General features: G+C 40.9%; 34 protein-coding genes and 1 tRNA gene. 10 read left to right on the top strand and 25 right to left on the bottom strand.

What is annotated here, in order from left to right; genetic code table 11:
* The 3 genes from QZ562_RS03010 to QZ562_RS03000 all read left to right on the top strand — a co-directional run.
* On the top strand, positions 1-801 hold an 801-nt coding region (locus tag QZ562_RS03010), incomplete at its 5' end, for a DUF6607 family protein (RefSeq protein WP_363315316.1).
* A 1-nt stretch (position 802) separates the two neighbouring features.
* Positions 803-1,279, top strand: a complete 477-nt coding sequence (locus tag QZ562_RS03005; protein WP_293756735.1) for a hypothetical protein — start codon at positions 803-805, stop codon at positions 1,277-1,279.
* A gap of 367 nt (positions 1,280-1,646) precedes the next feature.
* Complete coding sequence (locus tag QZ562_RS03000; RefSeq protein ID WP_293756733.1) at positions 1,647-1,823, top strand: hypothetical protein; 177 nt, start codon at positions 1,647-1,649, stop codon at positions 1,821-1,823.
* Between the two features lie 250 nt (positions 1,824-2,073).
* On the opposite strand, the gene QZ562_RS02995 is transcribed toward QZ562_RS03000, so the two are convergent.
* From QZ562_RS02995 to nlpI, 5 genes are all read right to left on the bottom strand, one after another.
* Positions 2,074-2,163: transfer RNA gene (locus QZ562_RS02995), tRNA-Ser, on the bottom strand.
* Between the two features lie 240 nt (positions 2,164-2,403).
* Positions 2,404-2,991 (bottom strand): beta-phosphoglucomutase family hydrolase, encoded by a 588-nt coding sequence (locus QZ562_RS02990; RefSeq protein WP_293756729.1) that lies wholly within the window; start codon positions 2,989-2,991, stop codon positions 2,404-2,406.
* 113 nt (positions 2,992-3,104) lie between these two features.
* Positions 3,105-4,163: a quinolinate synthase NadA gene (gene nadA, locus QZ562_RS02985; RefSeq protein ID WP_293756727.1), complete on the bottom strand. Its 1,059-nt coding sequence runs from the start codon at positions 4,161-4,163 to the stop codon at positions 3,105-3,107.
* Positions 4,164-4,242: 79 nt separating this feature from the next.
* Positions 4,243-5,355 (bottom strand): hypothetical protein, encoded by a 1,113-nt coding sequence (locus QZ562_RS02980; protein ID WP_293756725.1) that lies wholly within the window; start codon positions 5,353-5,355, stop codon positions 4,243-4,245.
* A 1-nt stretch (position 5,356) separates the two neighbouring features.
* Entirely contained in the window at positions 5,357-6,265 is a 909-nt protein-coding gene (gene nlpI / locus QZ562_RS02975) for a lipoprotein NlpI (RefSeq protein ID WP_293756722.1), read from the bottom strand.
* 242 nt (positions 6,266-6,507) lie between these two features.
* Between nlpI and cdd the strand changes: the two genes are divergently transcribed.
* Positions 6,508-6,927, top strand: coding sequence for a cytidine deaminase (cdd, locus tag QZ562_RS02970; protein ID WP_293756720.1), 420 nt, complete (start codon positions 6,508-6,510; stop codon positions 6,925-6,927).
* A 99-nt stretch (positions 6,928-7,026) separates the two neighbouring features.
* Here cdd and QZ562_RS02965 read toward each other — a convergent pair whose 3' ends face one another.
* From QZ562_RS02965 to QZ562_RS02905, 13 genes are all read right to left on the bottom strand, one after another.
* The gene (locus tag QZ562_RS02965) at positions 7,027-9,261 is read right to left on the bottom strand and encodes a molybdopterin cofactor-binding domain-containing protein (protein ID WP_293756717.1); all 2,235 of its coding nucleotides are present in this window, start codon (positions 9,259-9,261) and stop codon (positions 7,027-7,029) included.
* A gap of 1 nt (position 9,262) precedes the next feature.
* On the bottom strand, positions 9,263-9,730 hold the full coding sequence (locus QZ562_RS02960; protein WP_293756714.1) for a (2Fe-2S)-binding protein: 468 nt from the start codon (positions 9,728-9,730) through the stop codon (positions 9,263-9,265).
* Positions 9,731-9,843: 113 nt separating this feature from the next.
* Positions 9,844-13,179, bottom strand: a complete 3,336-nt coding sequence (locus tag QZ562_RS02955) for a S41 family peptidase (RefSeq protein WP_293756711.1) — start codon at positions 13,177-13,179, stop codon at positions 9,844-9,846.
* 352 nt (positions 13,180-13,531) lie between these two features.
* Positions 13,532-13,825 carry a DUF1244 domain-containing protein gene (locus QZ562_RS02950; protein ID WP_293756709.1) on the bottom strand — a complete coding sequence of 98 codons (294 nt, stop codon included), beginning with the start codon at positions 13,823-13,825 and terminating at the stop codon, positions 13,532-13,534.
* A 91-nt stretch (positions 13,826-13,916) separates the two neighbouring features.
* Positions 13,917-15,761 (bottom strand): S8 family serine peptidase, encoded by a 1,845-nt coding sequence (locus QZ562_RS02945; protein ID WP_293756706.1) that lies wholly within the window; start codon positions 15,759-15,761, stop codon positions 13,917-13,919.
* A 278-nt stretch (positions 15,762-16,039) separates the two neighbouring features.
* Positions 16,040-16,627, bottom strand: a complete 588-nt coding sequence (locus QZ562_RS02940; RefSeq protein WP_293756704.1) for a glutathione S-transferase family protein — start codon at positions 16,625-16,627, stop codon at positions 16,040-16,042.
* Positions 16,628-17,384: 757 nt separating this feature from the next.
* A complete protein-coding gene (locus tag QZ562_RS02935) occupies positions 17,385-18,023 on the bottom strand; it encodes a hypothetical protein (protein ID WP_293756702.1) in 639 nt (212 codons plus the stop codon).
* Positions 18,024-18,084: 61 nt separating this feature from the next.
* A complete protein-coding gene (gene asd, locus QZ562_RS02930; protein WP_293756699.1) occupies positions 18,085-18,963 on the bottom strand; it encodes an archaetidylserine decarboxylase in 879 nt (292 codons plus the stop codon).
* Between the two features lie 2 nt (positions 18,964-18,965).
* On the bottom strand, positions 18,966-21,674 hold the full coding sequence (locus QZ562_RS02925) for a glycosyltransferase (protein ID WP_293756697.1): 2,709 nt from the start codon (positions 21,672-21,674) through the stop codon (positions 18,966-18,968).
* A gap of 2 nt (positions 21,675-21,676) precedes the next feature.
* Positions 21,677-23,464, bottom strand: a complete 1,788-nt coding sequence (locus tag QZ562_RS02920; RefSeq protein WP_293756694.1) for an aminotransferase class III-fold pyridoxal phosphate-dependent enzyme — start codon at positions 23,462-23,464, stop codon at positions 21,677-21,679.
* A gap of 143 nt (positions 23,465-23,607) precedes the next feature.
* The gene (locus tag QZ562_RS02915; protein ID WP_293756741.1) at positions 23,608-26,265 is read right to left on the bottom strand and encodes a M14 metallopeptidase family protein; all 2,658 of its coding nucleotides are present in this window, start codon (positions 26,263-26,265) and stop codon (positions 23,608-23,610) included.
* Positions 26,266-26,574: 309 nt separating this feature from the next.
* Positions 26,575-29,703 (bottom strand): efflux RND transporter permease subunit, encoded by a 3,129-nt coding sequence (locus QZ562_RS02910; RefSeq protein WP_293756691.1) that lies wholly within the window; start codon positions 29,701-29,703, stop codon positions 26,575-26,577.
* Complete coding sequence (locus QZ562_RS02905; RefSeq protein WP_293756738.1) at positions 29,700-30,839, bottom strand: efflux RND transporter periplasmic adaptor subunit; 1,140 nt, start codon at positions 30,837-30,839, stop codon at positions 29,700-29,702. Before QZ562_RS02905 ends, QZ562_RS02910 begins: the two co-directional genes overlap by 4 nt.
* A gap of 489 nt (positions 30,840-31,328) precedes the next feature.
* On the opposite strand from QZ562_RS02905, the gene QZ562_RS02900 reads away from it, so the two are divergent.
* Both QZ562_RS02900 and QZ562_RS02895 read left to right on the top strand, forming a co-directional pair.
* Positions 31,329-31,730, top strand: a complete 402-nt coding sequence (locus tag QZ562_RS02900) for a phasin family protein (protein WP_293756689.1) — start codon at positions 31,329-31,331, stop codon at positions 31,728-31,730.
* A gap of 966 nt (positions 31,731-32,696) precedes the next feature.
* A complete protein-coding gene (locus tag QZ562_RS02895) occupies positions 32,697-33,632 on the top strand; it encodes a D-2-hydroxyacid dehydrogenase (RefSeq protein ID WP_293756687.1) in 936 nt (311 codons plus the stop codon).
* Positions 33,633-34,019: 387 nt separating this feature from the next.
* Here QZ562_RS02895 and QZ562_RS02890 read toward each other — a convergent pair whose 3' ends face one another.
* A complete protein-coding gene (locus QZ562_RS02890) occupies positions 34,020-34,814 on the bottom strand; it encodes a hypothetical protein (protein ID WP_293756685.1) in 795 nt (264 codons plus the stop codon).
* 168 nt (positions 34,815-34,982) lie between these two features.
* Between QZ562_RS02890 and QZ562_RS02885 the strand changes: the two genes are divergently transcribed.
* A complete protein-coding gene (locus tag QZ562_RS02885; RefSeq protein ID WP_293756683.1) occupies positions 34,983-36,269 on the top strand; it encodes a glycoside hydrolase family 2 TIM barrel-domain containing protein in 1,287 nt (428 codons plus the stop codon).
* Positions 36,270-36,339: 70 nt separating this feature from the next.
* A complete protein-coding gene (locus tag QZ562_RS02880; RefSeq protein WP_293756680.1) occupies positions 36,340-36,711 on the top strand; it encodes a DUF2750 domain-containing protein in 372 nt (123 codons plus the stop codon).
* Between the two features lie 73 nt (positions 36,712-36,784).
* Here QZ562_RS02880 and QZ562_RS02875 read toward each other — a convergent pair whose 3' ends face one another.
* Both QZ562_RS02875 and QZ562_RS02870 read right to left on the bottom strand, forming a co-directional pair.
* Positions 36,785-39,103, bottom strand: a complete 2,319-nt coding sequence (locus QZ562_RS02875) for a S9 family peptidase (RefSeq protein WP_293756678.1) — start codon at positions 39,101-39,103, stop codon at positions 36,785-36,787.
* 416 nt (positions 39,104-39,519) lie between these two features.
* A complete protein-coding gene (locus QZ562_RS02870; RefSeq protein ID WP_293756676.1) occupies positions 39,520-40,167 on the bottom strand; it encodes a UPF0149 family protein in 648 nt (215 codons plus the stop codon).
* A 160-nt stretch (positions 40,168-40,327) separates the two neighbouring features.
* On the opposite strand from QZ562_RS02870, the gene QZ562_RS02865 reads away from it, so the two are divergent.
* On the top strand, positions 40,328-42,550 hold the full coding sequence (locus tag QZ562_RS02865; RefSeq protein ID WP_293756674.1) for a TonB-dependent receptor: 2,223 nt from the start codon (positions 40,328-40,330) through the stop codon (positions 42,548-42,550).
* Here QZ562_RS02865 and QZ562_RS02860 read toward each other — a convergent pair.
* The 3 genes from QZ562_RS02860 to QZ562_RS02850 form a co-directional block, all read right to left on the bottom strand.
* Entirely contained in the window at positions 42,540-43,688 is a 1,149-nt protein-coding gene (locus QZ562_RS02860; RefSeq protein WP_293756671.1) for a PatB family C-S lyase, read from the bottom strand. The two genes, QZ562_RS02865 and QZ562_RS02860, sit on opposite strands and share 11 nt — an antisense overlap.
* A gap of 47 nt (positions 43,689-43,735) precedes the next feature.
* On the bottom strand, positions 43,736-44,125 hold the full coding sequence (locus QZ562_RS02855; protein ID WP_293756669.1) for a response regulator: 390 nt from the start codon (positions 44,123-44,125) through the stop codon (positions 43,736-43,738).
* A 494-nt stretch (positions 44,126-44,619) separates the two neighbouring features.
* Positions 44,620-45,240 (bottom strand): FKBP-type peptidyl-prolyl cis-trans isomerase, encoded by a 621-nt coding sequence (locus QZ562_RS02850; RefSeq protein WP_293756666.1) that lies wholly within the window; start codon positions 45,238-45,240, stop codon positions 44,620-44,622.
* Between the two features lie 194 nt (positions 45,241-45,434).
* Between QZ562_RS02850 and ppc the strand changes: the two genes are divergently transcribed.
* Positions 45,435-48,056 (top strand): phosphoenolpyruvate carboxylase, encoded by a 2,622-nt coding sequence (ppc, locus tag QZ562_RS02845; RefSeq protein WP_293756663.1) that lies wholly within the window; start codon positions 45,435-45,437, stop codon positions 48,054-48,056.
* A 267-nt stretch (positions 48,057-48,323) separates the two neighbouring features.
* Here ppc and QZ562_RS02840 read toward each other — a convergent pair whose 3' ends face one another.
* Complete coding sequence (locus QZ562_RS02840; protein WP_293756661.1) at positions 48,324-49,829, bottom strand: Na+/H+ antiporter NhaC family protein; 1,506 nt, start codon at positions 49,827-49,829, stop codon at positions 48,324-48,326.
* Positions 49,830-50,049: the final 220 nt, after the last annotated feature.

The following is a 50,049-nucleotide window of genomic DNA, read 5'->3' as shown; positions in this document are numbered from 1 at the left end:
TATCATACGGTGAAGCGCGCATACGAGCGAGTACGAGTAATTGAAACAATCCCCGGCTTTAGTAGTCTGCAACACATGTTATTAGTGGGTGATAAACATCAGTTTCATATCAAACATTGGCGTCAAGATAGGATTTACGCACCAGAATCCATTCATGAATTTGTCGGATTTAATAGCTGGAAAAAGCGCGACTTAAAGCAACAAGAACGACAGGGAAAATGGGCTCAGGTTGTGTATCAAGTGGACGATAGCCCACGTTACGCGGGATTGGCGGCTTGGCAACATGACAATGGAATATCGCAATGGGCATCTGAAGTGAATATGCGTCCCTTGCCGCGCAGAGATATGACTAAACGAGACGACTATGATGCTATATTGGCGGTCAATCGACACGCAGTGACACCTAATGGATGGGTGCACGAGCAAGACAATTCAAAACTTATTTTACGCTCACAAACAGCAACACTTTTAGCAAGAGAAATTGGCATAAACACCTATGTGCGTGATGATCAAATTGCGTTTTCGGTGGCAGATGATTACTGGCACTTAACCAAGGACTACTGGCAAGCTGTGCGTGATAAATGGAGTGAAGTTGAAACTAACAATGCATATTTTTCACTCACTATCCAAGGCGAACCCACAGCGCTGTATATGCCCATGCTTGAATATGCAGGTTATGTCAAAGACGGTAAAATGGGTTTAGCGGAAGCTATCAATAAAGCCCACCAAACCATCGACCAATACACTACCAACGAACCGCTGCGCCCCTCACAAAATATAAGCCTATCAGGTCAATATTGATATGTTGTCTAGAATTGGATTTATCCTAGGAGTAGCAATCATTGTTGCGACTCCTTGGGTGTTTTGGACGGGATTAACAATAGATATGCAGCCAGAAAGGGAGACACTAATCGCAGCAATCTGGCATCACATTGGTATCTCTATGTTGTTTTTACTATTGTTCATTGTGTATTTGCTAGCGAGATTATTGACCGTTCAAACAAAGCTGACGCAGGGCTACCAAAACACAGCTAATATGCTTGTCATATTGACACTATTAGCACTGTTTACTAGCGGATTTTTAACCGTATGGGCCAGGGGTTCTGCAGTCAAAGTATTTGATTGGTTAGTGATCCCCAGCCCAGTCGAGCGAATGCAAACAGCCTATTCAATACTCGAATATAGCCACGGATTAATCAGTCAATTGAGTAAAATTGTGGTGCTGATGTGGTTAGCATCCCATGTCTATACTTGGGCTCAACACAAGCGACATCAATAGTTATTAACTTAATTGAATCGTTTCAAAACGAGCACAACCAAGTCCAATAGTTTGTACTTACTAGAAACCTGCGGGGGCAGGTTCGCTGAAGCGTATCATTTGTCACCAAGTTTACCGTTCAATCCGTTAGTTATTTGGTCCGCTTTGGGCGTATAGCCGAAGTAACAATCAAAGGTGCCCAATGACCGGAGTTGGCTGTGAGATCAATTAATCTCACAGCACCTAGCTGCTTATCGTATTAAGGCTGTTTTTATCTTGCTAACAACCCCCTTTTTACTAATAGGGGGAGTATCTTTTTCTAGCCTTTAAAATTAATTTCAAACGCAGCTGTACTAAATTTGGTATTCAAACACGGCAAGGAAGCTAGATGAGCACAATTATCGGTCAAACAATAATTTTTGCCTTAGAAGAGGCTATAAATAGACAAAAACAAATTAATCAAACTCTGCTCAACTCAAATTTATATGATCAAACAAAAACTATGCTCAATGAACAAACTAAGCTCCTCATAGAGATGCTTTCTCTATGCAAGCGGGTTTATTAGTTACTTTGGTATAAATCCATCTGACGGTCTCTAATGAGCGAATAGGAGTAACTGGATTTATCTTTGCTGCCTAACGATTGCAATAATGGACGTAATAAAAATCGGTCCCCTTCTTCCATTGATCAGGTTCGATTAATTTTCTGTAAGGTCGTTTTTTATAATAACGTGGATATTTGACGGTCTTCTTGACGGATCGCAAAGTAATAGATATAAAAAAGCCTCTGTAAAACAGAGGCTTATCTATAGTATTTGGCGGAGAGGGTGGGATTCGAACCCACGTTAGGTTTAACCCTAAACACGCTTTCCAGGCGTGCGCCTTAAGCCGCTCAGCCACCTCTCCAAAACTTTGCTTATTTATTTAAGTTGATGGTATTCAACTTGGCGCTTAGCGTGCGCTTTGATTATTATCTGTTGCAGACGATTGCTCTAAGTCGCTGCTACAAAAGAGGCGCGTATGTTATGGAAAACCGCTTGGCTGCGCAAGCACTAACTGCAACCAAACTGATGATGCGCCGTTTTATTAGTCATATCACTGCTAATAATACAAAAAACACCTATCTGACAAACATTCGCCCGATTATTATGGCAATACTATTTTACCATTAATGACCATGATGCAATCCATGCCAGCATTCTGGGCAGCTTGACGACCTACCTCGGTGTCTTCAAACACCACACATTCGTTTGGCTGTAAGCCCATGTTCGTGGCAACGGTTATGAAGGTTTCACCGTGCGGTTTACCGTGAGTGACATCAGATGCAGTAACTACCGTTTCAAGACGTGCTAATAAGCCTGTATCAGTCAACATCTGAATAGCATTGTTACGTTCTGAACCAGTGCCTACACCCATTTTTAGTATGCCCTCGTAACGTTGCATTACTTGAAATGTATCGTCGATAATACTTGGGCTATCTTTAAGTTTCAAAAACATTAGATTTTTTGTTTTAGTCACTGCGTCTGGATCATGGCTAAGCCCATGTTTTTCGTTAAGAAGCATAACAATGTCTCTGGTGGGTACACCGCCAAGGTTATGTATATACTCTTCGTCAAAAGGATAAGCATATTTCTCACAAGCGTGGCGCCAAGCTATATTGTGCGCCCCCATTGAGTCTATCAAAGTTCCGTCCATATCAAACACTATCCCTTTGTAGCGGCTTAAATCTAGCATGTCATGCTCCTGAGTATTAGATTGGGTTAGAAAGAATTATATGGCTTACGCGTAACTAAATATAAAAAAGCCAGAAAACTGGCTTTATCTGGTTAAATTGTTTGAAAAGTGGGTTAAGCGTTACCTTTTATTTTTAGCTTTAGATCTGCTGCAAAGTCCAACATCCGATTTAGCGGAATTAAGGCTTTTTCACGTGTTGCATCATCAACAAAAATTTCGTGTCCATGGGTTTCAGTCAGTGCTTGGTAAATCGCTTTTAGGCCGTTCATAGCCATCCATGGGCAGTGAGCACAGCTTTTACAGGTTGCGCCATTGCCACCTGTTGGTGCTTCTAGCAAAGTTTTGTTTGGAGCAGCTTGTTGCATTTTATAAAAAATGCCTCTATCTGTGGCAACGATAAATTTATTATGTGGCAATGTTTTAGCGGCATTAATCAGCTGAGTGGTTGAACCTACTGCATCAGCCATGTCTATTACGCTTGCTGGAGATTCGGGGTGTACTAACACTGCGGCATCTGGATGAAGGTGTTTCATATCGTTGAGTGCTTTGGCCGAAAACTCGTCATGCACGATACATTCGCCTTGCCATAGCAACATATCGGCACCCGTTTGTTTGGCTACATAAGCACCTAAGTGTCTATCAGGGGCCCAGATGATTTTTTCACCCAGCGAGTCCAGATGGTCAACAATTTCTAATGCGATACTTGATGTGACTACCCAATCGGCGCGGGCTTTGACCGCTGCTGATGTGTTAGCGTAGACCACTACAGTGTGCTCTGGGTGAGCATCACAAAATGCGCTGAACTGTTTATCAGGGCATCCCAAATCTAGTGAACAGGTTGCTTCTAGGGTGGGCATGAGTACTTTTTTATCTGGGCTGAGAATTTTTGCGGTTTCGCCCATAAATCGTACGCCCGCAATAATCAAAGTGTCGGCTTCACAGTCGCGCCCAAATCTGGCCATTTCTAGTGAGTCAGAGATACAACCGCCGGTTTCTTCGGCTAAGGCTTGAATCTCGGGGTCAGTGTAATAGTGCGCTATCAAAACGGCATTGTTTTGTTTAAGCAGTGTTTTGATTTGTTGCACGTATTCGTACTGCTGTGTATCACTCAGCTCAATAGGCTTGGCTGGAAAAGGGTAATCAATGGTTTTTACAGAAAATAGCTCAGACATATTTTTTAAGGCACTACATGGTACTTGTAAAACGTTCGATTATTATACCCATTTGTGATGCAATTAATATATTTTCGAGTTAAAGATTAGTAACCTTATTTGCAAAGGACAAGATGTATTGTTGATACTTAGCACGCCAAAACTGGCTTTCTGATAAGTTATTGGACTGTTCGTATAACTGGGCAAAGTTAATATGTGCAGATGGAAGATTAGGTGTTTTTTGCAGTTGCCTTTGCCACGCAATTAAATAGTGATTAGGTATGAAGCCAGTATCATGATATTCCATAAACGTTAGTTGATTTGATGCTTTAAACGCCTGAGTCGAGTGATTATCACAAGTCCGCGCTGCAAATATATCAGTGTTGTCTTGTAGTCCTAGTGAGTGCCAGTATTGTCTATCAGCATCTAATTTATCTATTTGTTTAAACACAATGTTAGGTGCATCAACTCCAGCACACACCCGTTTTGCTAAGCTTTGACTCAGTGGGTATTCATCAATAAACCCTGAGAAGTGCGCTAATTCGTGAATAAACACGTCGTAGCTGTCTTGGCGGTCAAGAAACATAATACCGTTATGTACGTTGGCTTTGCCTTTTTTGGCAAACATCACTAAATGGGTAAACGGTAAGCGTTTTAGTTTTTCAGCGAGTGACAATAGTTGGCAGCCTAATCGGCCACTTTGTTGCCAATTGTCTTCGCAGATAATTTCCAGCGGATCAAACCAAGTCATATCATAAATACAAATAGGTAAAGAGCTTAGGCGAGAGTCTTGCTCAAAACGTGACCTAAAATATTCTGCTTGCACTAATGAATCTATATCCGGGGTGACAAATAATAATTTTTGTTGACAGTTATCAGGTAAAGCAGATAACTGCTGCATAAAATCAGAATTGCGATTTTTATTAAAAGCGGTCGTATGATATTGATACAAGCCCGTTAAGGACTGCAGCTCCGCATTCAATTTTTTTGTCCTGAGTGATGAAAATACTTGGGCTGACTGTTGGTACTTTTTATCACGCCACAGGGCTTTACCATGAGCAAGTTGTTGTTTGGCTGCTTTGTAGGATATTGGGTGTGTAGGAGCTGGGTTTTGTAATGAAGAGTTAATATCTATTAAGTAGTGATTAACCAAAAACCAAACAGGGATCAGTATACAAGATATGGCTATTCCCCATTTAGTCAATACTGTCATTTTATTGAGTTTGTATCTCGTCTGTACCCGTTTCATTAGCTTTATCGCGTAATAAATTAAGTTCTAAACGTGCGTAGCGGTGTTCAACATACTCAAATACGTTAGTGCTTAATGCAAGCTTGAAGTAGTTTGACGCAATCCCTTTATTGTCTCTTGCTGAGTGGTATTTGCCTAAATAAAAATAAGCCTCACATAATCTATCAGTCAATTGCTGCTGACTAGTGACGCCGCTAATTAGTGAGCTAAGCAATTCATTTTCGGTTGTTTTTTCAAGGTATAAATCGACTAGTTGAGTCGCCCAGTTTGTTTCATCTAAATTTTTTCGCTGCTGCGCGAGTTCAATCAACGCTTGAGGTTTATCTATTTCACTGGAAGCTAGATAATTCCAAAGTGCACGATAAGGATCTGATGCATTTTTATCATAAAACTCAACAAAATCACGGACTGCCAAATCGGGACGTCCGCCATAATATAGGGCGATACCACGATTCAAAAACGCAAATTCCATGTCTGGATTAATATCTAAGGTGGCATCAAAAGCCTCGTAAGCCTGAATAAAATTCATTTGCAAGGTGTAATGCACACCTAAAGAATTATAAGCTTCAGCTAAGTCAGGCTTTAAACGGATAGCCTGATTAAAATCGTATTGAGCTAACCCAGTTAACCCTACACTGTCATATAAGGTGCCACGCTGGTGTAGCAGTTGTGCTCTTTGTTCATCTTCTAAGTCGGTATTACTTAAAATATGGCTATAACGTGCAATGGCCAATTGTGAACGTTGGCTCATAGGTGCAGGTTCGGCTAATAATAAATTACCCATTTGTCTGTTGCCCTGCATAGAGCCGCTATTGTTTGCACAACCAAATAAGAATGCGCTGAGTAAAATGATGCTGCTGAGATGTTTATACATATTAATAAAGAAGTTTTACCTGAAAATAGATGACTTGTGTGACCCTAACTTTAAGCCTTGGTTTCACTGCGACTCTTTAAAATAGTCGAAAACAAAGGAAACATATGCGACTAAGAATCTCTTATTTCCCTGTAAAAGTAAAGTTGCCCTATGGTCTGTTCTCTTTAAGTATCAATTAAACTTGAATCTCACGCCCGAAATAAAGCAAACTACGCTGCCTAGTATAATTTTAAGTCTGATTTATGGCACATAACCTGACAGTCGAATACAGCATGCTACTGGCACTAGCCACTAAAGCACAAAAGAATGCCCACGCACCTTATTCAAATTTCCATGTAGGTGCAGCCATTCTTGACGAAAACGCTCAACACCATGGCGGCTGCAATGTTGAAAACGCCGCCTACCCACTGGGTCAATGTGCCGAAGCAGGAGCGATTTCTGCCATGATTGCTTCAGGTGGCAAGCAGATCAAACAGATCCTGATCGCCAGTCCCAACAATGATTTCTGCCCACCTTGCGGAGGTTGTCGACAAAAAATTGCTGAGTTTGCTAATGCCCAGACAGAAGTACATTTGGCAACTCAAGATGGTCAGATTAAAACAGTTAAATTCGAAACGTTGCTGCCATTGGCATTTGGTTTCGATAAAATTAGTGAGGATTAAGTTTAGAATTTCTAGAATCAATCTTGATTACTGGGTGAACGAATATAATCAAAAAAAAGCCGCAGTCTCTCGCGGCTTTTTAATCGATTAAGCTCTAAATCACATCGACATCGGTTTAAACGGTAAGTCTCTGTAACGTTTACCCGAGGCTGCAAACACGGCGTTGGCTAATGCAGGAGCAAATGGCCCTAGACCCGGTTCACCAAGACCCGTTGGTTTAAACTCATTTTCGGTGAAGTACACGTTAACCTGAGGCATTTCGTTGATACGTAAAACGGGGTAATCATGAAAGTTTGAATTGACCACTGCGCCATCTCTGAACACCACCTCAGTGCGTAATGACAGTGACATGCCCATAACTATCGCACCTTCCATTTGTGCTGTTGCACTGTCTAGATTTAACACTTGACCACAGTCAACTATTGCATCCACTTCAAGCACTTTAATATCGTCACCGTTGACTTCGACTCGCACTGCCATAGCAACGTAGCTATTAAAACTAAAATGCACCGCGATACCTAGCCCTTGATTACTTGGTAATTTGTCGCGGTTAACCCAATTAGACTTTTCAGCCGCCATAGCCAGCGCACCTTTTGAGCGAGCGACTTGCTCAGCTTGTTCGGCATTTTTATTATTATCGTAAATGCTGTTTAGTAGACTAACCGTATCTTTTTTGGTTTTGTGAGCCAATTCATCAGCAATGCTACCAAAAGCAAAACCATAAAATATGGCGTACACAGCACGGTACCAACCAATACGAGTGTGCGCTTTGGCTTCACCCGTTTCACTGCGATAGTTTGCAATAAAAAATGGATGATTATCCACATCACCTAAGTTGCTTGCCGGTGCCCTATCAAGTGATGGGTCAAACAATGAAGCAATCGCAGGAAAAGCAGCACGGTGTAACCAACCTGTGACATTGCCGTTTTTGTCCATAGCGGCTTCAATATGCTGGGCATTAATTGAATGATAATAACCAGTACGCATATCTTCTTCTCGTGACCACGTAAGCTGCACTGGTGCATTAACTGCCTTGGACAATACTGCCGCTTCATGCACATAGTCACATTTGAACTTACGCCCAAACGCGCCACCAGCCATAGTCACATTGACGACGATATCTTTTGGATCGCGGTCTAAATATTGAGCTAATACTTTTTGAATATCGCCAGGGCTTTGTGTAGCAGCCCAGACTTCACAGCTGTCTTTTTGTACCCACACCACTGAAGCATTGGGCTCCATAGGTGCGTGAGACAAATGCCCACCGGTATAGGTCGCTTTGATAACATGCTCTGCTTCAACAAAGGCTTTTGTGATGTCGCCTCGCTCGGCAGCGAGCTGCGCTGGGCGTTCAACATTTTTGACTAGCTGCGCTTTGTACGCCTTAGAGTCATAACTTTTATGCTCACCTAAATCCCATTCAATATTCAGCTTTTTAAGGGCTTGTTGAGCTGTCCAAGTGTTGTCTGCCACTACTGCAACCCCACCAAGTGTTCCAAAAGGCACTTCAAACCTGGGAATTTCAATTACATCAAGCACACCTTTGACTTGCATGGCTGCCGTTTTATCAACACTTTTAAGCTTGCCACCCATAACAGGGCAATGCGTCATTGCAGCATATTTTAGCCCAGGCATTTTGGTATCCACGCCATAGGTTAATTTGCCTACTACGATGTCACCTTGATTATGCCTAGCGATATCTTTGCCGATATATTTGAAATCTTTCTTTTCTTTTAATATCACGTTTTCTGGCACAGGTTCATTAGCAGCAAGGCTTGCCAAATCGCCATAACTGAGTTTTTGTTGATTGTTCTTATTGATAACATAATGGTTTTCAGCCATACATTTATCAGGCGTCACGCCCCACACTTTTGCTGCTGCAGCCACTAACATGACTTTGGCTGCGGCGCCTGCTTCACGCATAGGAATATACATAACGCGAATACTGGCCGAACCACCTGTGGCCTGAGGACCATATTTTTCTTCGTTACCTTCACCTTGTTTAATGCTCACCCGCGTCCAATCGGCTTCAAGCTCGTCGGCTACTGCGGCGGGTAATGCAGTGCTAATACCTTGGCCCATTTCACAGCGGCCACAGAAAATCAAGGTATCGCCGTTGTCGGCTATATGGATAAAGGCATTGGGATTAAAGGTGCTGTCTTGGCCCATTTTAAAACCAGCAATAGTCGTTTGCGGCAGGCTAATGCCCAACACTAAACCACCGGTTGCTAAACCTGTTTGTTTAAGGAATTTACGACGACTTTGGTTGGTCACCGTATGCGTATTTAAAAGAGGAGTTTGGTTTCCAAGAGAAGTTTGATTTGATGTTGTCATGTTAAGCCTCCTTGTACATTTCGTCAGCGGCGTCAGAAACCGCTTGTTTGATACGTTGATACGTACCACAACGGCATATATTACCTTGCATAGCATTGTCGATATCGTCACTACTAGGGGTTTTATTGGTGGCTAAAAAGCTGGCGGCATTCATGATTTGACCAGCCTGACAGTAACCACATTGTGGTACTTTGTTAGCCAACCATGCTTTTTGTAACGGATGATCACCTGCTTCAGACAAGCCTTCTATAGTAGTGATAGTTTTACCTGCCAAGGCTGAAATGGGCATCACGCAAGATCGAACCGCTTGGCCATCGAGATGGACCGTACAGGCTCCACATAAACCCATACCACAACCAAATTTGGTGCCTGTTAGCTCCAATTTATCTCGTAAGAACCACAATAAAGGCATGTCTCCATCGACATCAATGGGATAACTTTTATTGTTAATATTAATGCTTTGACTCATCACTCTCTCCGCTTAACTTATCTGTAGGGCAAATCGATACTCTGAATCTGCCGTATTAATTTTTACACTGACATTTTGCGCAACTTTATTTAAACGCCTACGCACACTTAAGTTTACTCTTGAGTGGCCGGCGTTGAATATTTAGGTGGTATTACTGACCTGACTTTAATCTTTTTCAACTGTTTCAGCAATTCTTTGACCCCTGCTAGTAGTTGTGGATCATCACCTTTTGCCAGTGATTGAGCATCCTGATATACATTGATATCTGGGGCAATACCAATATTTTCGCCTACCCACTTGTTGTTAAGTGGATCGAATACCGCATTATCTGGCGCAGTGAGAGCACCGCCATCGACTAATCTATAATGCACGGATGATTTCACTAGACCACCCCAAGTGCGTGCACCTATTAACTTACCCACTTTTTGTTGTCGAAACGCCCAAGGAAAATAATCACCACCAGAGCCAGCCAGTTCATTAATCAGTAATACTTTGGGGCCTTTGATCCCAGCAGGTAACAGCAAGGGTTTGCCGTTGGGTACTTCATTAGTAAGCGCAGCACGGAGTTTTCGGTTCATTAAGTCAACCATGTAATCATCTAACAACCCCCCGCCGTTAAATCGTTCATCAATCACTGCTCCTAATTTATCTTGCTGGGCAAAGAAATACCGGTTAAATGAAACAAACCCTGGCGTACTGGTATTGGGTACCCACACGTAAGCTAATTTCCCATCAGATAACTTGTCGACTAATCTGCGATTATCTTCAACCCAGGCCCTTTGTCTTAGTGCCCTTTCATTACTGGTTGGTTTCACCGTGATTTGCCAAGCTTCGCTAAAGCTGGGTTTGTCGTTAATATGTAATACGGTTTGCTGGTCGACTGTGCCGTCTAGAAATTCGTAAGGGTTATCTACGCTAGTCAATTCTTTACCATTGACACCAACCAAATATTGACCTTGATCTATATTCAAACCTGGCTGATCTAGTGGGCCTTTTAATTTGGGATTCCAACTTTCTGCGGTAAATATTCGGTCGAACTGCCAGTACCCATTATTAACTAATAAATCTGCACCCAGTAAACCTGCTCTAGCCTTCTGTGTTTTTGGATAATCGCCGCCAAACACAAAGCTATGCCCAACAGACAGTTCACCGTTCACCATATCTAGTAAATAAGTTAAAGCAGCACGGTGTTTGATATGTTTCACTAAAGGTTCGTAGCGACTAAATACTTCATTCCAATCGCGTCCGTGCATATTTTCGTCGTAAAAATAATCCCGTTGATAACGCCATGCCTCGACAAATATTTGTCTCCATTCTTTTTGACGGTCAAGGCTCATCATCAACTTGGTATTTAAAGGCTTGTCGGTCTTAGCGGTGGGTTTATCTGCATCTACTACAAACCATTTAGGACCTTTTTTGACTAGCAATTTTTTATGATCAGCCGAGATACTTGCTGTCTGAATACCTTGTATAAAAGGTTCTGCTTTTCGTGATTTCAAGTCAAACTTAAGTAATTCAAGATTTCGGTCTTCGTGTTGTCTCTTAGCGAAAAATACCGTTCCTTTTGGCGCTGTCAGAGCAAAAGCATAGTTTCCTGCCGGCATGGGGAGAGGTAAAATCCGCCTTTCTATATTTTCGAAGTCTATGTCTATTTTTTCTATGCTATTTTTTGATGTCTCTTTGTCGTTTTTTTCTTGAACTTTATCTTCTGGAGTATCACTTTTTCCTGAAGGCTCTGCATCATCATCGATGCTTTCTTCATCAATGTCTTCTTCGTCAATGTCTTCTTCGTCAATGTCTTTCTCTTCAGTATTTTCTTCGTCACTGCGTGGGGCAAAAGGTGACGTTTCATCTGCTAATAAGCTCACAATATAAGGGGAATACTCAGCATCAGATCCTATTGAACTGGTATTTGCCCAACCACTATTTAAGCCATAATCGGTGCTGGCCAAGAAATATAAATATTTACTATTTTGGTCCCAGGCAGGTGACAACGAGTTAGCGAATTTATTAGTTAAAAAATGCGTTTTTTTAGTATCAACAGCATATATTTTGATTTGCTGAAAGCCATTATTAGCGGTTTTCACATACGCTAAAGCATTCGAATCTGGTGACCATGCCAAATCATTCCTGCCGCGTTCTAAATTGGTTCCACCCGTATCAACGGTGATAATGTTTTCAGTCGCAAGTTCTAATAAACGAATACGCACATCATCATCTACAAATGCAATGTACTTACCATCAGGCGACCAAGTAGGCTCCCACGCCATTTTTGATTCACCTATTGCTATCGTTTGCAATTCAGACAAACCGTCTTGAGATTGCAACTGCAACTGATAGCCTTGTTCACCTTTGTCAGAAAACCAAGCAACTTGATCACCTTTGGGAGACCAAATCGGTGCCCTGTCTGCTGCATCAGAACTTTGAGTAAGGTTACGCACACTGCCATATTCAACCGGAACCGTGAAAATCTCTCCACGGGAGGCCATGATTGCACGTTTTCCTGTGGGTGATAATGAGGCTGAACTTGCCTTATCACCCACATTTTGCCATCTAGTATCGGCCCAAGGAAAATCACCAGTCACTGTAATTGATATTTTTTGAAGCTCCTCACTGGCTAAATCAAAGGTAAACAAGTCGCCATTTTGTTCAAATACTAACTGTTTCCCGTTGGTGCCTAATTGTTTGATATCAGCATTTTTGAATTCTGTGATTTGTTTGAGTCTTTTTCGTTTCACAGAATATGACCAGATATTGGATACCCAGTCTCTGTCTGACAAAAAGTAAACCGTGTCATTAACCCAAATAGGTTCGATATCGATGGTGGAATCACTGTTGATCATGGTTTCTTCAAGGTTGACTAAATCAACCACCACTAAAGGTGTATTTTGTCCACCACGATAGTTACGCCATTCACCGTCCCAACGAGACATGCGGTCGATGACTATTTGTTTGCCATCGCCAGAGTAAGCACCATTAGATGCCCATTGATTGAGAACCAACTCAGCTGGTCCACCATCAACAGAAATAGTCCACAGACGATTAATAGGCCTAGGCGCGGTATCACGACCAGAAGCAAACAGTACTTTTTGGCCATCGGGTGTCCATCCGCGCACACTGCCACCAGCGGCATGCCATGACAATCTAGTGGCTTGACCGCCGCTACTAGACATAACGTAAACCGAGTTTGTACCAGAACGATTAGATGAAAAAGCTAAGCTTTGCCCATCTGGAGAAAAGTGAGGATGGCTTTCTATTGCAGCGGTACTAGTCAGCCTTTTACTATTTTGACCCAACAAGTCGGTTAGCCATATATCGCCTGCATAAATAAAAGCTAAATGGCTATCGCTGATGCTAGGCTGTCTCAATAGACGGGTTTCTTGTGCAAAAGACTTAGGCAATATCAACATGCTAGCCACAACCAGTAACCATGGTAAAAACTTAATCATTTGGGTCCCTTTTTATGATGATCGCCATAAAGTATAACTGGCGGTAAAACATGCACTTTCACTGTACACTTTCATTATGCACTTTCATTATGCACTTTCACTGAACACTTTCATTATGCACTTTCACTGAACATTCTCGAATCACCAGGTGATTTTGAAACAGTATAAGCCTGTATCTTTGTTCATCCTTACCTCTGTTTTTCACTCATTAGTTCAGTATTAGTTCAGTCAATGTGATAAACACCAATGAGATTAAGTTGCGGGATCTTGATGGACAAAGAAACAGAAAACCTGTGCCTGCTACCAAAAAAAATTTCGAGGACAGCGGCATAGATGTTTTTAGGTGTTATTTTTACGACGTTTGCCGTGCTTCAAACGCTGCTAATTGTTCTTCACTGGCCGGCAGTTGGTGATTAGCTTTCCAGTCACTAAAGGGCATTCCATAGACAGCTTCACGTGCTTGATCGTAATCTATTTCAACACCCTGCTCTTTAGCGCCCGCCATGTACCACTTCGATAAACAGTTACGACAAAAATCCGCAAGTATCATCAAATCAATATTTTGCACATCTTTGTTTTCATCTAGATGTTTTAATAATTGTCTAAAAGCAGAAGCTTCGGCTTCGAGTTTTTGTTGTTCGTTCATGACGTTACCTTATGTATTAAAAACCTAAGCATACCAAAGATCAACAAAAAAAAGGCGAGCCACTTAGGCTCGCCTTTTTTTTATTATTAGCTTAAAAGACTACTGTTAACGTTTCTGAACAAGTTGACATACCGTCTTCACCGTCTTCACATACTTGGAAAGTGTATGTTCCACCACCTTTGGTGTTTAGGTTAATGGTTAAATTACCATCGTTCACTGTATTGGCTAAAAAACCACCATTTTTATAAACATCTACATTAGAGGTGTTTGCACCAGTCCAACTTAAATCAACAACGTGCGAGCCCCTGGATTTATAACCTGATACAGTGAGGGTTAAATCGCCACCTGTAGGAGGTGCAGTTCCACCATCACAGATATTATTGTCTGTAATGTACGCATTTGCGTCAGCAGCCTGAACAATGCCGTAACCAAAGTAGTCATCTTTACCTGCTGCGCCTGCATCCATTGCTGTGTCTTTTAACACTTGGCGAATTTGACTACCAGTACATGTTGGATGATTTGACCATACTAATGCAGCCACTCCTGATACCGCTGGTGTTGCCATAGACGTGCCACTTAAGAAACCATAGTCACTTGAGGTCACACTAATATCCATTGACGTTGCTGCCATCAGAGCTGAACGATCTTCCTGTGCTGTCCCTACCGCTGGAATAGAAGTAGTGTTGCTGCTTGCATCACCCAAAGTGCCGTACAACACACCTGGTTCATTGTTAATAATGACCGCACCTACACCACCTGACTCTTCACAGTTATAGACCTTGTCGAAGAAAGAGATAGTACCGCGGTCGATGACGCACACTTTACCTGCGGCATCTGTATCAACGGCTTCTGCTGTGCCCATGAAATAAATTGCGCCTTGATTAACTGTGCCATAATTTTCCATAGCAGAGGTTTCGTAAGACGTTCCATCAGCACTTAAACCAGCGGCACTGGCAAGGCCAGCAGGAAAGGTAGATAAGGTGTTTACACCACCAGCGGTTACTTCAACACAAATTGTTTCATCAGTAGTAGCTCTTTTGCCTCTTCCCGTTGTGCAACCTGGGAACTGAGAAAAATCAGCAATATTGTTGTTGCTATCATTGGCACCAATCATCATGACCGATGGGTAACCCGCAGGATATGAACGCACTGAGTTGCCATCATTTCCGGCCGCGGCCACAACCAGTCCACCGTTCGCGGTAAAGTCTTTGAAAGCATTTTCTTCAGTGCTGTTTGCACCACCACCGCCAAGACTCATGCTGATAATGTTTGCACCAGCTGCGCCACATAAATTCGCTGCTTGAGCCAAATTAGACGAGTAAGCGTAACCTTCGGCATTAAACACTTTGATGATATGTAAAGGCACGCCTGGTGCCATACCTACCACACCAAAACCATTATCCGCAGCAGCAATGGTGCCTGCTACGTGTGTGCCATGCTCACCTCCTGCTACAAACCAATTACCTGTGCCTGAATCATTGTCACCGTTGATTCGGTCCTCTAAAAAATCACCACTGGACATATCAAGACCAGAATCGATTACACAGACCTTCATACCTGGTTGCAGGTTGACATCACTGGCTTGTGATTGTTTAACTGCATAAGGTGTAACTTGTTGCACCATTGGATTACCGATGTCGTCATTGAAAAGGCCACTTCGTTTTCGCAGTTGGTCTTCTTCAATTAACGTGATGTGTGGGTTGTTTAACAAACCCCTGACATCGGCCAATGTTTTACCTGAGAAGGTAGCGGCCAAAAAACCATTTGAGTCGACGTGTATCACACCGCCTAATTTTTTGGTCAATACTTTTACTAAACCTTTTTTACTTTCATCAACCTGAATGACATAACGGTCATCTGCTGCTTGGGCGCTGGCCGATAGTCCTAGGGCTATAGCGGTGGCGACAGAAATAGCTTTGTACTTAAAATTTTTCATTGAATTGTTCCCTGTATACTTCGATATGTACTTTATTATAGTCGAGGGATTTGTGTGGCTACTTGCCGAAAGGTAACTTCCGTTTTGTCAAAATCACATATTTATTGCGAATCAGTGAAATTCGTAGTTAAAACTTAGCGAAGGTTGTGCGCAGTTGCAAATCTAGGTTGGCAGTAATATTGTGCTATATGCAGGCAATTGTTAAAAATTTGTAAACAAATAAATACAAGCTCTATGATTAATACAACCATAGCCCATATTACGTCTGACCAATTAGACTAATTTCTCGGGTCGGTGGCAGTCACTTCAATACGTTGCACGTTATCATCATGGAACGCCAATAGGTCGGTTAAGCCCTGCATGTTATGTAAGTTTCTAAACTCGATCCAATCAACTAAACAATAAAGACAAACTGCGGGGTAGTTCCAACTGGCAAACTGTTGTTTCGCCACCATCTCATTTAAGTGTACTAATACCGCATTCACTCGCTCTTTTTGCAGCTTAAAATATAGTTTGTCTTCGTCAGGCTGAATATCAGAGTTAGATAAGATAAACATTTGCACCAAAGAGTCGTTGGCTGAGTCTATGAGAGTCAGTTGGTTCTCTTGCTCCCAGCTCAGCAATGGATCATCAAACTTATCAGTTAAATAACGGTAGATAATTCTCGAATCAAAAATGACCCGCGTCACGTCGTTAGTAACATCCTCTAACATAGGTATTTTCATGGTAGGATTTTTCGCTGCAAGAAGTCGCCTGTCTTGTTCCGAAAAAATCTGAAGATTGATAAATTCATGGTCAGTATTCGCCAACCAGATGCGCAAACGTCTTACATAGGGAGAAGTAGTGGAACCGTATAATTTCAACATAAAATACTCCAAGATGTTAAATGTCTAACAGTGTTTTAGATACTAAAGTGAACTGCTCCGTACAGCAAACATATTACCTTATTAATTAAATCTAGTGATTGCTTTCATAATCTGAAGCGACTTTATACTGACTGTATCGTAAAAACACAGAGCTTACTCTCATGGCTTTACAAAGCAGAGGCAGATAGCAAAAATGACCTATGATTTACAATCATAGAGTACGAAGTTTAGCCACAAGCAACCACAATATGGCTTAAATTGTGGAAACAGGCATCAAGTTCAAATTGAGTTCAAATTGATAAGCCTAGACTAATCAGGCGAGAATATTTAATCTTTAGCAAAAAAGGCTATGATTTGTCACTGACATTTGACCCTAAGGTTATCGAACAAACTATTGACGCAATAAATTGATTAATTGCCACCGAACGTGCCTAAGATGTTCGGGCTGACGACAATAATTGTTATGTGGTGAAAGGTTTATTAAATGCTGGAAAACATATTTATAAATATTTGATTTATTAAAGGCGTTTCTGCTGTCTTGAAAAAGTCTAAACTCATAAGCAAAAGGTCTATCTGTTATTAATTAAAGTGATCTTCATCGATAAACCTTTTTTTGACGTATTCGACTTACTAAGTCGAATACACTATTTAAAAAAGTTGTCTCTAGAGAAAAATAAAAGATCCTAAACAATAGGTAAATCGAAACCATGAAGATCCGTTTTATCTACCTATCGTTTTATCAGAGTATTCTGCAAATCTAGGCTTTGTTTTCAAAAGACGCGTCTTCGTACCAATCATCCATATTGTCGTACATCTCGCCTTTCATAATGTAGTACAAAGATTTATGGTAAATTTTGATGTCGTGGAAAGGGTCTGTAGCAATTTTGGTAAACCAGACGAACCCAGATTGCACCCCCATTAGTTTAAACAAATGCACAGTTCTGAATACTATCGCGCCTAAACCCACCACTAACCATACCATCGCCATGTTATTCACAAATCCGCTGATGTCGCTAATGTCAGTAGTAGTAGCAGTAAATATGCCGAAAAATGTGGGTTCAAAAAAAAGCACGACAGGGACTAATGCCCATAGTGATAACAACACAACCTTACGTTGCAGGTTGTATCCCACTTTGACGCTTTCTTTATAATTGTGAGTAGTCTTGTTCACTTCGTCATAAGTCTTAGGCTCAAAAAAGAAGTGTCCAGTTTGACGCAGTACCATAGCCAACAACCATCCCACTAGAGCGGCGGCGGCAGGATAGTAAAACACCAGAATATAGCTTGCGATAAAACAACTGGCGCTGAGTAAGTGCAAAAATTGGTTAATTCTATTGTGGTGATAATAGCGGTGGTCATCCCAACGTTGCTTTTGTAGTTCTTCAAAAAAGGTCATGTTGTTACCTATTAGTGGTTAGTCAGTGAAAAATCAACGGTTTACTTACACCGCGTTAGTGTTATGGAAAACTGGTTAGATGCCCGGTAAGCAGGGGTTGCCCCATTTTTATCAGTTTGCCCTTTTCAATGCCTTCGCAAAATTGATAGTTACTGGTGGCAAATAAGATAATGGTGGAGCCATGCTGGAAGTAGCCCATTTCATCACCTTTATTAAACTGGGCATCACAAGAAATATTATTTGGGCCTTGGTATTTTAAATTTAGGACCTGAGGTAAAAAGTTAAACTTCATGCTCGCCACTAGAATGGCGGCAACTGGCACTAATGTAATGCAGCTGGTTGGGTGATTGCTGTGCAATTCAACTACTGCTCGCTCGTTTTTACAGAACAGTTTTTCTATGCGTTTAAGCGCAACCGGATTAACGTTCCAAGTGTCACCCGATATGTAGGTAACCTTGCTAACAAAACAATCAACAGGTGCATGAAATCGATGGTACATACTAGATTTCAAACGTAAGGTTATATATTTACCATTTCGGTATTTATGATTCATATGTAAATTCGGAATTAACTCACTGATATCATATGGAAAACCTTTAGCTTGAAAGACCTGCGTACCTTGGATATCACCATATTCACCAATAATTGCATCGCACGGGCTAATGACTCGCTCAGGATGTTTGGCGATAGGTCTTAACCCATCTTTCAACTCACGTGTAAAACAGTCACCTAAACTCGTGAAATGTTGTTTTTTAGCATCTTGGAGCCTTAAGTCTTCGGCAAATAAAGTCCATAGCCAGATTGAAAACTTAGTTAATAGTGGACTTTGTATTTGGCTATACCAGCCCATGAAAAAGGTTAACCATCTTCTTGGAATGCGATTGGTTAACAAAAAATTAAGCTGCTCACGTTTAGATAAGCTCTGCACACGGGTAGTCACGCTTAAGCCACCGTTCTTTGATTGTTGTACATAATAGGAAGCTCTAAACCCATGTCTTGCAGAAATTGCTGCATGATAGGTTCAGCCTGATATTCTGAGGCCCTTTGCAAGGCATTTTTCTGCATATTGCGCTGTATGTCTGAATGTAAAAAATACTCAATAATTTTTGAGCTCATACCGGCAATATCATCCACCAAATAGCCATTTTTATTATGTTGGATGATGTCTTTAGGCCCTTTACAGTTGTATGCAATAGCAGGCATACCATGTACAAAGGCCTCTAAAATCACATTACCAAAGGTATCAAAACGTGAAGGGAACACAAATAAATCCAAACTTAAATACAGGGCCGCTAGTTGCTTTTTGTTTTGCCAACCTAAAAATATGGCATCGGGTAATATTTGCTTAAGTTGCTCTTGAGCAGGGCCTGAACCCGCCACCACAATTCTAAGCTTAGGAATACGTTTTTTAGCCCGTTCAACAATTTCAGGTAAATCCAAAATTCCTTTCTCTTTGCTCAACCTGCAGGCAATAAACAACACCGGAGTATCATCATTTGCACCAGGGATAATGCTGGCTTTGCTGACTTTGTGCAGACCTACATCTCTTGGCTGGGTGTGGTGAGCAGTCAAAAATACTTTTTCTTCTTTAAGTTGCATTTCGTGCCCTGTTAGCCAGTCTTTGTGTTCACTGTTGAGCACAAAGACACCATCGTATCGATTGTACAAGGCGCGCATTAAGCGTCTAACTCTGTCCCTTTCGTATTGATTAAGGTCGGTGGTATGTTTAATAAAATCCACCCAATCGGTGTGCATAAAAAAGTAACTAGGCACGTTGAACATTTGTTGAATAAACAGTGATACCGCTGCCATTGGCCCTTCTGTTGAACAAATAATTCGATCGTAACCGCCTGCATAAAAAATATTAGCGATTTCCATCAAGTCGGGTATGCGAATTTTTTGTTCTCCATAACGATGCACTTCAAATTCAGTGATCGGGCGAACCACATGTAAATGTGGGGCGGATTTTGCATCTGCGTGACAGATCAAAAAATCGACTGGCAAATCAGCTCGTTGAATTTCTTTGAGTTTGCCAGACAAGGATGTGGAGACGCCGTTTTTGTCGAGCATTGTATCGGTTAGATATAGGGCACGGTTTGAATGCTGATTTTTCCCTAAATGTTGAGCAAATTGATTGAGAAACTGACGATTTTGATACAACACTCGGGTTGATACCAAGGTAGAGCCCGCCAAAATTAAACTGATTAGGATGGGGAAGGATAATTTATCTAATAACTTTCCAATTCGAACATTGCTCATATTATCTTGGCGTTTTCCTTCACCCAAAAATAACGCCGTTAGTTGGCTAGGGATTTCAAACTTACGGGTGATCTCTTCAGTAGAAAAACTGTCCAAGCGGATGCCTTTACTGTCTTTAATCGCACTTTCAACCCTTTGTGCAAACAGTCGATTGAGATGAGTAAACAAGTCTTTTATGGCAAGGTTAGTGGTGTCGGTGAACGCTTCAAGACCCTCTTTTCTACTGTCCGCAATTTTTTCTAGTTGGGTAATACAAAACCTATAGTCTTTAGACACTTGCCACTTGAGCAACTTATTAGGTTTTTTACCTTGCAGGGATTCATGGATAAACGAGAAGAACTTCATAGTTTTTTTATGTTTTTGCATTTCTAACAACACGTTACTCACCACAAAGCAGCCTACTTTGTCCCATGTTGAACCGCGGTGCAGCATGATTCTAAACAAACCGGGATCTTTGATTTTGGTCACCACCTGAGAAAAATAATCTAGTAACGCAATATTGAGCTTTTGATTCTCACTCACCTGACCAAAAGGAGCAATGTCACCTTTTTTTAGGGCTTCTAACGCCAGTTCAGAGGCGGGAGTGGTTTCAAGACGTTCAACCAAATTTTCGATATATAAATAGGAACCACTCTGCCCAGCAAAAATGCCTGTGTGATCATCAGAACCTCCGGTTAATACTTTTGGTGCATAAGGATCGACAGCAAAATCGGTAGGGTTGAGGTCATGTTTTTTGGCAAAATTAAGGATTTTTTCAGGGCTAAGGCTTTGCACCCAGTTGAGTGTCAGAACACTTTGCCACAGATCTCTTTGCCCGTTTAACACTTCAAAACGCGCAAACATCACCGCAAGCTTTTCAAACAAGCTTAAGTCAATTTTTCCGTTGCGAGTATAAAAGTATAAAGGGTGTGGCATAATGACAGGCAGGTCTTCAGCCGCAGCATAACGCAAAAAATCATACACGTTTTGACGCTTGGTATTCAGTATCACTTCCTGCTCTGGGCTAAATCCATAGGTTAAAACGTGAATAAACAATTCGTACTCTGGGAAAAAACAGGTGAATTCTGCAGCCACCAGTACATCGATTCCTTTCGCCTTGAGATCCCAACAAGAACGCGCATTATTATGATTAGTAATGGTGATGACTTGGCTACCATTATCCTTAAGCAACTTGACCAATTTTTTTGTTTTTAACCAAGTTTCAGGCAACCTGAGGATACGCCCCCATAATTCGTCAGGTACATCGCTGTTGTGGTCATGGCAATGAAAATCAATTTTCAGACAATTTTCTCTGGCAAACCTCTGGCTCTGCTGTTGTAAAAAAATATCAAATTCAACGTTTAAAGACGGCCTAAAACTCTGCTCTTGTCGCTTATCTTTTTCGATTAACATATTTAACCTACCTGGTTTGTGTTGTTATTAGGCGGCACTGCAAATTCAGTTGCTGTTAAAGATCCCTTGGTTGGATTAACTAAGTATTTAAGCTTGCTCAGCGGTGCAGGTAATAAGGGACGTAAAACAGGGCTTAGTATGGGAAACATGGCGGCTAACATATCCCCTAAGAATTGCCGCTTAATAGCTTTGTTAGTCAACCCAAGATGTGACCACCACCATCCATCTTGAGACATCTGTTTTGCCGCTATGACAAAACAATCAATTACCTGCTCAAATTCTTCATCGGTGTAACTAAAGCTCATGATAAACCTACCCGTTCCTGTCCAACTAAGCTCCAGGCCGGCATGACGTAAATAGAATTGCAGCATCCAGTTGTAACGACTTGGCTGGGTATAAATCACCGACAAAATAGAATGCATGTTGGTAATTTTCAAGGGTAATTTTTCAGCTAGTATGCGCTGATTAAAGCGAGCCACTCGTTCATTCCAAAGAGGTTCAGACGCTTGATACAATGCTTGTATTTTAGGTAGTTGAATACGCCTGAGGAATTCATTCATAGCCCCCATCACATAAGGGTGAGAATTAAAGGTGCCTCGCGCAAATGATACATCTACTGGCTTATCATTTTTAAAACGTTTCATTAAAGAATAGGTACCTGCCAACACCCCTACCGGATAACCACCGCCTAAGGTTTTGCCGTAGGTCACCATGTCCGCCTGAATGCCAAAGAAGCCTTGCGCCCCTCGGTAACTTAATCTAAACCCAGTAAATACTTCATCAAATATCAGCACGATATTTTGCTGTGTGCAGATTTTCCTGATCCTGCATAACCAAAGGCTATACGCGGCCTTATCAAAATGGGTATCACGGTCGCTAGCAATCAGTGACACATCCGATGCTGAATCGGAATTGGGGTGGAAGGCTTGTAAAGGGTTAATCAAAATACACGCTATATCTTTGCGGGTTTTAAGCACATGCAAGGTGTGTTCACTTAAATCAGCCAAGGTGTACACATCGTGGGTTTTGCGATTATTACCAATACCCGGCTGTACGCCATCCCACCAGCCGTGATAAGCACCACAGAATCTAACAAGGTGTGTTTTGCCTGTGTGATATCGGGCTAGCCGCACCGCTTGCATCACGGCTTCAGTACCCGACATATGAAAGGAGACTTCGTCTAAACCCGATATTTGTTTTATCTGTGCTACATTTTCGCCAATAACAGGATGATATGCGCCAAGCACTGGTCCCAATAATTGGGTTTTCTGGGCACCAAGATGCATGCACTCTTTGTAAAAGTCATATCCCCATACATTGACGCCATATGAGCCAGACAAGTCGTAACGCCAATTTCCGTCTAAGTCTTTTATTTGGCTACCTTTGGTTTCATCTGCGATAGAACCAAGTGTAAATGCTTTGCTTAAACGATTTCGAAATGGAAAAGGAATACGGTAGTGGCTAGTAAAACGTACATCTGAAACACTCTTTTCTATGGACTCACAATATGCCAAGGTTTTTGCAGATTGTTTGGCTAACTGATCTTGTAACCTTTGCAAACCTGCTCGCCTGAGTTGAGCAATATTGTTAGGTGCACCATCAGTGCTAAAATACTCGGAGTCAGTATAACTAAAAAAGGGGATTTTTCTGGCTATACGCCGCGACCATTTACTGTGGCCTCGAAGAGAGGGGTGTTTAGCTCGAGAAAGCTGCAGTCGGATCAAAGCCTTTGATGCGAGGTAACATCCCAGCAGAATTAAAACAAAATAAACGATGTAATTGAATTGCATATGTTTAGCTTAAGCCTACAGGTTTACCTTAAGCTAACATCGCAGTTTGAACAAATTATTTCACTTTTGATACCGTTTAATGACAACTGCTTAAGTGGTCATTTAACCGTATCTTTTATTTCTATTCTGTACCCTGCTATCGTTCATAAAGTTTTGGCATGGGCTGCAGCCCTAAAGATGCTGTTAGTTAACAACACATTTAATCCATCTAAGTACGCACGCGTTGTAGGCTCTTGAGTAAAACTGACAAGCATGCCTTTTCCAAGGGGTTGATGAATAAGAAAAGGTTTATACGCCAGTTGTTCTTTATTTTCTTGCCACAGATATCCACTGGCCAAGACAGTTTCGGGGCCACTAAACCATGCAACATTTTTACCTGACTTAAGGGTAATAGGTGCATAAATATCACGGCCTAAGACCAAGGCCACAACATTTTTATTCACCCCGGCTGTCAACCAATGTTCTTGATCAACTTCAACATTGGCTAATACGCCTGCAACATTGTCAGGACTTTGTTGCTTAACTTCACTGGCATCAAGTAAATCTTGTTTCTCAGTAAACAACTGCCCTTTTACTCTTGAGTGGTCTTTATCTGCTGATTTTTTATCTACTGAATTGCCTTTATCTACTGAATTTTTATAAGCAAATTCTCGCTTCACATCCAATAATGCCACATCACTGGAGGCAATAAATTGTGTGGCTTTTCCAAAAGTCACCAATACCCCACCATTTTGGACCCAGCTTTTTAAGTTTTTAACCGCGGATTTATCAAAGCTTTTTTGATAATCACCTGAAGGTAAAATCAACACCTGATAATTGGCTAAATTGGACTTAGTTAACATGTTAATCCGAATGGCCGTCACCGGATAATTTAGCTGCCTTTCAATCACAAAACGGGTATTACCTGCGCTTTGTGGGTAAACAGGTTCGTCCCATGCCATCGCAATATTAGGCGGACTCATTGTGACTGTGTTGCCACTGCCAAAACTTGGGCCATCTATAACCCAGCTGCTGTCTACACCGATTACAGACGCGCCGCTTTGATTGGCAAGTGTTAACACTAAATCAGCATAATCAGCTTTATTGGCACGCCTTTCAACAATCAGACTGCCTGCTGTAAAGGCCTGTTTGTCTTCTAATACAAAAGCTTTATCGGCACTTTTAACAACCAAACCTTGTTGCAAAGCCCCAGTCAAAAAACGAACTGCAGCCATATCGCCCCAAGCAACAAGGAAGGCAACTGAGGCTTGAGGATTTGACACACTGCCCAGCAATTTGTGGGTTTCGTCAATACTAATACTCTTGACTTTGACGGCCCTGTTGCAAGCATCCGTTTCAATGTTAAACATCAAGGGTAATGACCAAGCCGTTACATCGTATATTTCATCGTCCAATAAACGTGCTCTGCGACGCTCTTGTTCTGTGATAAATGCATCAGGCATATCCACTTGCTTAGTAAAAGTGGTTTTAACAAATTTGCCTCTCGGTTGCGCGGTATCTATCCAGTAGGTACCCGCAGAATAACCTTTGCCGCAGGCTTTAAATGACTCCGTTGACTGGTTTACCTCTACACCATGACGTGCCATTAATGTGGCGAGTTTATGGGCCCCAGCCCTATCTCGCTGGATTGGCAAAAGATACACTCGCTCTTTTTTGTCTGCTTTACCGCTGGCGATAGCATCGACTTGATACTGATAAAAATCTTTCAATAATTTGTCATGATTGTCTGCCACACCTTCAGCTGTGGAAATGGAGGCAACAAAGTGTTTATGTACCGTATCTTTATAGGTCAACAATTCACCGTTGTTTTTCTGGAATGCTTGTCCTCGGGCCGAGCCCACTTCGTAGGTCGAAGCAGACGCACCATAAAATGTGGGCCAACTATCACCATATCCTGGGTAAAAAGCGTCGTAGACTTCACGGGTAAAATAATCAAAACCAAAACGATCAAAATGTTTACCGTGATTACGGCCGATCAAACCAATATTGTCTATTTGGTCTTGGCTCATATAAGGATTAAACGGCTGCGCAGATGGGGCGAAAAAATAACTGTTGTCTCCTCCCATCTCATGTAAATCAATCACCACTAACGGCCGGTAATGATTAAGTATCTTTATTTTCCCAGCCGTCTCGGGTTGGGTAACTGCCAACCAGTCCCTATTCATGTCAAATAAGTAGTGATTAGTGCGTCCTTTTGGCCAAGGTTCATTTTGCTCAGCACTGATTCGGTCGCTACTATGCTGAAGGCCAACAGTGGCATAATATCGCTGGGTGAACCGTGTTCTGCCATCTGGGTTTTGCAGTGGATCAATGAACACTATAGTGTTCTTTAATATCTTTTTGTTGGTCGCTTCATCAGGGGCTGCAAGTAAATGATAAGCGGTCATCATAGCGGCATCGGTACTGCTTATTTCATTACCGTGCACGCCATATTCTAGCCAAACAGAACTGGGTAAGGTGGCTTGAAGCTCTTTTGCTTGTTGTTTATTTGTGAGTCTTGGATCTGACAATCTTTGCATGTTTTTAGCAAAACCGTCGAGGTCTTTGATGAGTTCTGGGGCACCAATTGCGGCGTAAATCAGTTTTCTACCTTCCCATGTTTTACCATATTCAAACAACTTGATACGCTTGGGAGCAGCCACCTCTAGCGCTTCAAAAAATCGTAACATATCTGCATAGTTCGTTATCCGCTCACCCACTTTGTAACCAAGTATCTGAGTATGAGTGGGTATGTCGGCGCTATATTGTGTATTAGGCCACAGGTTATATTCTTCATTTGCAGCAGCATTGCTTACTAACATCAAGGAAACACCACAGACCAGAAATAACCTAGCAAACACAGAAAACCTATTTTTAGTAGGTATGATAGAAGCAATAAAATTTAAAAATGGGCTCAAAGTAAACTCCTAAGATTTGGTTTGGCTAAACTACAGCTCTTCATGAGCCAATAACAACAACTACGTCGCTCAGATCCAAGCGGTAACTGCATGATTTTTATATTATATTTATTTTTAAATACACAATAAAATTCATATCGAACTTGATATGTTTAATCCTATGGCAATTACTTTTTGCATCAGTTTCAAAATCACATTAACTGCAAAATGCGGCTAAATTACAAGATGTGTGTTGAACTGAGCCAATGATTTAGCTTTGCGCTCATCCCGTTTGACTTTTAACGCCAGCATGCAAGGTGTGAGTATTAAAGTCAGCACGGTAGCAAACGCTAAGCCACCAGCCACAGCTGTAGCGAGTTGTGACCACCATTCTGTGGATGGGCCGCCTATATCGACATTACGGCCGATAAAGTCGATATTGACCTCTGCTACCATAGGTAATAAACCTAAAATTGTGGTCACTGTGGTCATTAATACTGGACGCAGGCGCTGGGCACCAGTTCGTATAATGGCTTCCATGGCAGGTATACCTTCTTTACGTAGTATATTGTAGGTGTCGATAAGCACGATATTGTTATTTACCACTATGCCCGCTAAAGCGATCACTCCAATACCTGACATCACGATACCGAAAGGTTTCTGGAAAATAAGTAAGCCAAGAAAGACACCTACAGTAGAAAACAGCACAGCGCTTAAAATTAAGAATGCCTGATAAAAACTATTAAACTGCGTCACTAAAATAATCGCCATAACAAAAAGTGCGATTAAAAAGGCATTTTTAAGAAACTCTGTAGACTCATCTTGTTGTTCATTTTGACCTTTAACAGTGATTGTCACCCGAGGATCTAATCCCAAATTTGGTAACAGTTCTTGTAATTTGGGTAGTTCAATACTTAACAGTTCGCCCGGCACCATATTCGCCTCTACGGCAATCACTCTTTGACTGTCTATGCGTCTGATAAGGTCTGTTTTAGGTTTAGCGGTGCGTTCTACAAAATTAGAGATAGGCACCATGCCTTTAACTGTTTTCATTCTTAATTCATCAAGTTTACCGATAAACCGAGACTCAACCGGATAACGTACTCGAATGTCTAATTCGTCATCCACATCGTCTGGCCGATAATCGCCAATTTTTAAACCGTTAGTGATAAATTGCACCGTGCTACCGACTAAAGTCGCATCTGCGCCAAACCTTGCTGCATCGGCACGATTCACTTTGAGTTGCCATTCAATACCAGGTTTAGATGCAGTGTCACTGACTGAAGTAAACTTATCGCTGTTATCTAAGGCTGTCCGTATTTTTAGCGCCGCTTCATCTAACAACTCAGGGAAACGGGACGACAATTGAATTTGTAAATCTTTACCCGATTGTGGGCCATTTTGGTCTGGGGTAATTTCGATATCCATGCCTGCCATACCCTTCAGCAGAGCCTGAGTTTCTTTAAGTACATCGTCAGAATGCGGGCGTAAACGCCAGTCCACTAGGTTCAGTTTTATGTAACCTATTTGATCACGACCACCTGTACGCACATATAAGGATTCAATTGCTTCCATACCGAGTAAACGATTTTCAACTTTACGTACTACTTGGTCTTTTTCATAAATCGACATATCACCAGCACTGCGCACTGTGACGTTAATACCTTTAACATCGACATTAGGAAAAAACTCTGTACCCAAACCAGATACACCATATGCAGTAAAAGACACAAAGGCGACAACTATAGCGGCTAATAAAATTTTCCATGGATGCTCAATCGCGGTAGCGAGGACACGAATGTATTTACCGGTAAAGCCCTGTAATTTTCTAATATCACCGTTTTCAGCTTCATACATTTGCTGTTTATCAAACTCGGAAACATATCTAGGCTTACCAAATACACCACCTAACACAGGCACAAAAATCAGCGCCATCAACAATGATGCGGACAACACGGCAATCAATGTAAATGGCAAATATTTCATAAATTCGCCCATCATACCTGGCCAAAACATTAGCGGCGCAAATGCAGCTAATGTGGTGGCAGTAGAAGCGATAATAGGCCAAGCCATTCGTTGTGCAGCTTTGCTGTATGCGATTTTTTTATCTATGCCTTCACTCATACAACGATCGGCATATTCGGTCACCACTATGGCTCCATCCACCAGCATACCCACAGCCATAATGAGTGAAAAAAGCACCACGGTATTTAAGGTGTAACCAAACAATGAAATAATCAAAATACCTGTCAAAAAAGAACCCGGAATAGACACACCCACTAAGAGTGCGGTACGCAAACCTAAAATAGCTAAAATGACAATCGCTACTAAAATTACCGCACTCGATACGTTATTTTGTAAGTCGTTTAGCATCATGTTGACTTCGACGGTTTGATCGCCGGTGTAACTCACATTAATGCTGGCAGGCCAAATGGTTGATTGCTGTGCTGCTGTGACTAGCGTTTTCACATTAGCGACTGTTTCTAACATGTTTTCACCGGGCCGTTTTTTGACTTCCAACGAAACTGATGGTTCGCCATTTAAACGTGCAAAACTAGTCGGGTCTTTATAAGAACGCCTAACTTGTGCCACGTCCTGAAAGGTAATAAGACTGTCGCCTTGTACCTTAACAGGTAGCTCCAAAAGGTCTTTAACTGACTCAAAAACAGAGGGAACTTTAATGGCAAAACTGCCCTTACCATTATCCATAGTGCCGGCAGGAACCAATCTATTGTTGCGAGTTAATAAACTAAGAATGTCAGTTTGATCGAGTCCATAAGATTCCATCAACAAGGGATCAACCACAATTTCAACGATGTCTTCACGATCGCCGCCGATTTCGACTTCTAGCACTTCGCTTATGCCTTCAAGTCGGTTTTTTAGCTCTCGTGCCACTGTTACCAGAGCTCTTTCTGAAACAGGCCCTGATAACACCACAGTCACTGCAGCTTGCTGTCCTGCCATAGTGACTTCATTAATAGTTGGTTCTTCTGTTTCTGACGGTAACTTTGCTCTGGCTATTGTGACTTTATCCCGCACATCAGCTAGGGCCGCATCAGAATCAAGACCAGCGACAAACTCTAGTGTGATACTAGCAAAGCCCTCACCAGCGGTCGCTTTCATCTCTTTTACGCCGTCAATAGAACGTAACTCTCGCTCCATGGGTTTGACCAACATACGTTCAGCATCTTCGGGGGAAATACCGTCGTGCACAATAGACACGTAAATCACTGGGATAGGCACGTCGGGGTTAGACTCTTTGGGGATATTAGAATACGTCGCCACGCCCGAAATCAACAACAATACGAATACCATAAGCACTGTGCGACTATGATTTAAGGCCCCAGAAATAAGGCTGTTCATTGTTTACCCTGTGAAGAAATACCATTTATGGAAAGATTACTTGTCGTGTTTTTGGATTCATCAACACGCACCACATCTACCTTGTCACCGTCTCGTACAAAGCCATGTCCAAGGGTAATAATATCTGCTTGTTTGCCCATGCCAGATAACCACACGCCTTGACTATCACTCTTAACAATATCGATTGGAACAAATCTCACATGATTATCTACCACAGTTTTCACACCTAAATTGCCCTGTTCATCTAGTGCCATCACTGCAGGTGAAATACGCATAGCCCAAGTGGTTTCTAAGGGTAAAGCTAACTCAGTACTCATACCTGCCATGTGAGCGTAATCTGGATTAGGGACCTCAACCTCTATTTTAAAGGTATTGGTGCCAAGTTCTGAAATACTCGAGATATAACGGATTTTGCCTTGTAACATATCACCGGACACCATGCGCCCACTTGCGTGCTGTTGCATTTTTAATGCTTGAACATTTATTTCTGTTACATTCGCGGCGATCACCAAAGGATCTAAATCAACTAAGATGGCGATATTGTCGCCTTCTTTAAGAAAGTCACCCACTTCAACAAACCGTTGGTTTATGATGCCGTCAAAAGGTGCGATAATTTGTGACTTAAAAATGGCTAACTCGAATGAAACAGTATCAGCCTGAGCCATCTCTAAATTAGCGGTAGCTTGCGCTAAGGCAGTTTTCGATTGATAACCTTGCTCTTTTAGAGCTTGTGCGCCTTGAAGTTCTATCTCACGTTGCTTTAATGTCGCCTTTGCAGATTGCAAGCGGCTCACAAAATCACTTTTTTCAAGGCTTATAATTTTTTGCCCTCGGCTAACTCGCTCACCTTCCTGCACATGCACTTCTTTGACTAAACCTTTCACTTCAGAACGTAACGTGGCTATTCGGTCTGGTTCCGTCCTGCCATACAAGTTTATTTCACGGGTAACCTCATCGGCAGAAACATTTTCTACCGTTACTTTTACTAAAGGTATTTTGATATTTTTGCGTTTGACTGAATCATCTTCGTTCTGGGTTTTCAACATGCCCGAGGCAACCCAAGAACACAGGGCAATAAATATGATCAAGGCAATCCATGCTGGTTGCTGCCTTAATTTGTTAATGGTGAACGACATGACTTGTCCGTGAAAATTTAATTGCACATAATTTACCTTTTTTTTGCGGCAATATCATGGCGAAAGTCATCAATTACATAGGGAAATTGTTACTAGATGCTTAAAACGTGCAAACCTAACCTTAGGTATTTTAGTGATGCCATCAAAAATAAATGTCGAGTAATGCTTCGATGTTTTTAACAAAAATTAGTATCGCCAGATGGATCTTCTCTACCTTGCAAAACTGCTTAAATATCATAAAAGCCCTCATTGAGACAAAGGACACCCAGTTCGACATCTAGCTTTTTGCATAAATTTGTGATTTTGAATCAGGTGTTTTTTGCTCAGTTCTTGAAATTAATTTTTAGCACTTTTAGTGGCATACATTAAGTGGCATTTATTCACATTTCAAAAAAATAGGTTAATTAGTATGCGATTTCTAATTTAATTGAGTAATGTCTCATACATCAAAACAACACACCTTTTTAAACAATCTACGGAGTAGATATTATGAACAACATCGAAATGATAAAAGATAAAGCCTCACAAGTTGAAGTCATGACCCGTAAAGTTTTTTTAGCTGGCGTTGGCGCTTACGGTAAAAGTTTTGAAAATACCAAAAACCGTTTTGAATCTTTAACAACTGAATCAAACACGATGTTTACTGACCTAGTCGCTAGAGGCGAAAAACTAGAGACTGAAGGTAAAAGTAAGCTAGCTGAAGTTCAAACTAAAATATCTGCTAAAGCTGACCTAGAGAAACGTGTCGAAACACTTCGCTCTAAGCTGGGTTTGAAGAAAACTGATGCTGACCACAAAATCGAAGCCTTAAAAGCTAAAATCGATTTGTTGACTGCTGCCGTTGCTAAACTGACGCCTAAGCCAACAGTTAAAGTCAGTGCTACTAAATAATTATTACACCTTCTAAAGGGTAAAATAATAGAAAAAAAGGCGCCTATGAGCGCTTTTTTTTATGAAATAATATTCGCAAATCAAAGGTCCCAATCTCATTGAAGCTTTCACCATGTTGCTTTTTTATGAGACACAAAACTATCCGTTCCGCACTTTTTCTTCTCTAATTCATTGGTATAAAAATGAAGCGTCTAACAGCGTTAGCCTTTCTAGGAATAATATTTATTTGTGACCATAATGGGACGATGACAAGCGGCGCAACTTACTATCTCAAAAAGTGCATCTCAAAAAGTGTATCTCCTCTTTGATTAGCATAGTCGTCGCGTTTTTCGAATGCCACCATTTAGCTATAGGTTGCAGACTGGTCTTGTGTGCTACGTTGAATTAAAAACTGTGACCTGATGCTTAGCATTATCAGTAGCCGCTTTTATAAGACCCACCCCGCTAGTCTACTGACACCCGTGACAGATTACTGCATATGGATAGCGCGGTCACAAAGACTCATAAATAACCACTAAGTAGACCTACATGAATACCTTAAGAAGTTAAAAATACAACTTAATTGAATAATTCCAAGCTAGCATAAGGTCTTAATTTAACTTAATGAAATTTGGAAAATCAGATTATTATGGGTTTTTGTTATCTACTTTTAGCACACCTTTGCATAAAAATTTCCCCTTAATCCGACATTTTGATGCGATGTGAGTATATAGATGCATATGCTAATGCATCTGTATACTCAAAGTTAAAGCTAATATGTAGTACATTGTTTTGAGATGGCGACCTTACAACAACAAATATCAAAGTTAGGGCAGCAATATTGTCTGCACTCATGTAGTGTCACTATGGATAACAAATTTGTTATAACTAAATGAAAATCGGATTTAATTTCATTCAAATAAACAAATATAATTTCTTACGATGACACATTGGTAATTTAATTTTTACATGGTACCTATTTAACCTATGCACAATATAGCCATTTTGAGTCGTGACTCCGCGCTTTACCAAACACTCATACAACAGGCACACTTGCCACATCTACGACTAATATTGGTAGATAATAAAATTGCGGGAACCTTTGATTATTCGCAAGTACACATATTGTTCGGTGACCCCGATTTGACGGCTCAAATTATTAGCCAATGCACACAATTAAAATGGTTACAATCGACCTGGGCTGGCAACACTGCACTTTTTGCCTTGGATAAAACTGATTACCAACTTTGTGGAGTCAAAGGTGTGTTTCAGCAAGCCATGCAAGAATATGTATTTGCTTACCTTTTATACTTTTCACGTAATTTGACTGGATTCAACCAAGCGCAGAAAAACAAAAAATGGGCTGCTCCGACTTATCAATCATTGGCTGGTAAAACACTAGGAATAATGGGTGTAGGCGATATAGGACAGGCTGTTGCCAAAATGGCTAAACACTTTTCAATGAAGACACGAGGTTATACCAGAACAAGTAACGACTGCGAGTTTATCGATCAATATTACACTTGTCATGACGAACAAAGCTTTGCCACAAAACTAGATTACCTGGTGTGTCTATTACCTCAAAGTAGAGCCACTACTGGGCTAATCGACCACAATTTCTTGTCTTATTTGCCTGAACACTGTGTATTGATCAATGCGGGCAGAGGCACAACAATAATTGATTCTGATTTAATCGCTACACTAAAAAATAAAACACTGAAAGCGGCGGTTTTAGATGTATTTGAGCAAGAACCGTTACCTGAACATCATCCATTTTGGGAATTAGATAATCTTTACGTTACTCAACACACTGCGGCAGAATCATTGCCTGAAGATATTTTCCCCCTATTTAGTGACAATTATTACAGGTTTATCAAAGGGGAGAGACTTCGTAACGTTTTAGATTTTGCCAAGGGATATTGACAGAGCTACTTTGAAGGCAAAAATGACTATGACGGCGGATTTAATATGCGGATAGTGTTAGTGAAAATCTTTATGAAATGTAACACACCAAAGATTAACTCAATACGACCTACAATAACGTTATAGTGAAAAAAACCTAGTGCGGAGTTCATATAAACGCAACCAAGAAAACGCCTCTATTTTCTCAAGGTGGCTTTGTGAGCTCATCAACTTGCCGCGTTCTGAAGTTCATACAATTTACTATTTCATCAGATATTACCTAATATAAACTCAATGATGCCGTCTTAAGAAGGTTAGGCAAGGTTGATAAGGTGCATGTGTAAAACTAAAAATGCGGACAAAACTTTGCTGTGTTTATGCCACGTGACTGGACTAGTTTCAACTCAACTAATCCAACAATGTAGCAGAAAAATCGCTCATTTCAGATGGCAACATTGGATTAGCTAGAGTGTGTATCTTTCTAATGCGTAAATTGAGTCGCTGAGTAACATCAGCATGATAATGATTAAACAGCATTTCGTGTTCGCCATTAGCCATTATCAATTTGAGCCCAATTTCAATTCGTTCTGCTAAAACAGATTTGTTGGGATTGACATAAAATACTAATGGAAATGGGTAATAAAGCATTAGTGATGGTTCAATGCTTATGCCACCTAAAGACTCAACCTGCTGCTGAAAAATTTGCTCAACTTCGTTCACACCCAAGGCTACATAATCAAAAGTAGCGTTTTTTAATAACAAAAATAAGTTATCTAAGGTTCCCCGTTCAATAACTTTATATTGGTTATGCCTAAAGAGCGCAGCATCTGCCCACGTTTCAGGTATGCCGATAGATAACGCTTGAAGCTGCTGTGGCGTGTTAATCTGAGCAAACTTTTTTAGGGACTCGTCTCTGACCAAAAGTAATCGGTAACCCAATAGCCCTTTAGTAAGTGGTTGAGGAATGACCAGTTTTTGTTGGTCTTTAAATTTTACATTTCCAGCTACGGTTACCAAAATGTCTGCACCGTTTACAAATACATGGGCTTCATCTTCGGCATTAGAGTAATCAGTGTTATCAACTCGTATCTGCATTGAACCATATTGATGATCTGTCGCTTTTAAACATGCTTGAAGCAAAGCTGTTTCGTAATTCTGCCTTGCTGAAGACTTATTACCATTCCAAAAAACTATATTTTGCATCCGCTTAATCCTAATAATGGCCCTATTGGCCGATTTATACCTTGTTTATGTACGCAAAGCTTAAGACGAAGAATACAATTTTGTTGTTTGTAGATACAATATGAAACTAGTGTTTTTATGATCTCACGTTTACTCCACTCATTATAGTTAACTCTAAGCAGCTTACTCATGCCTTTTACAAATTCAATTCAAACCCCGTCAGTAGTTAAAGTAGTCAAACAGAACAATCAATATTCTCTTACCATCAATGGCCAACCTTATGAAGTAAGAGGAGTCGGCTTGGGCTATACAAACGATGAAGATATCGTGGCCTTAAAAGAGGCGGGAGGTAATACTTTTAGAACTTGGGAGTTAACTCATATCGAGCAAGAATTAGCCATGGCAAAAAAGCTGGGGCTGATGATTGCAGTAGGAATACCAACAGGTAAAGAATTATTAGGTTTTGATTACAACGACAAAGAAGCAGTAGCCGAGCAGTTTAAACGTGTTACCAATGTCATCGAAAAGTATAAACATCATCCTAACGTACTACTTTGGGTAATTAACAATGAACCTAATTTATTATTTGACGAAAAAGAAAAGTTAAAAGAGGTCAACCCCAAGGTGTATGCCGCTATGGGTGACATCATCGACTACATTCATAAGAGTGACCCCAACCATCCTGCCACTTTTAGTCTTGCAGGAGCTAACCCTAAAGATATTGCGCAGGTTCTAAAATATGCACCCAATATCGATATTTTATCTGTGCAAAGTTATGGAGGGTTAGTCACATTACCTGACAGCATTACCCAAAGTAATGTAGACAAACCTTACATGGTGACCGAATTTGGACCTTTAGGGCATTGGGAATTGCCCACTACCGAGTGGGGTCGGGAAATTGAAGAACCCAGTGCAGTCAAAGCTTCAGGCATGGCAAAACGCATGCAAGAAATTATTCTTGATGATAAAACAGGCAAAATCATTGGTTCATTTGCATTTTTCTGGGGTCAGAAACAAGAACGTACACCGACTTGGTACGGTATGTTTAATGAGTCTGGTGAGCAAACAGCAAATATTGATGAACTCACCCGGATATGGACAGGGCAATATCCGATTAATCGTGCTCCTCTATCAGAAGCTATCTCTATCAACAATACACAAGCAATTGAAAATATTCGATTAAAGTCTGGTCAAACTGCTACGGTCAAAGTTCAAGTCACTGACCTCGAAGGCGATCTATTGACTCATGAATGGGTCTTGATGAGAGAGGTGGAGACACGCAGTCAAGGGGGTCACTTTGAAGCAAAACCAGCAGTATTGGGATTGAAAGTAATCAAATCTGACTTTCGACCCGAATATGTTGAAATGACGTTTAATGCACCAAGAGAAGTGGGTGAATATCGCTTATTCAATTACGCTCATGGTGGAAATAACAAAGTAGGTAATGCAAATATTCCATTTATGGTTGAGAATTAGAATAAACGATAAACTAAAACAACCTCTTGCTTTAGTTTTTTCTTTCACGCTATACATATTTGGATCATTTATGTCAGACACCCTAGACAACATTGCACAATTTACACCAGAACAACGTCTCAACTATTTAGTAAAAGAGTGCATCTTAAATAAACAAGTATGGATATTAACCGACCAAGACGGCTGCGTGATGCTCAACACCGAAGATGAAGATTGCACACCTGTTTGGCCAAGTGAAACATTTGCCCAAGCTTGGGCAACAGGTGATTGGTCTGCATGCGAAGCCAAAGCAATTGATTTAAAAACGTGGCATGACCGCTGGACAAGAGGGTTAGAGGACGACGACGTAGCAGTGGCTGTTTTCCCTAGCGAAAATGAAGAAGGACTAGTGATTTCAGCTCAAGAATTTGATTTTGAATTAAAGACTAAAGCTAAAAAATAAGTCGCTATTTACCAAATGATCACCAGTAAGTTGCCCTCCTATAAGTCTAGAAGTGGCAACTTAATCGGTGCTTTTAGAGATTGTTCATAAAGTATGCTGATCTCATTGTACTCAAATGTAGCGAAGTGCCTTCGCCCTCAACGATCCCATGACGCCTATTTGGGTAAGCCATCAGGCTAAATTGCTTATTGTGTTTAATTAGTTCGTTGATTAATCGCTCACTGCCCTGATAGTGCACATTATCATCACCTGTGCCATGAACTAGCAATAACTTACCTTCTAGTTTAGCTGCATGAGTAATGGCTGAAAATTCCACATAGTTGTCAGCATTATCTTCTAATAGGCCTGAATAACGTTCCTGATAAATGGAATCGTATAGACGTTTATCTGGCACAGGTGCTTGAGATACCCCTACTTTGAACAACTTGGGGTAACGAAACATTAAGCTAAGTGTTAAAGAACCTCCACCGGAATGGCCCCAAACACCTACTCGGTTACAATCTATATATTCCCAACGCGCGCACATTGCGTTGATTGCATCTGACTGATCTTGTGTTTCTAAACTACCATCGCTTGCGTAAATAGAACGCCGCCAGTCATGCCCTCTAGGGGCCGCAGTCCCACGATTATCGACGGAGGAAACAATAAAACCACGTTGCGACATCATTATATGCCACATACTCCGGTTACCCTGCCAAACATCGCGCACAGTTTGCCCTGCTGGCTCTCCGTAAACATAATGTATCAATGGATATTTTTTACTCTTGTCTAGTGTTGCAGGACGCAACATGTAACCATCTAAACGCAATTCATCTTGGGCTTTTACGCTGTAAAACTCTAGTTCACCAATGTTTAATTCAGTCAGTTTTGTAGCTAGAACAGCGTTGTCTTCGAGCACGTCATGTATCTTGTGATCTGGTAGCGAAATCAGACTATAGACTGGCGCTGTCAAGAAAGACGAGTAGGTGTGTATCGCCCAGGTCGAATCAGAAGATATTTGATAACCATTAGTACCGTTAAATTTGCTTGGGGTAACTTGCTCCATGTCACCGCTACCGTCTAAGCGTGAACGCTGCAGGTAGCGTTGGGACACATTTTCTGGTGAGGCAATAAAATACAGCCAGCCATTTTTTTCATCAACAGAAACGAGTTGAGTGACATCGAACTTACCTGGTGTAAGATTTTTGTAAGTCCTGCCGTCTCTTGACACCCGGAAGACATGCTTCCAACCGTCTCTTTCACTTTGCCAAATAAAGTCGTTGGAGTTTTCAAGCCATTTAGGCTCGATCATCAATTCAATAAAAGTGTCTTCTTTTTCTGATAAAAGTACCTGTATTTTCCCAGTACGTGCATCTGCATAAAATAAAGTATTGGTATCTTGCTTACGATTAAACTGCTGAACTAATAATTGATCACTGCTGTTAGCCCAGTCCATGCGTGGCACATACATATCTTTAGCGTCACCAGGCAGTGTTATCCACTGGGTGTTGCTGTTTCCAAGGGTGACAACACCAATGCGTGCTGCGGCATTTTCTTCACCTACTTTCGGATAAGGGATTGCCGTTATTACAGGATATAGGGTGTCAGTATTATTAATAATCAAAAAGTCTTTGGCAGCACGAGTATCTAGTTGCCAATAAGCAATACGTTGACTATCAGGGCTCCAACGAAATCCGTCACGGATAGAAAACTCTTCTTCATAAGCCCAATCAAATAAACCATTAATAACAGAACTTGAGGCATCAGTGGTTAGAGCTCGCACTTCTCGGGAATCAAGATCTTGCACATAAATATTATTTTTCCATACATAGGCAAACTTCAAACCATCAGGTGAAAATTTGCCAAACATCATTTCTGCTGACGCAGATTTTACATCACCTAGCTGCCATAAATCATCAGTATCAAGGTCACGTATCCAATAGTCACCACGGTCTTTTTTACGCCAAACATATTTAGCATTTGTGTAAATCAATATCTTCGATTTATCGTTAGACCATTGATAATCATCTATGGCTAACGCTTTGTCAGAACCTGTAGGAATAAGTTGTTTCAGGGGCAGTAGAACTGTACGTTTTGATGTAGCAGGATCATATTGAATAATTTCCTCATATACCCTGATGTCGTCGCCGTATTGATCTTTTTCAAGCTTGGCATCTTCATAACCTGGCGCAGTTTCTAAGGCACTATAGCTAGCACCTTCATCTAACCAGCGGACTACACCTGGCTTTTTTGCATTATAAGCCCAGTCGCCATATATCATTTTATCAGTCAACTGAGTGTCCATTTTTGCTGCCTCTGTGGTGTTTAATTTATTGTTACCTACACACGCAGATAAAGTGAAAAATATGACGACAAGCGTTATAACCCACTTGTACCAAGTAGAACTATTCATATGTGTATCTCTATATATTTTTTATTTTGTCAATTAAATTAACCTTACTTCATATCCGCCTTACACAACATTGTAAATATGAATATATCAAAAATAGAAGCCAATTAGGAGATAGAAGCCAATTACAAGTTACAGGCAATATGAGTTAAAAAATGACAGATTAAAAAGTGTTTATCGAAACAAGAATAAAAAGTAATCCTCCACCGACTTCAGCAATCACGAGAAGTGAATGGATTGTTAGAATCTGTAGATAATAAAACCTGAAGAGGATCAATTTTTAGATGCCTTCACTACGTATAACAGCGTTTATTTTTTCAACCTAGTCGTCGCGTCTTTGACCTGCTTTTATTCGCCCTTGTGAGGCATTCGTCTTAGTGTGTAGTTAAAATCTTTAGCTTTTAGCTGCTATTGGTTGTTTATTTTTGCTCGAAAGTCTCGAACTGATTAGGTAAAAAATCGACTAACCTGCCAGACAATCCTACATAGGTTTTCAGGGTCTGAGGAAAAGACAAAAATATTTTTGGCAATATATTAAATAACTGATCGTTCCCCCTGTCATCAGCCTGCTTAATTGCTAACGGAATATCTGCAAAGGTAGTGAACATATACAGACAATGGCTTAGGTCTTTTTGAAGTTGCTGCACCTGCGTGCATTCAGTCACTTGCATTTTATTCCAAGCATGTTGCCAGACTGATTCGAGCTGACTGTGACCAAACAGCATACCTTGACACCACATTGCAACTGAACTTTGTTTTTGGCCATCCTGATTAAATGTGATCCCCATCGGCAGTTTTATCTTTTCTTCACTCATATTTTTTAACTGTACTTGCAATATTTTCATCAAAATATCTGTGAGATTATCAGCTTGTTCAGTGCTAGTCAGTCGATTACTGGTCTTAATCGACCAAGCTAACCACTTTTCAGGCATAGGTATTTCAGGTGCTGCTGCAACTGCGAAAACGATACCTTGAATATAGGCATAGGGATGTAATACGTTTAATAATTCTTCGGACTCACATAATGTGTGAAGTGATGCGTGAGCGGGTGATTCAAATTTTTGCATAACCTAAGATGACTAACCTTTGCCTTGTTGTAACTAAGAAATATCTATCTCTTTAAGATACTGTAGGTTAACAGCTGAGACGATTTTTTCAAAAAGTGATTGCACTGACGCGTAAATGTTATAGTATAACATTACCTTATCAGTTATTTTTTAGTGCCTTATGCCTTTTAATCTATCAAAAATCACCTTAATAATATTAGCCGTTATTGCTAGTCGTCCCGCTTTGTCTGAAGACAAACCCACTCAAAAAGATGAAAGTGATATTGAGAAACTGATTATCACGGCCTCTCCACTTGGTCGTTCTGTTTTACAGTCTTCCACACCGGTTTCTATTTTAAGCGGTGAAGAATTAGAAAAAAATCAAAGTGCTACATTAGGGGAAACCCTTAAATCAGTACCAGGAGTGAATAGTACTTACTTTGGACCTGTAGCAAGCAGTCCAATTATTCGTGGTTTAGATGGACCAAGAGTGAAAGTATTACAAAACGGAATGGATAGCTCCGATGCATCACGCGTGGGTCCTGACCATATTGCTACCACAGAAGCTTCTACGGCAACTCAAATAGAAGTACTACGTGGCCCATCAACTTTACTGTACGGCAGTGGGGCAATTGGTGGTGTAGTAAATGTGGTGGATAATCGCTTACCTAAAACGCGTCAAGAAGGACTAAATGGAAGAGTCAGCGCTTTACATGACACAGTGTCAAATGAACGCACGGTATCCACAGACATCAATGGCGGACAAGACAAATTCGCATGGCACTTAGATGCTTTTAGCCGAAAATCAGATGATTATGATATTCCTGATTTCACCCTTGAAGACGGTGACATAGTAGATACCTTAGAAAATTCAGATATAGATTCTCAAGGCTTTACTTTAGGCGCAGGTTGGATTGGTGATGATGTTACCTTATCACTAGCTTACGGCAGATTAGAAACAGATTATGGTATACCAGGCCATGCTCATGATGAGCATGAGGAAGAAGGCCATGACGACGAAGAAGGACATGACGAAGAAGGACATGACGAAGAGATGGAAGAAGAGGAAGCCGTCTTTGCACGTATGAAACAAGATCGCTTTCAATCGGTTGTCGATTGGAAAAATCTATCTGGTTGGTTCACAGAAGCACATTGGCATAACGCATATACGGAGTATCAACATAGTGAAATTGAAGGAGGCGAAGTAGGTACCACTTTTAAAAATGACTCTCTTGAATCGCGCTTATGGGCAAAACATGCCGCCGTAGGTGGTTGGCAAGGTGTAGTGGGTTTACATTACAAAAACTCTGACTTTTCTGCTGTTGGTGAAGAAGCTTTCACTCCCTCAACTGAAAGCATCAGTAACGCCTTATTTGTGCTCGAAGAAAAAACAATTGGCAACTTTTTATGGCAGTTAGGTGCTAGGCTCGAACATGTTTCTCACAAACCTGACAATGCTTTTTTCACTAATAGCGAGGTCAATGCTGATTTTGACGAGGTGAGTTATACAGCAAATAGCCTTTCAGCAGGCTTTGTATATCAAGTGGATGAAGACCAATCTTTCGCAGTTAATTATGCACACTCTGAACGCGCGCCTTCATCAGCTGAAATTTTTTCAAATGGTATTCATATAAGCACATCGACCTTCGAAGTAGGTGCAGGTTTTGATCTGGTAATAGATGACAGTGATCCTAATGATTTGGAATTTACTCTTTTACAGTCTAATCAGGAGACCAAGAAGGAAGTATCTAATAATTTGGATTTGACCTATCGGGTGCAAACTGAACATTTACATGCCAACTTTAGTGTTTTTTATAACCAAATTGATAACTACTTATTCCAGCAAAATACTGGATTAGAGTTTCATGAGAACGAAGAAGAACACGCAGGCGAAGAACTAGAAGCCGAAGGGCATGATGACGAAGAACATGAAGAGGAAGGTTTGCCTGTATATGTATTTAATCAGCAAGACGCCAAGCTTTATGGCTTTGAAGCAGAGGTTGATTGGCATCTAAATGATAACCTACGCGTTAGTGCCTTTACCGACTTTACTCGAGCAAAATTGACTAACAGTGATGTTGAAAATACTAATTTACCTAGAATACCCTCAATGCGTTTTGGAACAGAGTTTCATTGGGAACAGGGTAATTGGCATGCAGAACTCGGCGCTACATATTATTCAAAGCAGGATAAGATTGCTGACTTTGAGACACAAACCGATGGTTATACATTAGTTTCTGCCGCTTTTAATTATTACTTAAGCCTAGATGACACCGACATGAAGTTTTATCTGAAAGCTAATAACTTAACCAACGAATTAGCAAGAGTGCACAGCTCATTTCTAAAAGATGATGCACCCTTACCTGCTCGCTCGTTTGTACTAGGTGCTAAAGTTAGTTTTTAAGATTAAGGCATCCTGCTTTAATTAATTCAATGGCGCGCTCTAATTCAGAGCGCGGGCAACCGAAGTTGATACGCACGCAACTTTTGTCGCCAAAATCTGCACCAGGAGATGGACCAACACCTAAATCCTCAAAGTGTTTTTGAGGATTTTCAACTCCTAAGCCACTAGCATCAATCCAAGCTAAAAATGTTGCTTGAGGAGTCAGCAATTTCAGCCCGCTAATTTTAGCGATTTCGGCAACCAAAAAATCTCTATTACCTCGTAGATATTGTAAAAATGCCTGATGCCAATCATCACACTGCGTAAAAGCAGCTTGCGTGGCAGCTAAGCCTAAAACAGTTACCCATGGCACCATGCCTTTAGCTGCAACGTTAAACTTGTGTCTAACAACAGAATCTTCAATAATCGCAAAAGACGTACCTAAGCCTGCCACATTAAAGGTTTTACTTGCAGCCATAAGCGTGATGGCTTGTCCCTTAAAACCTGCTAATTTTCCTGCCGGAATATGTTTGGCATTTTCATCTAGAATAATGTCGCAATGAATTTCATCTGAACACAGCATCACATTGTTATTAATGCAAATATCAGCGATACGTTGTAATTCTTGTGAAGTGAGTACAGTCCCAACTGGGTTCATTGGATTACACATTATGAACAGCTTACACGCAGGATCGGTTGCTTGTTTTTCAAAGTCATCAAAGTCAATAATCAAACGACCGTCAACTTCTACTGTGCCTATGTCAACTTTAACTAAGTCATTTAGTTTTGGGGCAGCGATAAGTGGTGGATAATTAGGTGTTTGGATCAACACCTTATCACCAGGCTGACAAACTGCCTTACAGGCCACATTAAATGCAGGCACTACACCAGGTGTCCACACGATCCAGTCTGCTGAAATATTCCAATCATATTGGCGCGCTAACCAATCTACAACGGCTTGATTCGCTGTTACATGGTCATTGGGCAGGGTATACCCCATCAAACCATGCTCTGTTCGTTCTTTAAGAGCGTCTAAAATAGGTTCGGCACATCTAAATTCTGTATCTGCAATCCACATAGGCAAGATGTCGCGGCCTTTGTATCTTTCCCATTTGAGTGCATAACTGGATGTTCTGTCGATAATTTTGTCAAAATTCATAAATAGTATCGCTTAAATTAAAAGGCTAGAGAAAATGAGAAACGTCTTTATTCGCCATCTGCATCGAGGATAAGTCGCTCAACTTTATTGATCAGGTCATGAGTGTGCAAAGGTTTAACACTAAAGTCAGTTGCGCCTAAGCGCATAGCATCAACAACCAACTGTTTGGTTGCGCTGGCGGTTAACATCAAAAATGGACAATGTGATTTAGACTTTCGAAGTGCGGCGAGTATTTCTAAACCAGTGACTTCCGGCATTAACCAATCACATATCACTAATGAAATATTGTTCATACTGTCACTTTTCACATAATCTAAGGCTTGTTTGCTATCAGAAAAAACATAAATTTCACCTGATATTACCTCTTCAAGAATGAGCTGGACCATTTCAAGAATATTAATATCATCATCAATTACCACAATGTTACAGTTATACATTGATTCTCCCTCGGTCATATGACTTCAATTTTTAGAAATATCGGTAACTTATTAAAGAATACAATACTCAATAGAATACCGATGCAAAATTATTTCCGGTAGCCGTATTTTTCTTTTTAACAATCTGATGTTACTGATGCTTGTTCGACGCATGTTTTAATACTTGTCTATTGATTCTTGCGCTTTAGTTATTTACTTAAAGCATTCGTGACTAAGATGCCTGACATGGCAATTTACCTTCGTGGTAGGTATTTTCTGTTTGTTCATCAGTCGCATCGATATCTAACAACAATCATCATTTGGTTGAATACTATTTATACCCCACCCAATCATAGCGAAACGGCTCATTCCAACAGATAGTCTGTTGGTTGATGTTTAGATCATTAAGCAAAAATAGTGCTAGAAACACCCGGATTTTTTTTCAAATAATCAATAATCTAAATAAAAGCGACAAAAAAGGCCGGAAACCGGCCTTAGCATTTACAAATTAATAACTAAGAAATGATATCGAGTAATTCAACATCAAATACTAGTGTGCTGTGGGGGCCAATCGCGCCTCCTGCACCCTGTTCACCGTAGGCTAGCTCGGCTGGAACATGCAATTTCAACTTAGTACCTGTTTTCATAAACTGAAGTGCTTCAGTCCAACCTTTGATCACGCCACTTACTGGAAATTCAGCAGGCTGACCACGGTCATAAGAACTATCAAATACACTTCCATCTAATAAGGTGCCATGATAGTGCACACGTACAGTTGAATTCAAAGTTGGCACTTCGCCTTCGCCTTGACTAACGACTTCATATTGAAGGCCACTTTCAGTCACTGTAATTTCTTCACGTTCAGCATTTTGTGCTAAATACTCTTCGCCTTGAGTAATGACTTCTGCAAATTCGACTGATTTAGCTGCTTGCATGATTTCATGTATCTCATTGAATGCAGCACGCAAAGTATCGTTATCAACCTGAGCAGGTTGATTATTAAACGCATCGGCAAGACCTTCTTGCACTGCTGCGATATCTAAACCCTCGAAAGGGTTAGCGCGCAGCTGTTCGCCCATCTGTAGACCAATACCGTAACTTGCTTGTGTTTCTATGCTGGTAAATTTTTCTGACACTTTGGCTCCTGACATGCCGTTCACTTTCTTTTTCTAAAAAAGCTTTTGACACTATTGCTGTAAAAGCACGCAAGTATATAGATAAATCACTTCAATAAACACATTTAGGAATGATTAATAGCCCTATTTACTTAGACAAATAGTTTACATCTAAGTATCTTATATTCAGTATTTTATCAATTATGGAGACGTATATGTCACAGGTTTTGGATTCTCAGTTAATAGGAACAGTACGTAATTTAGGGACTGTATTAGGTGACACCATACGTGATCAGCTAGGTGAGCAGTGGTTAGAGAGAATTGAAGCTGTTAGGAAGGACGGTCGAAAAGCCCATCAAGGTGATGAAGAATGTGCCAAACGTGTTAAGCAACTATTTACTGAATTGAAAAATGATGAGCTACTTACAGTAGGTAGAGCTTTTTCCCAATTTTTAAATTTAGCCAATATTGCCGAGCAAGAATTCAATAGTAATAATGATCAAGTTGACCCTATCGACACTTTGTTTAGTCATTTAGATCAAGCAGGTATCAAGGCTGATACGTTTGAAAAAGCCTTGGAACACTTAAATATTGAATTGGTATTGACTGCTCACCCAACAGAAGTGACTCGTCGAACATTGATCCACAAACACAGCGAGCTTGCCGAATGTCTTAGTAAAGTGCATGTATCAGACATTAATGAAGTAGAGCGAGACAAGGTTGAAACCCGCATTGCTGAACTAATTAGTCAAGCTTGGCACACCGAAGAAATACGAACTATTAGGCCGACTCCTGTTGACGAAGCGCGGTGGGGATTTTCAGTCATTGAGAACTCACTATGGGAAGCCGTACCCGACTTTATTCGTGAATTAGATAAACGTTTTGTCGACAAATTTGGTTTAGCCATTCCCTTAGATGTATCACCTGTAAAATTTGGTTCATGGATGGGTGGCGATAGAGATGGTAATCCTTTCGTTACGTCAAAAGTGACGGAACAAGTCTTACTTTTAGCACGCAAACGTGCTGCCAAGCTTTTTGCCAAAGACATTGATATTTTGCAAACAGAGTTATCAATGAGCGATTGCGATGAAACTCTCAGGGCTCAGGTAGGCGATGAACTAGAACCTTATCGTGCAGTTTTAAGACCGCTTTTAGACAAATTAATCAAAACACAAGTAGGCATAATCGACAAGCTAAAAGGTTTACCTGTCGATATGACTGACTGGGTTGACAACAAAGAACAATTACTGGCTCCTTTAATGGCTTGTTATCACTCATTACAGACATGTGGTATGTCTGTAATAGCTCAAGGGCATCTACAAAACACTATCCGCAGGGTTCATTGTTTTGGCGTACATTTACTGAAATTGGACGTTCGCCAAGACTCAGAAAGGCACGCAAATGTATTTTCTGAACTGACACGTCACTTAGGCTTAGGTGATTACGGACAGTGGAGTGAAGATGATAAACAGGCTTTTTTACTAAGAGAGTTAGGTTCAAAACGACCATTATTCCCGCCAGCATGGCAACCTAGTGAAGATGTACAGGAAGTGCTAGACACCTGTAAAGTCATTGCCCAAAACGGTAAAGACGGCTTTGGTATTTATATCATCTCTATGGCTAGTTTGCCTTCAGACGTTTTGAGTGTAAATTTATTACTCAAAGAACTAGGCGTAACATGGCCGATGCCTGTGGCCCCTTTGTTTGAGACATTAGACGACTTAAATGCTGCTGCTAGTGTGACCAAAAAACTATTTTCTATTGGTTGGTATCGAGGATATATTCAGGGCCATCAATATGTGATGATTGGCTACTCAGACTCGGCTAAAGATGCTGGTGCAATGGCTGCTGGTTGGGCCCAGTATGAGTCACAAGAAGCCCTAGTCGCCCTAGCCGCAGAAAACGATATCGGGCTTACACTATTTCATGGACGAGGCGGTACTATTGGGCGTGGTGGTTTACCCGCACACGCAGCGATACTTTCACAACCACCAGGCTCATTAACTGGCGGTTTTAGAGTCACCGAACAAGGAGAAACCATTCGTTATAAATTCGGTATGCCTATTTTAGCGCAGCGCAGCTTAGCTATGTACGCTAGTGCGATATTAGAAGCACTAATTTTACCACCGCCAGCTCCCAAAAAAGAATGGCGCGAAGCGATGATAAAAATGGCTGCAGATGGACGCGATAATTACCGTCAAATTGTTAGACATGATGAGAACTTTGTACCTTACTTTCGTGTGGCCACACCAGAACAAGAATTAGGTAAATTGCCACTTGGCAGTCGTCCTGCTAAACGTAAACCCACAGGCGGCATTGAGAGTTTACGTGCTATCCCTTGGATATTTGCGTGGGCTCAAACTCGCATGGTATTGCCCTCTTGGCTAGGAGTGATGAAGGCTGTACAAAGTTCTTTAGATGCTGGTAAAAAAGATACTATTCAAGACATGTTAACTAACTGGCCATTTTTTTATTCGCGCCTGTCCATGTTAGACATGGTTTTTGCTAAGGCCGACCCAAAAATCAGTCAAGAATACGATCAAAGTCTAGTACCTGAGGAACTCAGACATTTTGGCGATGCATTACGAACCGAGTTACAACAAAGTATTGAGTTATTACTTAAATTGCTTGACCAAAAAACCGTAATGGAAAGCGACCCGAAAGGTTCAATATCCATGAATATTCGTGCCAGTTACCTTCAACCCTTGCACTATCTACAAATCGAACTCCTTAAAAGGATAAGACTATTAGATGATAAAGAACACGACGCAACTTTAGAACGCGCCATGATGGTGACAATAGCAGGAATAGCAGTAGGTATGAGGAACACAGGTTAATATCTATTGGACTGGTTACATCAGATTTAAGATGGGACTTTTTGGAATAAAACTTTAGCTGACTAAACAACTCGACATGGAAGTCGACTTTAAATGAAGCACATAAATTTTGTGTGCTCCAACATGCTGATTCATCTCTTATGCCAACATAACATGATTGGCCATAACCATTTAAATGCCAATGTTAACGTAACATCAGATATGACACTCCACAGCCCTATGATTTTGCACGATATGAATACAGTTAGATTAACGATTTCATATACCTTACGAATTTTTCAATTTTAATGTCCTTGTTTTGGCACAAAGGTAAAAAATTGCAATTTGCACTAATAGTGCAAAAAATATCCAGTATGTATTAGGGTGAAAACCTGCAAAAATGAAGCAACATAGGGCAATACCACCATTGATTGACGCATAAGGTAACTGAGTCCTAAAGTGTTCAAACTGATGACACCCTGAACCAGTAGAGGATAGTATTGTAGTTTCTGAAATGGGTGAACAGTGATCACCAAACAGCCCTCCAGATAGGACGGCACCAATACTGACAACTAGAGAAGCTTCTACGGCGAAGGCTGTAGGGATCATTAAAGGAAACATAATGGCAAAAGTACCCCACGACGAGCCTGTGCTAAAAGAAATAATACCAGACAACATAAATGCCACAGCTGGCAATAACCAATAGGGAAGGCCTTCTTGGGCTCGCTCAGCAATATAAGTCGCTGTTCCTAGTTCATTACCTAGTCCACTGAATGTCCAAGCTAAAATAAGCACTATTGCTACCTGCATCATGTTGCCCATGCCTTGGACATATATGCTAATTCCTTCAGTTACTGTTCTAACCCCGTAGTATGCCATCATTAACATTAAAGTGACTGCGGCAAAGAAATAAGCACTGGTTAAGGCCGCACGGAAAGTCGATCCTGCAACTTCTTCAAAGGGGAAACCCAACGGAAGTAGAGTTGCACACAATACAGTAGCCATGATCAGCAAAGGAATAAACACAAATGAAGACCGAGCTTTGCTATGGGTAAAAGCCTGCTCATTGTTAGTATTACTTTCAATTATGGTTTGCTCTATAGCAAGGTTTGCAGCTTTTTCTGCCTTGGCCATGGGACCAAAATCCAGACCCGCATAAATAAGCACTGGCACAATGAAGATGGCCAGAATTGCATAAAATTGAAAGGGTATGGCGTGAATAAAACTATGCCAAGCTGATATATTTTGCTCTAATCCATCAAACTCTTTTTGTATTAGGCTGATGATATAAATACCCCAACCGATAAAGGGTAATAAAATAGCAACGGGTGAAGCAGTCGAGTCCACAATAAACGCCAGTTTTTGTCGTGAAATCTTAAGCTTGTCAAATAAGGGGCGAAATACAGGACCAACAATAAGAGGTGTGCCCAAGTCAGAGTAAAAAACAAAAATACCCCCACACCACGCGGCTAATTGTGCATGTCCTCTGCTACTTATATGGCGCACTATAGTTAGCGCAAAAGCTGGACCACCTCCAGATTTTTCCATCAGAGCCACAAACCCCCCAATAAAAACTAACAGCACAATGACTCCTGCATTATAACTGTCACTTAAGGTGTCCACTAAATGTTCTTTAACCAGTGTTGTCATGACATCCAAGGGATTGAACCCTACCAGCATGACCACGGCGCTGACTACACCTGCAAACAACCCAATCACCACATTGCGAGAACTGATTGACAGGCATAAGGTAATAAATATGGGAATTATAGATGTGATATCAGGATTGGACATGATGGTTTGTCTCTTTGGATATTTAAGTACTAAGCAATAATCATATATTGAACATCACCTATAAATTATCATTACAAAATATGGAAATTACAGAACAGCTTTTTATAGTTCATAGTTCATAGTTCAAATTATCAGAGCAGCCCACACACCCCGCAGCTACCTCGTATTTACTGGTGAAGATCTGGAACTAGTAGGTAAAACTTAAACTAGTTTGGTTTGT

Origin of the sequence: uncultured Paraglaciecola sp., assembly GCF_913058035.1 — a bacterium.
In the GTDB taxonomy this organism is placed as follows: Bacteria; Pseudomonadota; Gammaproteobacteria; order Enterobacterales; family Alteromonadaceae; genus Paraglaciecola.
This window is presented reverse-complemented; position numbering and strand designations above follow the sequence as displayed.

Excerpts from the sequence above, each read along its gene's own strand:
- QZ562_RS02940 (WP_293756704.1), bottom strand. The coding sequence starts at position 16,627 with ATGTTGAAATTATACGGTTCCACTACTTCTCCCTATGTAAGACGTTTG.
- QZ562_RS02910 (WP_293756691.1), bottom strand. The coding sequence starts at position 29,703 with ATGAACAGCCTTATTTCTGGGGCCTTAAATCATAGTCGCACAGTGCTT.
- QZ562_RS02880 (WP_293756680.1), top strand. The coding sequence starts at position 36,340 with ATGTCAGACACCCTAGACAACATTGCACAATTTACACCAGAACAACGT.
- QZ562_RS02925 (WP_293756697.1), bottom strand. The coding sequence starts at position 21,674 with ATGTTAATCGAAAAAGATAAGCGACAAGAGCAGAGTTTTAGGCCGTCT.
- QZ562_RS02965 (WP_293756717.1), bottom strand. The coding sequence starts at position 9,261 with ATGACAACATCAAATCAAACTTCTCTTGGAAACCAAACTCCTCTTTTA.
- QZ562_RS03000 (WP_293756733.1), top strand. The coding sequence starts at position 1,647 with ATGAGCACAATTATCGGTCAAACAATAATTTTTGCCTTAGAAGAGGCT.
- QZ562_RS02860 (WP_293756671.1), bottom strand. The coding sequence starts at position 43,688 with ATGAATTTTGACAAAATTATCGACAGAACATCCAGTTATGCACTCAAA.
- QZ562_RS02895 (WP_293756687.1), top strand. The coding sequence starts at position 32,697 with ATGCACAATATAGCCATTTTGAGTCGTGACTCCGCGCTTTACCAAACA.
- nadA (WP_293756727.1), bottom strand. The coding sequence starts at position 4,163 with ATGTCTGAGCTATTTTCTGTAAAAACCATTGATTACCCTTTTCCAGCC.
- QZ562_RS02990 (WP_293756729.1), bottom strand. The coding sequence starts at position 2,991 with ATGCTAGATTTAAGCCGCTACAAAGGGATAGTGTTTGATATGGACGGA.
- QZ562_RS02885 (WP_293756683.1), top strand. The coding sequence starts at position 34,983 with ATGCCTTTTACAAATTCAATTCAAACCCCGTCAGTAGTTAAAGTAGTC.
- QZ562_RS03005 (WP_293756735.1), top strand. The coding sequence starts at position 803 with ATGTTGTCTAGAATTGGATTTATCCTAGGAGTAGCAATCATTGTTGCG.
- QZ562_RS02870 (WP_293756676.1), bottom strand. The coding sequence starts at position 40,167 with ATGCAAAAATTTGAATCACCCGCTCACGCATCACTTCACACATTATGT.
- QZ562_RS02950 (WP_293756709.1), bottom strand. The coding sequence starts at position 13,825 with ATGAACGAACAACAAAAACTCGAAGCCGAAGCTTCTGCTTTTAGACAA.
- QZ562_RS02920 (WP_293756694.1), bottom strand. The coding sequence starts at position 23,464 with ATGCAATTCAATTACATCGTTTATTTTGTTTTAATTCTGCTGGGATGT.
- cdd (WP_293756720.1), top strand. The coding sequence starts at position 6,508 with ATGGCACATAACCTGACAGTCGAATACAGCATGCTACTGGCACTAGCC.
- QZ562_RS02945 (WP_293756706.1), bottom strand. The coding sequence starts at position 15,761 with ATGAAAAATTTTAAGTACAAAGCTATTTCTGTCGCCACCGCTATAGCC.
- QZ562_RS02900 (WP_293756689.1), top strand. The coding sequence starts at position 31,329 with ATGAACAACATCGAAATGATAAAAGATAAAGCCTCACAAGTTGAAGTC.
- ppc (WP_293756663.1), top strand. The coding sequence starts at position 45,435 with ATGTCACAGGTTTTGGATTCTCAGTTAATAGGAACAGTACGTAATTTA.
- QZ562_RS02915 (WP_293756741.1), bottom strand. The coding sequence starts at position 26,265 with ATGTTAGTAAGCAATGCTGCTGCAAATGAAGAATATAACCTGTGGCCT.
- QZ562_RS02865 (WP_293756674.1), top strand. The coding sequence starts at position 40,328 with ATGCCTTTTAATCTATCAAAAATCACCTTAATAATATTAGCCGTTATT.
- QZ562_RS02980 (WP_293756725.1), bottom strand. The coding sequence starts at position 5,355 with ATGACAGTATTGACTAAATGGGGAATAGCCATATCTTGTATACTGATC.
- QZ562_RS02875 (WP_293756678.1), bottom strand. The coding sequence starts at position 39,103 with ATGAATAGTTCTACTTGGTACAAGTGGGTTATAACGCTTGTCGTCATA.
- QZ562_RS02855 (WP_293756669.1), bottom strand. The coding sequence starts at position 44,125 with ATGTATAACTGTAACATTGTGGTAATTGATGATGATATTAATATTCTT.
- QZ562_RS02960 (WP_293756714.1), bottom strand. The coding sequence starts at position 9,730 with ATGAGTCAAAGCATTAATATTAACAATAAAAGTTATCCCATTGATGTC.
- QZ562_RS02890 (WP_293756685.1), bottom strand. The coding sequence starts at position 34,814 with ATGCAAAATATAGTTTTTTGGAATGGTAATAAGTCTTCAGCAAGGCAG.
- QZ562_RS02955 (WP_293756711.1), bottom strand. The coding sequence starts at position 13,179 with ATGATTAAGTTTTTACCATGGTTACTGGTTGTGGCTAGCATGTTGATA.
- QZ562_RS02935 (WP_293756702.1), bottom strand. The coding sequence starts at position 18,023 with ATGACCTTTTTTGAAGAACTACAAAAGCAACGTTGGGATGACCACCGC.
- QZ562_RS02840 (WP_293756661.1), bottom strand. The coding sequence starts at position 49,829 with ATGTCCAATCCTGATATCACATCTATAATTCCCATATTTATTACCTTA.
- QZ562_RS02905 (WP_293756738.1), bottom strand. The coding sequence starts at position 30,839 with ATGTCGTTCACCATTAACAAATTAAGGCAGCAACCAGCATGGATTGCC.
- nlpI (WP_293756722.1), bottom strand. The coding sequence starts at position 6,265 with ATGTATAAACATCTCAGCAGCATCATTTTACTCAGCGCATTCTTATTT.